Below are 47,192 nucleotides of genomic sequence, written 5' to 3'. Positions count from 1 at the left end.
TCCCTGCCCACCCATGGCGTAGTCGTTACTGTTTGTTGTACCCAGGTTGTTGAAAATCTGACCATCTACGTTAACCGGAGTGGCCAGGAAGTCGAATAGCACAGTGTGCGTGTCGTCGTTTGCGTTGTATCGGTACACGCGTTCATTGTCGCGATCAAAATAGAATGCGAATGCGTCGTTTGTCGGATGCCATTGCCAGTCTCCCAACACAGCGCCACTGTTCTGCACCACACGCAGGTTTTGATACGTTATGCCGCTGTAGAGCGCCCTGGACACGATGCCATGTGACACCAGATAGCTGCCGTCCGCGGAGAATGCATCGTGCTGAGAATATTCCGGGATGCGGTGAAGGTAGTGTGTGGCACCCATAGAGGCGGCAGAAGACGCATTGGCAACCTTGGTGACTTTGACGTCGTAGTTTCCGCCACCGGGATGGCTCCACACTTTGCTAGCGCCCACAGCGGTGGGCAAACCAAAGTCAGATTGCGGCCAGATGCTGTGCTCGTACGCAATGGTTTGGAAATTGGGGGTGCAGGCCACCAACGTAGGAGGTGCTATCAGTGCACCGGTGTTCGGTGCGCGCGTCGACGTGGTCGTAGCGCTTTGCCCTTGAGTGCCTGACCCACCGCTGTTCGAATTCCGCTGTTCGCTGACTCGGTTCGACACGCTCGATTGCGCGCCCGAGCCAGAAACCAAGCCACCGTCGAGGCAACCCACAAGCGTTGTCGCACAGAACAGCAGCACGGCTGTTGCTCGGGTTGGGGGGGAATACACCAGTGCCGTTTGCCTGCAGTTCCCCTGGAACACAGACGGGCTGGAGCCGGCCAGGATCGATCGCCTTGCCATTGGATCGCCTCAATTTACGCGCTTTCGTCGACGACTCCTGTCAATAACAGCGCTGTTTTTATTGTGGTGTTGGCAGCTGTGTGCCGCACCGGCAACTCTTGCCAGTTATGCGGTGTTAGCGGATCGATCCGATAGATCTTTAGATCTGTGGCGCCGTTCTAAGGTACGCCCCGAACTCGACAGGCACCACGTTCAGGCGGATGCACCGCAAACGCCTGAACGCGCGGGGACAAGTGGACAGACACCTGTTCGTATGCTGCACGCAGTTACGGTTTGACCGACAGGGTACCGTCCACGCGGTAGCCAGAAGGCCTGCACCAATGTGGGTGTGAATCGCTGTGCGACAGGCTTGAGATCGCCTGTATACGGCGGCGTGGTCACTCAACGCCCCTGCTTATCTGCCTGTTCTTGCGATGGAATCAGGCGATGGCACAGGAGAAAAGGCGCTTGCTGGACGGGTTGAGCCTTGGCGTGCTGGGCGGGTCCGAGGCGAACGTGAACGCGTGGCTATTCGCAAACGAAGGAGCCAGAACTGGCAAACAGCAAGGGCTCGCCTTTCCAGCGTGTAATGCTTTCCGCGGCGCGCTCAACCAATCGCGCGTCAACCCAGTCCGGCTCTTCGCGTGACATTTTGTTCGTCTACATTGCGCTTCCGCAACCCGAGGATGCAGCGACGTGTCGCTGCCAACGACGAGGCGTTTTCGCGCGTCTCAAAACCGTCCGTGATATCGGGGTAGAACCCGTACTCTGCGGCACATCACTTGCACCGCGCAGGTCTGTATGTGGGTGATTGCGGCTCAACGCGGCGCGTGAGCCAAGAAGCGCGTAGTGACACCGTGATTCGAGAGCTGAAAAACGCCACTGCACAATTCAGTGCGGTTGCGGTGTTCGGCCCTATGATCTCCCAGTGTGTTGGGTTGTGACATCCGAAAGACGCCGCAAGGTGTGCTCAGTGGCCTAGCCGGAATTGAACAGCATCGACACGGTTGTGGCACGCGGCTGTATCGCTAGTCAGGTGAGAAGAGCGGTTTTTCTCGTACTTCTTTTGTCCATGATGTGTCTGATTAACTAAGATATTCGAGTCTGCAGATTGGTCTCGATTCGTTCGGCAGTCAGATGCTGAAGACGTGTTTGACTCTGTGAACTGGTTAAGACCAAAAATAGCCAAAAATGAGAATCACTGGTGCTTTTTAATTCCATCGACTTTGCTGTTTTTCTGGTCGTCGTATTTTCTCTTTACAGTATTACGTCCAGTCAACGGTTAAAAATCGTCATCTTGCTTTTCTCCAGCTTGTTTTTTTACGCATACTGGAGTGCGCCACACCTTCTGTTGGTATTTATATCTACGTTTTCGGTCGCCTGGCTTGGGCTGCGTATATCTTCGAATTCGGACGAAAGACGAAGAAAGCTCTATGTCTCTGCTGGTGTCGCCCTAAATCTGGGCATACTCGCTGTATTCAAATATTTCAATTTTTTTGTCGAAGTGTTGTCGGACATGGGCTCCGGCTATTCATTCGAACTGTCGATAGCACTGCCGCTTGGAATATCGTTTTACACGTTTCAATCTGTGAGCTATCTGATAGACGTCTATCGTCGAAAGATCGAGGCAGAGCAGAATCCGATCTCTGTCCTGCTGTACGTTGCATTCTTCCCTCAACTGGTTGCTGGACCTATCGTCCGGGCATCAGAATTTCTTCCACAGCTCAAAGTCGCGAAGAGATTCAATCACGATGATTTAGTTTGGGGTTTCAACCGGATAGTGTGCGGTCTTCTAAAAAAAGTTGTGATAGCTGATAACATTGCTGTTCTGGTCGATCCGGTATACGCAAACCCGACTGCATACTCGTCTGGTGCGCTGCTACTGGCGACCTATGCATTTGCTGTCCAGATATTCTGTGATTTCAGTGGGTACAGCGATATCGCTATCGGCGTTGCTCGCATATTTGGGTACCGATTAAACGAAAATTTCAACGTACCTTACATCAGCAAAAGTATCACCGAGTTTTGGCGGCGCTGGCACATATCACTGTCTAGCTGGCTGAAAGATTATCTCTACATTCCGCTCGGCGGCAATCGCAATGGTGTAGTAAAAACGTATCGTAACCTGCTGATTACGATGCTGCTTGGCGGTCTCTGGCATGGAGCTTCATACAATTTTATTATATGGGGTGCACTTCATGGCAGTTGGCTCGCGATAGAACGCTGGTGTGGAAATCATCTGAGTCCGAGAAAATATAAATCCGAAGTCAGCCATCAGTTCGTCAAGGCGCTCAAGGTTGTCCTTGTCTTCCACGGGGTGTGCGTCACATGGGTGTTTTTCCGAGCGGCGACGCTAGAGGATGCTCTGGCGATTCTCTATGGGATAGTGTCTCTATCGCCAGGCAGTTCTCAGGCTCCATTTCAGATAGTCTGGCAACTAGGTTTACTTTTGCTCGTTTCGACGTTCTTTACGCTTTTCAGGTTTGTGGCATTGGCAAGCTGGTCCTGGGTGATACTCTTGTCGTCAGCTGTAACCTCTGTCGTTTTGTTCGGGGCAAGTAGCTCTCAGTTCATTTACTTTGTATTTTGAGTAGGCAGATGAATTTTACCTCACCTTTGTGGCGATTCATGGCTGCACTGTGCTGTAGCGTGATTATGGTTTTTTTGGCTGGGGTTGTTCTTGAGCGCGCATCTAACCACCTTGATCCAAGTTACCCGAATATTAAGTCGGCTTTTCAGATGCGAGACCGTTCATTTGATTTGGTCGTTCTCGGTGACTCAACGACGTCTCAGGGCGTGAATCCGGTTGCGGCACTGGAAGGTTCTGATTGGAGTGGATTCAATCTGGCGTCTCCTGGTGCCAACTTCCTGTCTATGAAGTCCGCTCTGAGGCACTATTTAAAATACAATGAACCGCCGTCACTAGTCGCAGTTGGTGTGTATGTTAATATAGACGGACTGGACAACGGCCTCTCACCTAACGTTTACTTTGGGCTTGATTCTGATGACAGAAAATTAGTAGTGAGCGAATTTAAGAAGCTCGGCGTTAATCCCATTGATTGGAAGTTCGAGCTGCTGAACAGAATAGGCGCCTATCGTCACCGTGGCGCAATTGAGTTGATATTGAAGTATGTCGTCACCGGTGCTGCGCGAGTGCCCGAATTCATAAATGGGCACTTGGCTTTGACAGATCGTTTATTTGGCCCCCCAAGATTGCCGGCCTCCAATGTTGCAGGTTTTAAACTGGCAATGTTGCGAGACCTGTTGCAGTTTGCTCGGGAGCGTGGTATCAAGGTTGTCCTGTTTGAACCTCCTAACACACCTGGCTTTTCCGATTTGACAATCGGTCGTGAGGCTGTGTTGAAAGAAATTGACTCTATAGTCTCAGATGGTCTAGCTGTAGGGTTCGCTTCGTTTAACGATGCGGGACGGTTCCCGTTCGACTACAGTGAATGGATCAATGTGAACCACTTGAATTCAGTTGGGGCGAGTCGGTTTTCCAAGGAGCTGCTCGGTCCTTGGATAATTCAGACTCTCAGTGAAAGGTGTGATCGGGTTGAAAGTGGCCAAACCACACTGGGTTGTAACTAGCGAAACAGTTGTCAGGTGTATCCCGGTAGCGCCCTCTGATTACGCCAGCTGCGTCTCACCTGAGCTTTGCCAACGCAGTCAACAAGGGCTTCGGCAACACAGATGCGATCGCAAGCAGCCACCACCGCTTGTTTCGCTTGTAAACGCCAGACAGAAATGTTCGGCACGCTGTTTTGTTGTTGTGTGTTCGCAATGCGCTGGATGCGTGTGAAATCGCAAAATGGTCACTGATGGACTGCATAGCATTGCGCTCCGCAGTGGACCATTTGGAATCCTTTAGCAGCCGGTTAACCAAGTCCATGGTGCCGTCTGCACGCACCAGACGTTGCGTCAAACTGGAGGCGTCACCGCGGTAGTAATATGCGGTTTTTGCATCGCTTGCGACGCCTCCATGCGCGGCAGTGATTGCCAGCCACACAGCGACGTCTTCACCGTGGCTAAAGGCTTCATCGAAACCGCCTGTTTCAACAAACGCGCTTTTCTTGACCGCCAACGCGGAGGTCCAAAATGGCGACCGTCCATTGCAGATTCCGTGTGACAGTAGCGGCAAACTGACAGGTTCAATGCGTGAGCTTTCTACGTCCACAGTGCTGGCAAGAGCGTCACTGATTTCGGAAAGGTCGTTGTATTCGAGGTAGCCAGAGCCGAAAATACCGCATTGAGTTCGTTGATCGGTGAGGTGTTTGAGAGTGACCAAGTGCTGTTTGTGCCAAGAATCGTCTGCGTCGAGAAACGCAATGTAGGGCGCACTTGCTTGCTTACTGCCATTATTTCTCGCAGACGATACGCCGCCATTTGGCTGCCGGATTACGCGAATTCTCGGATCCGCCATACTGTTGACAACGTCGGCACCGTCATCAGTAGAGCCGTCATCAACTACGATGATCTCAATAGAAACACCCACTTGATCCAAGGCTGACTGAACCGCTGTTGCGATATAGGGTGCTTTGTTGTAGAGCGGAATGACGACGGAAAAATCGAGATCCACACATGTCTCCAAAGAGATTTAGAGCGGCGCCCTCAACCAGGGTCGAAGGGTGCCCAGTGACGTGAGAACAGCACGCTGACTGAAGTGCGCTTTGGGTGAAGCGATCTTGAATCCCACTGAAACGTTCGAGCTTAGCACGCTGTATAGGAAGTGGCGGACACCCACTCAATCCTGTCGGAGATAGGGAACCACGTGGAGGCGGTTCGGAAGGAGACCGTGAAGGTTGCACCGCCTCCTTAACCGATGTGCCCTGTGGGAAGATACGCACGACTCCTAGCCGTCGATCTACATCGCCGCATATTTGCTGGCGTAAGTGAGCGTCAAACGCGATCCAGCAAAACGACGCAAGTGGAAACTGCCTCGGCACTTTGACGGCAAAAGGTGACTTTCCCTCACAGGTCGCGTTCACCCTTGGTGGGCGCAGGCCGCCGCCGCACAGCCGGTTTGGCGTCGAAGCTGATGTGCTCGGCGCCGTGGTACACGTTGAAATGGCGGCCCTTGGCGCGCGCGATCAGCGTCATGCCGACCTGGCGCGCGAGATCCAGTCCCATCTGTGTGAGGCCGGAGCGCGAGAGCAGCACGGGGATGCCCATGAACGCGGCCTTCATCACCATCTCGCTGGTCAGCCGACCGGTGGTGTAGAAGATCTTGTCTTCGCCGCTGAGCCCCTCGAGCCACATGTGGCCCGAGATCGCGTCTGCCGCGTTGTGCCGGCCCACGTCCTCGACGTGAATCAGCATCTCCTCGCCCCGGCACAGCGCGCACCCGTGCACCGCGCCCGCAACGCGGTAGACCGCGTTGTGGCTTGAGATGGTGCGGATCAGCCCGTACAGCGCGGACTGTTTCAGAGCCGGGGTCGGCAGCCGGGTGTTGTCAAGCTCCTCGAGCGTTGACGCGAAGATGGTGCCCTGGCCGCAGCCGCTCGTGACGATGCGTTTGAACAGCTTCTCGCGCCAGTCCTTGAGTGTGCGGTTGGCGCGTGTCTCGATGGTGACGCTGTTCTTGGACCAGTCGACCGTGACCTCGCGAATGTCCTCGATCGAGTCGATCAGCCGTTGGTTGCGCACGTAGCCGAGCGCGAGCTCCTCGGGGCGTGTGCCGAGGGTCATCAGGGTCACGATCTCCTGGTCCTCGAGGTGCACTGTCAGCGGCAACTCGCCGGGAATGGCAGCCTGCCGCGTCTCACCGAATTCGTTGACCACACTGACCGCGTGGGTGGGATCACGGCCTGCGTCGGAGAGCGTCGGTCGCAGGGGGTGTTGGGACATGGTAACGGCCGCAGTTGAGCACCCTGACTGTGGCAAAGACTGTGCGATGCCGCAAGTCATCGGTGTGGTGGCGTCCTGTCTGGTGCCGTCGCGGCCAACCGAGGGTTGCGGTGGTAGCGGCGCGCACCCAGGTGGCACCTGTCGTGTCCCGGTACGCTTGGGGTAGGGCCCAACATGGCTGGCTCGCCGATCACAGGCGACGCTACCCGGCGCCGCCACGACAATCGGCCGAGGCAGTGAGTACATGCGCCGGCGTGGCACGCGGCAAGGCGGTTTAAGGTGGCAGCGACGTGTCGATGTCGGTCGATAAGCGGTTTGGCTAGCTGACAACACAGTCGAATGTCGAGGCCGCTGTGCAACGTGGCCCTCGGTATGTTGACATCGAGTCCGACCTACGTGCAGCGTTGTCCGGGATGGCGTGGTCGGAACCGTTCAGGTTCAGTTTCCGGTATGCACTCTGGTGATATTCGCGGCGGCTGTGATCGTCAACCGGCTGCCGTCGAAAAACACGACTCGTAACGCGCCACCATGGCATCGAGATCGAACGCCGTCGAAGCAACCCGCTTCGCGACGGCAGCCATCTGCTCACGCTCGGCGGTGTCGCGTGCGAGTGATGCGATGCATTCCGCCAACGCGGCCGCCGACCTCTCCACCAACAAACCGCCGGTGTCTGTCCCGTCGGAGGCGATGGCGTCCTGAGAGCCGCCGGCGTCCGTCAGGACAACCGGTGTGCCTGCCGCTTGGGCCTCGAGTGCGGTGAGCGGGTGCCCTTCTCGGTCAGAAGAGAGCACGAAGATGTCGAGTGCCGACAGCACATCCGCGATATCTCGGCGTGCGCCCAGCAGGTGGACGCGATGGGCCACACCGTGCGCCTGAACGGCGTTCTCGATTTCTGATCGCAATGGGCCGTCGCCGACAATGAGGACCTTGAAGTCGTCGATCGTGACGTCGAGCAAAGCCGTGGCCTCGATCAGACGTGCGTGGTTCTTCGCTGGCACCAGTCGACCGACGGTGCCGATCAACAGCTCGCCGTTCGGCGCCCATTCGGCGCGAAATGCCGTTGCCGTGCCACCCGCGAACTGTGCGGTGTCGATGCCGTTGTTGATCACCGTGGTCAGTGCGGCCGGAATGCCGATCTCGTTGACGTAGAAGTCGCGGGTGTCGTGCGAGACCGCGACAAGCCGGTGGGTCCAGCGCGCGAGTACCCGGTCGATGACGCGGTAGTGTCGGGGCTTCCACGTGTCGCGACTGTGCTCGGTGACAACGATGCGGTGACGGCTGAACGGCAGGGCAACCCGCGTCCACAGGTTTGCCGTCCACAAGTGGCTGTTGATTGCGACGGGATCGATTGCAGTCAGTCTGCGCCTGAGGCGCAGCGCGAGTCGCCAATCGAATCCGGGGCGCTTGCCGATGACCTCGAAGTGCACACGATCGTCCAGCCGTGGCGCGAGTTCGCCGGCAGTCGTCAGGCAGATCAGATGCACTGTCCAGCCGCGTGAGGCGAAGCGGTTTGCCATCGCAACCAGCATCTGCTCTGCACCGCCCACTGTCAGTGCCTCGATGACAAAAGCCACAACCGGGCGGGCTGGCGACCGTGTCATGCCTGCCGAGCCGGCAATGCGCCGTACTGCTGGAACAGATCGAGAAGCTCGTCGATGTTGTGCTGCTGATCGAACAGCTTCGAGACCTTGGCGTGGGCGGCGTCGCTGACGGCCCTCGCCCGCTCGGGGTTCTCGATCAGGTCGATGATCGCCTCGGCGAAGGCGGTGTCGTCATCCACTTCAACGAGGCAGCCGCTGACACCGTCCTCAACGAGCTCAGGTATGGCGCTGACGCGTGTCGTGACCACGGGCAATCGCAAGATCATCGCCTCGGCAATGACGTTCGGAATGCCATCGGGTGGGCGTCCGGGAATCATGCGTGGTGCGAGGACAAAGGCGTGCGCGCGCACCAAATGCGCCAGCACCTCCTCGAACGCCAGGCCGCCTGTGAAGCGGACACTGTCTGCGATGCCCAGCGTCTCGGCCAGTGCCTTCAGCTCGGCCTCGTCCGGACCAGATCCAATGAGGTCCAGCTGGATGTCAACCGACGTCCCGCGTTGGACGTGTGCCAGGGCACGCAGGACGGTGTCATGTCCTTTGGTGGGCACCAGCCGACCAATCGAGATCAGACGAAAGGGCTCCGACGCAGCGCGAGACGCAAACGCGGTCTCGGTGCTCAGTGCCATGACCTGCGGGTCGAGACCGTGGTAGTTGAGGTGCACTTCATCCGGCCGTGTCAGCCCGATACGCTGCTGGAGGTGTTCGCAAAAATACCCGCTGCACACCACGCTGAATGTGGCGTGGTCCAATTTGTAGGGCAAGAACCGATTGGGCGAAAAAATATCTTCGCCGTGGATGGCAGCTGACCAGCTGAACCCGAGGATCTGCTGCAGGTACCAGCACGCTGTCGTTGGCACGTTGGCCCAATGACCGTGGAGGTGGCTGACCCCGGTCGCGCGTGCGTCGCGTCCGAATTGAAGGGTCAACGGCAGGATGGCCAGCGACTTCAGCACCTCCATCGGGCGATCCCGGCCGTGCCAGACAACCCTGGCGATCGCGCTGGTGACGCGAACCGGGTGGCGCAACAGCGTGGTGCAGAACGCGCCCAGGGACGTCAACGACATCAGGGGTCCGTACCGGGTTCGCTCGTTGCTCAACCGCTTCGCGTCTTCCAGGGTGATGGCGTCGCGTGGGAACTGCAACGAGTACACCGTGAAGTCGACGCCGCGCCGCTCCAATGCAACCAGCTCGCGCAGGATGAAGGTCTCGTGCAACTCGGGGAACATCGAAATGAAGATGCCCAGTTTTGCCGGGTGTGGCGAACGGCTGTTATCGCTCATTGTCCTGCAGTGGCCTCATCGAGGGCGGAGCATGTGGGTATGGTGCGTCACGGGCGGTCGCGCGATCGGCGTGGTCTGACAGTGCAGTCAAGCTCTGTGCCACGTGCCTTCACGCCACGGCCTGTCGCCCCGATTTGCCCCAGGGTGCCCGTTGGGTGCATCACGGTTCATCGGGTCGGTCGATTGCGCGGGTCTCACTGGACGAACGTGACCCAATCGTCCGGTTCGGCACGCTCGGTGACGAGTGCGTTCGCCGGATCAGCCAGGTCGGCAAAGCCCAGCGAGATACCGCACACCACGACCTGGTCCTGCGGTATCGGCAGGGTACGCCGCAGCGCCAAGTGGTAGCCGCAAAAGGCCGCTTGCGGACACGTGTGCAAACCCGCTTCTCTGGCGAGCAGCAGCACGTTCTGTATGAACATACCGTAGTCCAACCAGCTGCCGGTGTTGAGGGCGCGGTCAATGGTGCAGATCAGACCCACGGGCGCATCAAAAAACTGATAGTTCCGCCGGTGTTGCGCTCGCATGCCGGCGGTGTTGTCTTTGGTGAGGCCGAGCAATTTGTACAGTCCAAGCCCGACTGCCCTGCGGCGTGACGTGTACGGCTCGAAAAAGCGGTCCGGATAGTATTTCTCCTCGGCGTCGAACGGCACGTCGTTGTCAAAATCGGCCTGTACGGCGGCGATCGTGCGATCCAGTTGCGCGCCTTGCAAAACGTACACATGCCAGGGCTGCATGTTCGTGCCACTCGGTGCGCGCGATGCGGTCTGGAGAATTCGCTTGATCACGTCAGGAGAAACGGGTGTTGATGTGAATGCGCGCACCGATCTGCGGCTGTTGATCGCGTCGGTGACCGCGGCTGCAGGGTGGCGACCAGAGCTGAAGGACATGTCGGTGAACCTGCGTGGTCTCGGTCGCAGTATAGTCGCGCGCTCTGTCGGGTCGGCTGCTCACGCTCGCGCGTTGACGGCCGTGCGCGTGGCGTACAAGGCCGGTCTGGGGCTTCCGACGTCGTACGGTGTGTCGGGGTGACCGGATTCCGTCGGGATCAGGACTGGTACACTGACCCTTTTCAGGGTGCAGATCGTGGCGCGTACTGGACTGAATGAAGTTGCCGAACCGCTTCCGCCCAACGCAGCGGAGGCGCAGGAAGGCATCATCTACTACACCATCGGCTTGGGCGTTTTTGTCGGTCTGTTGTTGCTCTGGATTGCCTGGCGTGGCAAGCAGTGGTGGTTGATTGTCTGGAGTGCTGGCCTGATCGCCTCCGGGTGCATCGCGTTGGTGCTGTTCTGACCTGCCAGCGCGGGGGCTGTTGCTCAGCTGGCGAGGGCCTGAGCGATGTCGCCAAGCGAAACGCTGGCGTCTGTGTAGTCGATCCGAATGCGCCAGGCGCCCTGTGTGGTGCGCAACACCAGACTCGGAAAGCCCTGCACACCAAAGCGGGCGCAGGTGTTCAAGTCCTCTGAAAAGGCGCTCAGCGTCTCGTCGGCGTGCAAGGCTGCGGCGAAGGCGGACGTGTCGAGCGCAAGCTCACCTGCCAGGTCGACGAGGGTGTCATCGTCACTCGGATTTCGAGCTTCCAGGTAGTAGGCGTGCTGTATGCGCGTCACCATCGCCTCCTCGTACTCGGGAGACAGCATGCGGGTCGCGGCGACGGCCCGACACGCGGGGTAGGTTGCCCGCCTCGGTGTGTTGGTGTGCCAGAAGTCGTGATTGAAGCGGGTGCCTGGCACGGCTGACTCGATGTGCCTCCAGTAGCCTGCAATGGTTTCCTGCATCGCCGCTGGCATGACCGCGTCGGTGTCGGGCGCCAGACCGCCGAGCACGCGCCGCACACTGACTGACGCGGGCAGGGTTGCCGCGATGGTCTCCCACGTCGGCTTGAAAGCCCAACACCAGCTGCACATCGGATCGTGAAAATGGAAAAGTGTTGGCATGTTCACCCTCTGACAAGGCTGGGCCCGTTGTGATTCGGGTGACGTACTCAACGCGCCAACTGTGCCCGTTTCCCGGGTTGCCGCGATGGTGTCCTGCCCGCGCTGACGGGTGTGGCCCGGCTGTTACGGTATCGGTCGGGGTGTGAGTGTAACCGCTGTCGACAGGAGGGTCGCACTGCCACTGTGTTCGACACGAACCGCGCCGCCCGATAGACTGCGGCGCCCTGCCGCGGCACACCGATGCACCTCCTCTACCGCATACCGCTGCTGGGTGTGCACTTCCTTGGCGCCACCGTGCTCGGCCTCCTGCTCTGCCTGCTGCGCCCGTTCCGGGCCTCTAACAGCCGACTCTGCGCGCAACTGTACGCCTGGCCCGCGCTCTGGCTGATCGGCCTGCGCGTACGTCACGTCGGCACGGGGCATTTCCCGAGTGACCGACCGTGCGTCGTGGTGGCCAACCACCAGAGCAACTGGGACCTCGTGGTGGTGGGCAGTGTGGTTCCGCCCAACACCGTGAGCATCGGCAAGAAAAGCCTGCGCTGGGTGCCGTTGTTTGGCCAACTCTACTGGTTGGCGGGCAACGTCCTGATCGACCGTGCCGACCGGCAGCGTGCGCGGCAGACGCTCGGCCGTGCGGCCGACGCGTTGACCCGGGACCGGACCAGCATCTGGGTGTTCCCCGAGGGCACGCGCAACCGCGGACGCAACATGCTGCCGTTCAAGCACGGTGCGTTTGCTCTCGCGGTCGATACCGGTGTGCCGATCGTCCCGGTGTGTTGCAGTGCCTACCTCACGCATCTCTCGTTGCGGCGTTGGCGCAACGGCTGTGCTCGCATCGAGGTGCTGCCACCGATCGAGACCGCCGACAAGTCAGCCAACGACGTGCCGTCCCTGATGGCGGAATGCCGCCGGCGCATGCAAGCCGTCATCGACCGACCTGCGGTGGCGGACGCGGGGTAGGGCGCGGGGTTGCGCCCACCGGGGTGCAGTCAGTTGTGCTATGTTGGCTGGTTGATTTTCCGCCTCTGGACGCATCCCCATGGCCGTTTCCAACGATGACGTGGCCGCAATAGCGCACCTCGCGCGCATCGCCGTGGACCCGGACGACGTGCCCGCCTACGCCGACCGCCTGTCGCGTGTGTTGGACCTCGCCGAGGCGCTTTCGTCGGTCGACACGTCGGACCTGGCGCCGATGGCGCACCCGCTTGACGACGCAGTGCAGCGGCTGCGCGAGGACGCGGTCAGCGAGCCCGATAGCCGGGACGCGTTCCAGGCGCAGGCGCCTGCGGTCGAGCGCGGCCTCTACCTCGTCCCCAGGGTGGTCGAATGAGCGTGCAGCACGAACCGCACGCGATGACACTCACCGGCATGCGCGACGCACTCGCGGCCGGAGACTTCAGCAGCGTGGAATTGACCGACGCATTGCTCGAGCGCATCGCCGCGCGCGAATCCGAGCTCAACTGTTTCGTCCGCAGTTGCCCCGAGCGCGCCCGGGCACAGGCCGAGGCGGCAGACGCTGCGCGTGCAGCAGGGACTGGCGGCCCGCTCTGCGGGCTGCCGGTCGCCCACAAAGACCTCTTCTGTACCCGTGACCTGATCACCAGCTGTGGCTCGCGCATGCTGGCGGATTTTGCGCCGCCCTACGATGCGACGGTGGTTGCCAAGCTCGATACCGCCGGCACCGTGACCCTCGCCAAGGCCAACATGGACGAGTTCGCGATGGGCTCGTCGAACGAGAACAGTTTTTTCGGCCCGGTGCGCAACCCCTGGGACCCGGATCGGGTGCCAGGCGGATCGTCTGGGGGCTCTGCGGCTGCGGTTGCCGCACAGCTTGTGCCGGCAGCGACGGCAACCGACACCGGTGGGTCGATTCGCCAGCCCGCCGCGTTCTGCGGTGTGACCGGCATCAAACCGACCTACGGGCGCGTGTCGCGCTTCGGCATGGTGGCCTTCGCCTCGAGTCTGGACCAGGGCGGGGTGGTGGCCCGTGATGCCGCCGATTGCGCGCTCGTTCTGCAGCACATGGCCGGTTTTGACCCGCGCGATTCCACCTCGATCGACCGCCCGGTCGACGACTACCTGGCCGCGCTCGCCGCCACGGGCGACAAGCCGCTCGAGGGTGTGCGCATCGGTTTGCCCGAGGAATACTTCTCGGTCGAGTTGGACCCGGCGATCGGTGACCGCGTCGTCGCGGTCGCAACCGAACTCGAGGCCCTCGGCGCCACCCGTGTGTCGGTGTCGTTGCCACACCTGTCTTTGGCGCTGCCCGCGTACTACGTCGTGGCACCGGCCGAAGCCTCGAGCAACCTGTCACGCTTTGACGGCGTGCGGTATGGCCACCGGTGCGACGACCCGAAAGACCTGCTCGACCTCTACACGCGCTCGCGCGCCGAGGGCTTCGGCGAGGAGGTCAAGCGGCGAATCCTGGTGGGCACCTACGCGCTGTCCGCCGGGTATTTCGACGCCTACTACGTCAAGGCGCAGAAAGTTCGGCGACTGATCGCCAACGACTTCAGCGAGGCCTGGACGCACTGCGACCTGATTCTCGGACCGGTTGCACCGAGCACGGCTTTTCGGCTGGGTGAGAAGTCGGATGACCCGGTGGCGATGTACCTCAACGACATCTACACACTCTCGGCCAACCTGGCGGGTGTGCCGGGGCTCGCCATGCCCTGCGGTTTTGTCGACGGGTTGCCTGTGGGGGCACAACTGCTCGGCCCGCACTTCAGCGAGTCCCGCTTGCTGGCCACGGCACACCACTACCAACAACGCACAGCCTGGCACCTCGAGCGCCCGGCGGCATTTCGCTGAGGGTTCGCCATGCGTTGGGAAACCGTGATCGGACTGGAAATTCACGCGCAGCTCGACACTCGGAGCAAGATCTTCTCGGGCGCCAGCACCGATTTCGGTGCCGACGCCAACCGCCAGGCCAGCGCGGTGGACCTCGGCATGCCGGGTGTGCTGCCGGTGCTGAACCGTGAGGCCGTGCAGTGTGCGATCAAGTTCGGCCTCGCCACGTCGGCAGAGATCGGTCGCCGCTCGGTGTTCGCCCGCAAAAACTACTTCTACCCCGATCTGCCCAAAGGCTATCAGATCTCGCAGCTCGACCACCCGATCGTCGGTGCGGGCGAAGTGCTCGTGACGCTGGACGATGGCGCGCGAAAAGCCATCCGCCTGACCCGCGCCCACCTCGAGGAAGACGCGGGTAAATCCTTGCACGAGGATTTTCAGGGCCTCTCGGGTATCGACCTGAACCGGGCCGGCACGCCGTTGCTCGAGATCGTGTCCGAACCCGACATGCGCTCGGCGTCCGAAGCCGTGGCGTACGCGCGCACCGTGCACGCGCTGGTTCGGTACATCGGCATTTGCGACGGCAACATGCAGGAAGGCTCGTTCCGCGTCGATGCAAACGTGTCGGTGCGACTCGCAGGTGAGTCGGCACTGGGCACGCGCACCGAAATCAAGAACGTCAACTCCTTCCGCTTCCTCGAGCGCGCCATCAACCTCGAAGTCCAGCGTCAGATCGAGACGCTTGAAGACGGTGGCGCGGTGGTGCAGGAGACGCGCTTGTACGACGCCGACCTCGACGAGACACGCTCGATGCGGTCCAAGGAAGAAGCCAACGACTACCGCTACTTTCCCGACCCGGACCTGCTGCCGGTGGTGGTGACGCAGGCGGACATCGACGCCGTTGCCGAGCGCCTGCCGGAGCTGCCAGAGCCGCGGCGGCAGCGCTTTGTTGACACCCTCGGGGTCACCGACGGCGACGCGGCGTTGCTGGTCCTGGAACGCGACCTCGCCGACTATTTCGAGGCTGCCGTGGCTGCCGCCGGAACCGACGGTGCGCAATCGGTGGCCAACTGGTTGTTGAACGACCTGCGTGCGCGTCTGGACAAAAGCGACCTGGCGCTCGCGGCCTGTCCGGTCACCGCCGTGGAACTCGGCGCCCTGGTGCGTCGCATCGCGGACAACACCATCTCCGGCAAGATAGCCAAACAGGTGGTCGACGTGATCTGGGAGGACGGCGGCTCGGTCGATGCCGTCATCGAAGCCAAAGGCCTGGTGCAGATCACCGACACCGGGGCTATCGAGACGCTCGTGGACGACGCTATCGACCAGTTCCCGGATCAGGTCGAGGCGTACCGCGGGGGCAAGGACAAGGTGTTGGGTTTTCTGGTTGGCAAGGTCATGCAGGCGTCCAAAGGCAAAGCCAACCCCGGCACAGTCAACCAGATGCTGCGCGACAAGCTGTCTCGCGATTGAGCCGATCAGGAGCGCTTTGCAGTCGATGGGCACACGACGGACCTTTCTGATCGAGGCGGCGAACGTGCGCGGTGTGCACGTGGACCTCGACGACGTGTGGCAGTCAACGCTGGCGCGTGCCGACTACGCCGACTGGGTGTTGCCGTGGCTCGGTCAAGCCCAGGCAGCCGTGGCGCTGCTGACGGCCACGATCAAGTTCGACGGCCGGTTGTCGTTGCAGGTCAAGGGCGGTGGGCCGCTGCAGCTGCTGGTCGCGCAAGCCAACGCCGACGGCTCGCTCCGCGCCACCGCGCGGACGCTCGGTGGCGGCGAGGGCTTGAATTTCAAGCAGGCGGTCGGAGACAGCGCGCAGGTGGCTTTGACCTTGAGCCAGCGCCGGGGCGACGACTACCAGGGCGTGGTTGCGCTTGACACCGACGCGCTCGGCGACGCACTCGCAGGCTACTTTGCGCTGTCGGAGCAGCTCGCCACGCAATTCTGGCTTGGCGCGGATGCCACGCGGTGTCGGGGTCTGTTGTTGCAGCGTCTGCCAGGCGCCTCCGAGGACACTGATGGTTGGCAACGCGTGCAACAACTTGCTTCCACGCTGTTCGAGGAGGAGTTGCTGTCCATCGACGCCGATGTGTTGGTCAACCGGCTGTTCCACGAGGAGGACGTGCGCCTGTTCGACCCCAGCGACATGCTCTTTCGCTGTGGGTGCTCGCGCGAGCGCACAGCGGCGATGGTGCGCAGCCTCGGCCACGAGGACGTGACCGCGTTGTTGCAGGAGCAGGGTGGCGAGGTGCTGGTCGATTGCGAATTCTGCCACCAGCAGTACCGCTTTGACGGCGATGACGTCGCGGCCTTGTTTGCCGATCAGGACACGTCGGAATAGGCGCCACACACCGGGCAGTCCGGGCGCTGGGCGATGGACAGACACTGCCAGTGGTTGGCCTCGGCGTCGAACAGCCACAGGCTGCCGACGTCGCCAGCGCCGATGCCCACGACCTGTTTCACCGCCGCGAGAGCCATGTAGCTGCCAAGGACGCCCACGAGCGGCCCGACCACGCCCGCGGATTGGCAGTTTTCGGCGTCGCCCAGCGTCTCGGGGTAGACGCAACGGTAGCAACCGCCTGAACCGCGCCGCGGTGCCAGCACGGCGATCTGGCCCTCGAAGCGGATGGCCGAGGCGCTGACCAACACCGTGTCCTGTTCGACGCAGATGCGGTTGATTGCGTGACGCGTCTCGAGGTTGTCCGTGGCGTCCAGCACCACGGTGGCGGCGGCCACCCGTGCCGTCAGCTCCCCGGTGTCTGCCCGTTCGACGACCGGGATGACCGTGAGTGCGGGGTTGATGGCGCGACACGCCTCGGCGAGCGAATGGGCCTTGTACTCGGACACGCGCTCGGTCGGATGGGCGATCTGCCGCTGCAGGTTCGAGAGTTCAACCCGGTCGTCGTCGATCAGTGTCAGGCGGCCGACACCGGCGCTGGCGAGGTAGAGCGCCGCAGGGCAGCCGAGCCCACCGGCTCCGACCAGAATCACGTGGGATTCGGACAGGGCGAGCTGGCCGTCGAATCCGACCTGGGCCAGGTTGATGTGTCGGCTGTAGCGCTCGAAATCGGCTTCGTCCACGGAGTATCGCCTCGCACGGGGTGCCGCAGTCTACTATGTTGCCTCAGCCCGGCTGACGCGGATCGGGCGGTATGGCGGAGACCGACACACGTGCATTTGCTCGCACACGCCTTCGCTGGGCTCGGTGACGAGGCCGAAACCGTTGGCCAGATTGCCGGCGATTTCGTGCGCGGTCGCGATTTGTCGGCGTACGCACCGGCGCTGTCGCGCGGCATTCGACACCACCGCTTGCTGGACAGCTTCACTGACCGTCACCCGGTGGTGGCCAAGAGCCGCGCGCGCCTGGGTGGCCCCTGGCGGCGGTTTGCCAGCGTGCTCGTGGATCTGGCGTACGGGCACGCGCTGGCCCGCGATTGGTCTCAACACTGTGCCCAGCCCATCGACGCGTTTGAGTCAGACGTCCATGCGGCACTGGCCCGTTGGCACGCGCAGTTGCCGGTGCGCTTGCAGCGCGCCAGACACCGGATGGTGGAGCACCGTGTCCTCGCCGGTATCGGCGACGCGGACGGGGTGCAACAGGCGTGTGACCGACTGGCACACCGTCTGCCGGCGCTGCGCGGTGCTCACGCGGCGGTTGACCGCGCTGGCGACGGGCTGCACTCGGATTTCCAGGCCTTCTGGCCCGAACTCCGCGGCTACCACGCGTCGCTGGGCGGGGCCGCCGAGCCGCGTTGAAAACGCCGTGGCCTACGCCATCACAGCGGTTCGAGCACCAGTTCGATGCCCGCCGCTGCGCACGCGATGACCTCGCGCTGCAACTCGGCGCGCGTGAGTGGGTGGTCGTCAAACCAGGCCTGTTCGGGCTGCAGTGTCACGCTGTGCCCCTGGGCGATCACGGTCAGGCGGCCGAGGTCGGGCGTGCGGCGGTCACGGCACAGGATCAGGCTGATGCGCAGCAACACCGCCACGCGCAGCAACGTGGCCGACTCCCGATGGATCAGTGGCGGCACCAGTTTCGGGCTGCAGCGTTTACGCTGTAGACGTACCAAGGTTGCAATACAGGCTTGCTGGCGGTTGCTGAAGCCGGGCATGTCGGCGTGACGCAGTAGCATCTCGCCGTGCTTGTGAAACTGGCTGTGGGAGACGGCCAACCCGATTTCGTGTAGCAGCGCAGCCTGCTGTGCCACGCGCTGGAAGCGGTCCGGTAGGTGCCAGGCTTGCTCTACGCGAGCGATGAGTGCGGCCACGGTCTCGCCGACGCGCTCAGCCTGTGCGGTGTCGATGCCGAACCGCCGTTGCAGACCCAGCACCGTTTGCCGCTGCACATCGGCGTCACTCCGGCCGAAGAGCTCGAAGAGCACGCCCTCGCGCAGCGCCGCCTGCGACACGCGCAGCGTCGAGATCTTCAGCGCCGAGAACAGGGCGCTGAGCACCACGGCGCCGCCAGCGAATACACGTCGACGCGAGTCTGACAAGCCGTCGAACACCGCCGAGTCGACTGTGCCGGCGGTGAGCAGGCTGTTGCACACGCCTGCGAGCGCCGTTGCCGTGAGGGTTTCGCCGTTGCCGAGGCCCTGCCGTTTCGCGTGTGCGGCAAGGGCCTTGATCGACCCCGAACTGCCGATCGCCGTCTGCCAGGCCGTGTCTCGAACGGCGCTGAGCAGCGGCAACAGTTCGATCAGCACGTCGTTGTGAGCACGTTGCCAGCTCTCCGCCGTGACCCGGCCGCCAGGAAAGTGCCGATCGGTGGCCACCACGCAGCCGGCACTGATACTCTCAGTGATATCTGCCTGTGCGCTCGAGCCAATCGCGACCTCCGTGCTCGCGCCGCCGATGTCGATCACGAGATGAGGTGACTGGCCTGGCATATCACCACTGGCACGCACGCCGTGATACACCAGTCGGGCCTCTTCCTGACCCGTGATGATGTCGATCCGGTGGCCGAGCACCGCCTCGGCTTCCTCGATGAAGCGGCTCGCGTCGCGTGCCCGGCGCAGGGTTTTTGTGCCAACTGCACGCACGTTGCGGTCCGGCAGCGCGCGCAAGCGCTGCGCAAAGCGCGCCAGGCACGTCAGTGCGCGCTGGCGCGCCGCGTCCGACAGTCGGTTGTCGTTGTCGAGGCCGCTGCCGAGCGAGACAGGTTCTCGCAGACGGTCGAGTACGCGCAGCTGGCCGCCGTCAGCGCGCGCGATCACCATATGAAAACTGTTCGATCCGAGGTCGACGGCGGCGAAATCGCGGGTGTCGGGTGCCGTCATGGTGCCGCTGGTCTCGGTGTTCCGGCGGGGACGTCGTGTCGGCCGAAGGTCACGCGTGGGTTGCCGCCGAGGTCGTGATCAGTCGCCACCTCGACGTAGCCGGCTCGCGTGAACAGCGCGGCGACAGCTTCCGCCTGATCGTAGCCGTGCTCGACGAGCAACCAGCCCCCCGGCGCGAGCCACGCGGGCGCGTCGGCGACGATACACGCCAACGCAGCGAGGCCGTCGTGCCCGGCCACGAGCGCGTGCTGTGGCTCGAATCGCAGGTCGCCCCGGTGCAGGTGGGGGTCGTCGGCTGCGATATAGGGCGGGTTGCTCGTGATCACATCAAAGCGGGTGTCCGTTACGGTGTCGAGTGCGGCAAACCAGTCACCGGACACCACGCGCAACGGCACGCCGGCGCGGTCGGCGTTGCGGCGCGCGACCTGCAGTGCGCCGGCGTCGATGTCGGTTGCCCAAACCTCGCAGTCCGGGCGTTCCGTCGCGAGCGCCAGGGCCACCGCGCCGCTGCCGGTGCCGAGGTCCAGACACCGCGGCCTGCCGTCTGCCGGCAGGCGCGCCAGCGCTGCGTGTACCAGCGTTTCGGTGTCCGGCCGCGGGATAAGCGTGTTCGCGTCCACTTCGAGGCAGAGCGTCCAGAACGCGCGCTCACCGGTGAGGTAGGCCACCGGCTCGCCTTGAGCGCGGCGCGCGCACAGTTGTGAGAAGCGGGCGCGCTGCACCGCATCGAGCGGCCGCTCGTCGTGCGCAATCAGGGTGGCGTGGTCGACGCCGGCGCAGTGCATCAGCAGCAGCCCAGCGTCGGCGCGGGGTGAATCCGAAACGGCCTGCAGGCGCGCAACCCCCTCACGCAGGGCCTCGCCGATCGTCAGGGGCCGTGGTGCCGAGTCTTCCCCGGGCTCATGCATTGGCAAGTTCGGCCATGAGATCGGCCTGGTGCTCCACCAACAGCGGGTCGATGACCTCGTCGAGGGCGCCTGTAATGATGTCCTCGAGCTTGTACAACGTGAGATTGACGCGGTGGTCGGTGACGCGGCCCTGCGGGAAGTTGTAGGTCCGAATACGCTCTGAACGGTCCCCGGACCCGACCTGCAAGCGGCGGGATTCGGTGCGCTCGGCCTCCTGTCGGGCCACTTCGTCGTCGAGCAAACGCGCCTGCAGCAACGCCATGGCGCGCGCACGGTTCTTGTGTTGTGAGCGCTCGTCCTGGCATTCCACAACGATGCCGGTGGGCAGGTGGGTGATGCGGATGGCCGAATCGGTCTTGTTCACGTGTTGCCCACCCGCGCCGCTGGCGCGGTAGGTGTCAATGCGCAGGTCACTGGCGTTGATCTCGACTTCGTCGACCGCTTCGATTTCGGGCAGGATGGCCACCGTGGCTGCGGAGGTGTGGATACGCCCCTGGGATTCGGTTTGCGGTACGCGTTGCACGCGGTGTGCACCCGACTCGAATTTCAGCCGGGAGAAGGCACCCTGGCCAATCACGCGCATAACCGCTTGCTTGAACCCACCGTGCTCACCCTCGGAGGCGCTGATCATTTCCGTGCGCCAACCGCGTTGCTCGGCGTAGCGCGCGTACATTTTCAAGAGGTCTCCTGCGAACAGGGCCGCTTCGTCGCCACCGGTCCCCGCGCGCACCTCGACGTACACATTGTTGTCGTCACGCTCATCGCGCGGCAGCAGCAACACCTGGATGTCGGATTCCATGGCGGTAATCCGCGTCTCGCAGGCCTGGAGTTCGCTGCGGCCGAGCTCGCGCATCTCGCTGTCCGTGTCCGCAGCCATTTCCTGTGCGGCACCGAGGTCGTCCCGCGCTGTCTCGAGCGCGCCGTAGGCTGCGGCCAGCGGTTCCAGCCGTGCGTACTCGCGCGAGAGGTTCCTGAACTGGTCCTGATCCGCCAGCACATCGGGGTCGCCGAGCAGGGCAGCAACCTCGCCGTGCCGCTCGATCAGGGTCTGCAGTTTGGCTTCAATCGCGGGTGTCATGGTTGTCATCAAGTCTGAACAGGCGCGCAGCAGCGTCGAGCAAGGTGGCGTCGCCCTCTCTGGCAGCGTTGCGCAACTCGGAGACGGGCACGTGCAGCAGGCGTTGGGTCAACGCGTGGGCGAGGTGGGCCAACACCGCCTCCGGGTCGTCGCCGGCCCGCAAGCGTCTCGTGGCGCGGGCAAGCGTCTGCTGTTCGATGGTCTGTGCGTGATCGCGGAGTGTCAGCACCGAGTCGAGCGCACCGCGCTCGGCCAGCCAGCGCATGAAGGCATCGGTTTCATGTTCAACGATGTGCTCACCGAGTTCGGCAGCGTCGCGCCGCGTCTGCTGGCCTGCGTCCACGATGTGCGCCAGGTCGTCGACGGTGTAGAGGAAGACGTCGTCGAGTTGCCCCACTTCGGCTTCGATGTCGCGCGGCACGGCGATGTCGATCATCAGCATGGGTCGACGCTTGCGTTGCCGGAGTGCGGTTTCCACCGTGCCCTTGCCGAATACCGGGCGCGGCGACGCCGTCGAGGCGATCACGATGTCTGCACGGTGGAGGTGTGTGTCGAGGTCTGCCAGTGCGATGGCCTCGGCCCCGAAACGCTGCGCGAGCGTGTCGGCCCGGGCGAGGGAGCGGTTGGCGATCAGCACCTGGCCCACACCCTGTCCCTGCAGGTGCTGGAGCACCAGCTCGCTGGTTTCACCGGCGCCGAGCAGCAACGCGGTCTTGTCCTCCAGCCGGTCGAACAGCCGACCGGTGAGCTGGACTGCGGCATAGGCCACTGACACTGCGCCGGCGCCGATGTCCGTGTCGCTGCGCACACGTTTTGCCACGGCGAAGGCGTGCTGGAACAGGCGGCCCAGTGACTGGCCAAGCGTTCCTTGATCGCGCGCTTGAACCCAGGCGGACTTGACCTGTCCGAGGATCTGGGGTTCTCCGAGGATCATGGAGTCCAGGCCGCTGCTGACGCGCAACAGGTGGCGCACGGCGGCGCGCTCGCTGAGGGTCACGAGGTAGGGGCTGACGGCCTCGAATTCCGATGGGGTGGTGGCAAAGCACTGCTCGGCGACCCGCTCGACCGACCCGATCTCTAGGTTGGCGAAGACTTCGGTGCGGTTGCAGGTCGAGACCAACGCAACCTCCCGCACGGTGTCGAGCGCGGCAAGGCGCTGGAGGCGTTCGGGTACCGCATCGGGTTCCACGGCCACGCGCTCGCGCACCGAGACCGGGGCGGTGTGGTGGTTGAGTCCGAGCGCGACAAGTGGCATGCCGGTATTTTACGCGTTTCCGGCGGCAATCGCTGGCTGAATCAGGCGTTTGCGGGCCGGGTTGCCACGGGAATTGCTGTGCTCTGGTGGGGGCGCGCTAGACTCTTACGAGGTCGGGTGGCGCTGGTATGAAAGACGCTTTGGATGCCTGTATGAAATCGCTGGGACTGTCGATCGTGTTGGCCACGCTGGCAGCGTGCGGTGCGTCACCGGGTGTGGCGCAGAGCGAGCCAACGGCGGCCAGCATCGAACGCGTTCGCGCAGTCGACCAGAGCGGTGAGGTGATCTACCACGTGTTGCTCGGCGAGATCGCATCGAACCGGGGCGACGCCGACACCGCCGTGCAAAGCTACCTGACCGCGGCGCTGATGGGCGACGACGTCGAGGTGGCCGAGCGGGCCATGCGCATCGCGATCGAGTACGAGCGTTGGGCGGTCGCCGCCGAGGCCGGTCGTCACTGGGCTGCGCTCGACCCGGCTGAACTCGATGTGCAACGGCTGCTCGCAGGCGTGTACCTGCGCGCAGGTGATGCGCCCGGCGCCGCGGCTGCGCTCGAGCAGGTGCTCAGCCTGTCAGGCCAGTCCTTCGACGCCGGTGCCACGAGCGTGCTCGCAGCCTTGCAGCAGGAAGTCGACAGTGTGCTGGCGGTCGAGGTTGCCAAGGTGCTGGTCACCCGGCACCCGGACAGTGGCATGGCGCACTTCGTCCTCGGCCAACTGCACGCCGACCAGGCGAACTGGGACCCGGCGCTCGTGGCTTTCGACCGAAGCCTCGCGCTGAAGGCGGATTTTGGCCGCGCTCAGCTCGCGCGCGCGCGGGTCCAGCTGCAGCGTGGCGAGACCGACGACGGACTCGACACGCTCCGTGCCTACATCGACGGCCACCCCGACGATGCGATCGCCCATCAGGGCCTTGCCCAGATGCTCGTCGAGCGTGGGCGCAACGACGAAGCCGTGATCGCCCTCGACGCCCTGCACGCGCGCCACGGTGACCGACCCCTGCTGGTGTACAACCTCGGTTTGCTCGCGTTGGAACTCGAGTCCCTCGAGCAGGCCAGGCGCTACTTCACTGACGCCGTGTCGCTCGATCCGAGTCGGGTGGAGGCGCACTATTTTCTCGGCCGCATCGCGGACTACGAGCGTGACTACACCCGTGCCGTGACGCACTACGACCGTGTGTCCAGTGGTGCAAACGCCTTCGATGCCGGTCTGCGGGCGGCAGAATTGTCCGGCCGCGTCGACGGGCTTGAGGCCGGGCTCGTTCGGTTCTCGGACCTGCGTGCCCGATCGACCTCCGAAGCGGGCGTCCGCATCGTTCTGGCGGAGAGCGGGCTCTACCAGTACCACGACGATTTCGACGGCGCGCGGGCGACGCTGGACGCCGGACTCGAACAGTACCCTGCTGACAATGACCTGCGCTATGCGCGCGGCCTGCTGTTGGCCCGCCTCGGCGATGAGACCGGCTTCGAGCGCGAGATGCGCAGTGTGCTGGCCACCGAACCGGGCAACGCCCAGGCGCTCAATGCCTTGGGCTACTCGCTCGCCGACCGCAACGTGCAACTCGACGAAGCCGCCGACCTCATTGCCAAGGCGATTGCCTTGGAGCCCGACGACGCGGCGATCATCGACAGCCTGGGCTGGCTGTACTTCCGCCAGGGCGATCTCGAGGGCGCACGCACGCAACTCGAACGCGCCTACAGCCTGCTGGCCGACGCGGAGATCGCCGCGCACCTGATCGAAGTCTACTGGCGTCTCGGCGAGGCGGACTCGGCGCGGTCGCTGCTGCGTGAGGCGCTCGACGCCGACCCTGACGCCGGCGTATTGCAGTCTCTGCTCGAGCGTGTGCCAGAACTGGGAGACAGCTTGTGATCACCAGGCTCGGCATCGCGGCTGTGGTGGCGCTCGCCACCCTGACCGCCTGTGCGACACCGGAGAAGCCGCTGGTCCTGTCGCTCGATGCCTCGGAGGTGACCGCGCGACAGGCGGTGCGCGACCGGCAGTTGCAGACCCTGCCGGGCTGGCGATTCACCGGTCGGGTCAAGGTTGAAGGGAACGAGCGACCGACCACCGCCGAAATTCAGTGGACCAAGCGCGGCGACCAGAGCCGCATCACCTTGTCCGGACCCGGTGGGTACCGGGCGTCGACGCTCGAGGTGTCGCCCGGCAAGGTGGTGTTGCGCCGCGCCGAGGGTGACGTGATTCGCGCCGACGACCCGGATCAACTTATCGAGAGACTGGTCGGCTGGCCCATGCCCCTGTCGCTCATGAACGACTGGGTGCTGGGGCTGCCCGGCCCGGCCAATGTCCTCGCGCGCGACAGCCAGGCTCACCTGGAGCGTACGCAGTACCGGGAATGGGATGGTCAGTTGAGCGGGTACCGTTCGGTGGATGACCTGTCGATGCCGCACCGGATTCGTGTGACCGACGGTCATCTGCGTGTAGCCATCTCGGTGCGGCAGTGGGAAATCGGCTTGCAACCGGTCGAGAACAACCGACGCGTGCCGATCCCCGGCGTCGGCAGCTGACCGGTGCCAGCGTGGTCGTGCGACTGGCCGGCACCGGCCAAGCTCGACCTGCTTCTGCACACCACAGGCCGTCGACCGGACGGCTACCACGCCCTCCAAACGGTGTTTCAACTGCTCGACGGCGGCGATGTGCTCGATCAGGCCGCCCGTGACGACAGGTGTGTCGAACTGCACTGCGACGTGCTGGGCCTGGGCGGTCCGGAACACCCGGTTGCGTGGTGAGGAACCGGGCGGGATCGGCCGGTCGCTCGGCGCCGATGTGCCGGTCTTCGTTCACGGGGATCAGGCCTTCGCCGAGGGCACCGGTGAGCAGCCCTTGGCCTGCACGCTTCCGCCCCGGCACGGCCTGGTACTCCACGCCGCCGTCCCAGTGTCGACCTCGACGCGCTTCGGGGCGGAGGAATTGACAAGGGATTGTGCGCCTATCACAATGGTGGACTTAACTGAAGCCGGTGGCGTCAACGTGTTCGAGCCGCTGGTGCGTGAGCGGTATCCGCCAATCGACGGGGGCACGCGCTGGCTCGATCAGCAGGGCGGACTCGACGTGGCTCGGCTGAGTGCCACGGGCGGGGGCGTTTTCGCGCCGTTCAGTGAAGTGGAATCCCCGCGGGCCGTTCTCAGCCGCGCAGCTGAACCGCTCACCGGTTTTGTCGCAGCAGGTCGGGATCGCTCACCGGAGATCGATAGACTACAGTTACACGGCGTTCGTTGACGCCACACCCCAGTTGGGCCGTCGCCAAGCGGTAAGGCACCGGGTTTTGATCCCGGCATTCGTAGGTTCGAATCCTACCGGCCCAGCCATTTTTCAAACGCGCGACGGCTTCGTGGGTTGAGTGACGTGAGCAACGGCAAGATGATGGTTTTCGCGGGGCGGTCGAACCCCGAGCTCGCGACGCGCATCGCCGGCAAATTGCAGCAACGCCTCGGCAATGCGCACGTCACGACCTTCAGCGACGGCGAGACCAGCGTCGAAATCCTGGAAAACGTGCGCGGCCGCGACGTGTTCGTGTTGCAGTCCACGTGTGCGCCCACCAACGACAACCTCATGGAGTTGTTGATCATGGTGGACGCGCTCCGCCGCGCGTCCGCCGACCGCATCACGGCCGTGATTCCCTACTTTGGCTATGCCCGCCAGGATCGGCGTGTGCGCAGTGCGCGTGTTGCCATTTCGGCCAAGTTGGTGGCTGACATGGTGGTAGCGGCCGGGGTGGATCGGGTGCTCACGATCGACCTGCACGCCGACCAGCTGCAGGGCTTCTTCGGCGTGCCGGTCGACAACGTCTACGCCTCGCCGGTGTTGCTGGCCGACATCTGGCGGCAGAAGTACCCCGAACTCATCGTTGTCTCGCCCGATGTTGGTGGCGTGGTGCGCGCGCGCGCCGTGGCCAAACAGCTGGGCGATGCGGATCTCGCCATCATCGACAAGCGTCGACCGCAAGCCAACCAGGCGCAGGTGATGCATATCATCGGCGACGTCGAGGGGAAATCCTGCGTGATTGTCGACGACATGGTCGACACCGCCGGCACGCTGTGCAAGGCCGCTGGCGCCCTCAAGGAGCATGGCGCCGCCCGTGTTGTCGCCTATGCATCCCACCCGGTGCTGTCCGGCCGCGCGATCGACAACCTCAACGAGTCCGTGATTGACGAGCTGGTCGTCACCGACACCATCGCGCTGTCAGAGGCCGCCACCGCGTGTGAACGCATTCGCCAGGTATCGATCTCGGACATGCTCGCCGAGACCATGCGCCGCGTGCACCTCGAAGAGTCGATCAGCTCGCTGTATATGGATTGAATTCACTGACGCGCAGGTCGCATGCGCGTCGATCCGCGGCAGCCGCCGCAACCACAACCGTTGGAGAAACCCATGAGCATCGATTTTACGCTCAGCGCTGAAGTGCGCAGTGACACAGGGAAGGGTGCGAGCCGCCGCCTGCGTCGCGACAACAAGGTCCCCGCCATCCTCTACGGGGGCGCCGGCGAGCCGGTCATGCTGTCGCTCAAGGCCAATGAGGTCACCCGCAACCTGCAGGAAGAGGCCTTCTACTCCCATGTGCTGACGCTCGACGTCGGTGGCAAGAGCGAGCAGGCGATCCTGCGTGACATTCAGCGCCACCCGTCCAAGAGCCTCATTCTGCACATGGACTTCCTGCGCGTCGTCGCTGACCAGGCGATCACCGTGCAAGTGCCGCTGCACTTCATCAACGAAGAAACCTGCGTCGGCGTGAAAATGGGTGGCGGGCTGATCAGCCACACCCTGACCGAGCTTGAAGTGACGTGCTTGCCAAAAGACCTGCCCGAGTACATCGAGGTGGATCTGGCGGACGTCGATGTGGGCCAGTCAGTGCACATTTCGGACATTGCGCTGCCCAGCGGTGTGACCTCCGTGGCGCTCGCGCACGGTGAAGAGCACGACCTGGCCGTTGCAGCTGTCAACGCGCGCAAGGGCGGTGGCGGCGGTGATTCGTCTGACGACAGCAGCGACGACACGGAGGCCGGAGAGGCCGACGCCTGAGTCGGCACTCGCTGATCTCGATGGCCACTGCGCGCCCGGACTTCAAGCTCGTTGTCGGGCTTGGCAACCCGGGTGCCGAGTACGAGGAAACCCGGCACAACGTCGGGTTCTGGTTGGCCGACCGCTTGGCCGGTCGGTACGCCGCGCGTTTCGCCAAGGACGTCAAGGCGCACGGCGATGTGGCTCGCATCCAGACGGGCGCCTTTGACGCTCGGATACTCAAGCCTGGCACCTTCATGAACCGCAGCGGCCAGGCGGTCGCTGCGCTCAGCAGTTACTTCAAGATTGCGCCCGAGCAGATTCTGGTGGCGCACGATGAGCTGGACCTGCCGCCCGGTACGGTCAAGATCAAACACGCCGGTGGCCACGGTGGGCACAACGGCCTGCGTGACATCTCCAAGGCGATTGGCACGCAGTACTGGCGCGTGCGTATCGGCATCGGCCACCCGGGCCACCGGGACCGTGTCAGCCCGTGGGTTCTGTCGCGGGCCGGTGCCGCGGACGAACGCGCTGTCAACGAAGCCATCGAGCGCGTCATCGAGGCCGCTGACGGCGTGCTCTTCGGTGATTTTGCGCGTGCCACCCAACGCATCAACACGCTGCCGGCACCCCCGCCGCGCGGCAACGAGACCTGAATCGGAGAGCCACCATGGGCTTCAAGTGCGGAATCGTGGGTTTGCCCAACGTCGGCAAGTCCACCTTGTTCAATGCGCTCACGCGCGCTGAGATTGCCGCGGAGAACTACCCGTTCTGCACAATCGATCCGAACGTGGGCGTCGTGCCTGTACCGGATCCACGCTTGCAACAACTTGCTGACATTGTCGCACCCGAAAAAGTGCTGCCGACCACGATGGAGTTTGTCGACATCGCGGGGCTGGTTTCGGGGGCGGCCTCGGGCGAGGGGCTGGGTAACCAGTTCCTCTCACACATCCGCGAGACGGATGCGATCGCCCACGTGGTGCGGTGTTTCGAGGACGGCGACGTGGTTCACGTCTCTGGCCGGGTCGATCCGATCGACGACATCGAAACCATCGATACCGAGTTGGTTCTGGCCGATCTCGAGACGACGCAACGTGCCGTGCAGCGGGCGCAGAAACAGAGCAAGTCCGGAGACAAGGAGGCGTTGGCGGACAAGGCGGCGTTCGAAAAGTTGCTTGTGCACCTGGAGCAGGGGCATCCCGCACGTTCGCTCGGGTTGAGTGACAGCGAAAACGATCGCGTCAGAACGCTTTGCCTGATCACCTCCAAACCGGTCATGTACATTGCCAACGTCGCCGACAGCGCGGACGTCGACAATGCCAGGGTCGATCAGGTCGTTGAACGGGCCCGCGCGGAGAACGCCACCGTTGTCGCGGTGTGCGCCGCCATCGAGGCGGAAATCGCCTTGCTCGATGACGAGGACAAGGCCGAGTTTCTCTCCGACCTCGGACAAACCGAAGCCGGCCTGGATCGCGTGATCCGCGCGGGGTACACCTTGCTTGGTCTGCAGACCTTTTTCACGGCCGGTCCGAAAGAGGTCCGGGCCTGGACCGTGCGACAGGGGGCGACCGCGCCGCAGGGTGCAGGTCGTATCCACACCGACTTCGAACGCGGCTTCATTCGGGCAGAAGTGATCGGTTTTGACAACTACGTTGCGTGTCAGGGAGAGCAGGGCGCCAAGGATGCGGGCAAGTGGCGACTCGAAGGCAAGGACTACGTGTTGAGCGAAGGCGACGTGGTCCACTTTCGCTTCAATGTCTGAGGCAATGTTGCACTTACACAGTCAGCAAAACGGGCGTCTGCGATCTTGACAAAAACAGCGCTGGAGCGGACCATTACGGGATAGTGGCCATATAGCTCAGTTGGTTAGAGCACATCACTCATAATGATGGGGTCCCTAGTTCGAGTCTAGGTATGGCCACCACTGTTTCCCGCGATACACGCCCGTTCATTCATCGAGAATTTGATCAGACCCACCGGCTATGGTGCCGCGTATACTGCATGCGCAGCGTGGGAGTCCATGACAAGGTTGTCGACGGTCCGTGCAACGCAACACGGTGTCCGATTGCATAGAATGCGCAGAAAGCGATTCGCCGCTGTAGAGCGGTAAATCGGCGTAACACCCATTCATTCTCCAGAGGTTTGTGTGCCTGACCAGAATCGCGTTTTTGTGACCGGCTTCATCACCGAACAGCCCGAGCTCCGCACCACCGCGCTCAAGGGCAAATCCGTTTGCAACCCGACCAGTCGCATCAACGACCGCAAAAAGACCCCGGAGGGCTGGCAGCCCTACGTGGAGTTTGTGCCGGTGGTCGCCTTCGGCAACCTCGCCGAGTTCATTTCTACCTTGAGCAAGGGCACGCGCGTGCGCATCGAGGGCAAGCTGCAGGCGAACCAGTTCGAGCGGGACGGCGTGATGGTCAGCGAGTTGCAAGTCATGGCGTACGAACTGGATATCCTGTCTCGGCCACACCACCGCAGCGACCGCGCGCGCGACAATGACAACGCTGAGTCAGGTGGGCAAGCCGTCAGCGGTCCGTCGGGCGGCCGCCGGCGGGACGACACGCGCTACGACGACGATGGCGATCGGCAGCCCGAAAGCAACGACAACCGGCCAGTGACGATGCTCAGTGGCGGTGGCGGGTGGACACCCGAGCAGGAGCGACGCGGTGGCAAGGGCAACGGGGATCAACGCCGGCGCGGACGCCAGGTGACCGTGCGCCGGTCGCGCAGTTCGGTTGCCCCTGACTACTGAGCCAACGCCGCGTCGTATGCCCTCGAAATGCCCGGCTCGGTCCGGGCTTTTTTCGTTATTGCCGGGCGTTGCTGTACGCCGTGCGCTGACGACCTGACCTGCGCGCAAACGCGGGACACTCTGGTAAAATCCAGGCGTTGCATCACACTCAGAACACGGTCGTTCTCGACGCCGCGCAGAGAAGTCTCGAAGGCATGCATACAGTGACGTCACCGCCCACGCAGGCAGCGGGCTTTGCCGGGTTGGGCAGTTTGAGTATCGCAGTTGACGATCTCCTGAGCGACGTGGCCGCGCCCTCCGACCTGCCGATCCACGCTGACCTCGGCGCTCCGGGCCCCGACCCACGACAGACACGCCGCCGTGGTTCCGCGTGGCGCCGCTACGCACGGGTCGCAGCCGTGTGCGCTGTGGTCGTTGCCGCGGCGAGCGGCGCCTGGTTCTGGCGTGCCGACATCGGTCGCGCCGTGCCGATCGCGTCGGACATCACCACATCCCCATATAATACAACCCTGGTTAAGCCGCCCGTCGGTGAAGGGCTGCTGCTCAGCCGGGCGGAAATTCGCTATTGCCTTGCCGAGGCCCTGCGGCTGCGTGCGGCGCGGACCCAGGTCGACGCAACGGCACTCGACGTCGGTCGTCTGAACGCGAGCGTGACCGATCTGAATGCGCGGTGTGGCAGCTACCAGTACCAGGGTGACGATCTGGCTCTGGCGACGGCAGACGTGCAGTTGCGGTCTGATGAGATCAGCGCGGCCGGGCGACGGGCCTATCTGCTTGCCGCGGACGCATCGGTCACGGCGGCGCCCACGTCGTCCAAGCCCGCCGGCGCCACGGCGACGGAAGCTGCACCCGCCGAGCCGCGCCCGGTGTCGTCACCTCCCGACGAGAAGCTGGTCCGTGACACCCAGTGGTTGCTGTTCAAACTGGGCTATTACAACGGCTCGATGTCCGGTGAAGCGAGTCGGAGCACACGGGCGGCGCGCCAACAGTTCATGCGTGATCGTGGCCTCGACGCGGACAGCGATTGGGCAAGTGTGCTGTCCGTTTTACTCGAAGTGAGTCAGCAGGAGGCGCCTGGCACTGCGGGCACGGCAGCGGTGGAGGGCACCGCGCCACTGCCCGAATCCCGGCTCGAGTCGGCGTCCAACAGCGAGACCCCGACTGCGGCAGCGCTGGCAGTCGTGCAGTTGCCTGACGTGGGTGGCTTGCCCGATGTGGACCGCTTGGCAATCGATGCGCTCTGCGGGGCCGATGCGGGCAAGGCTGACTACGCGGCGTGTGTCGGTACTGAACTGGCCCGGTTGGACGCCGTGCCGCGTGTCGACATCTCCCGGTTGCCCGACGCCGAGCGTCTGGCGCTGCTTGCCACCTGCGGCCCGCTTCGTGATCGTGCTGGGCCTTCGGCCTACTACCGCTGCCTGTCCAGTGAGGTGAACGCAGCTGAGCCGACTCCGCCTGCCGTCCCCGATGCCACGTTGCCCAACAACGTGGTGTCGGCGATCGAGAGCCGGTGTGCGGGCGCCGCCGGTGGCGATGCGGGCGAATACGCGCGGTGTGTGGGCGGGCAGTTTGCCAATCTCGCGGAACCGATGACACCGGTGTTTCTCACTGCGCTCGAGTTTTCCGAGCGCGAGTCCATCGAGCGTGTGTGCGCAGGTCGCGTGGGTGGCATCACCGAGTACTACGTTTGTGTGCGCACCGAGGTCGACGCCTTGCGCGCCTTCGGCGCCAAGCCCGACATGCGGGTCGCGAGTTTCGAGCACCGCAAAGACATCGAAGCCGTCTGTCGGCAGAATCGCTTGACGCGCGGGCCGGCGACCTACTACCAGTGCCTGTCCGTGCAGTTGCAAGAGCGGGGGTATCGCGTTGACTGATTTGGCCGACCTCATCGCGCTGCCCGAAACTGTGTGTTTCGCCTGCGGTGCCGCCAGAGCCGGGGTTGTGAAACCGTGTGCCGCCTGCGGGCGGAGCCCGCGACAAAAGGACGACTGGGAATCGGCGTTGAGTCAGGGTGGCTACACGCCGGTCGACCCGACATCGACTCTGGCACACTCTGACGCCCGACGTGCAAGCCCGGTTTATCAGGCGATCGCCCGCAAATCGCTCGACAGTGCCCTGGCCGACACGCAGCTGCGCGAGTTGCTGCAACTCGACTTTCGCGCCGCTTCGCCGGCGGCGGCGGAAGCCGTGCCGGACAGCGCGGCCTCGATACCGGAATCCGCCCCGGTCGCACGGCCAACCGGTGTGCTGTTGTCCAACCCCTTTCTGCGGCTCGGCGCAGGCCCGCGAGACCGCGCGTCGTCTGTGCGAGAGCGGGCGTCTCAGTGCAGCGAGGAAAGCGGCAACGCACTGGCGGATGTGGTGCTCGATCCGCACCGGCGGCTGCACGCTGAATTGCGTTGGCTTGGTGATAGCACCGCTGATGAAGTGCGTGCGCTGATCGAACGCACCGACGGCGTGGCTGCCGGGCTCGATCCGATCGCCCGCGTGAACCTGGAGTCCGAGTGGCTGGCGCGTGAAGACCCGTGCTCGGCCGCGACCCTGGCCGCTGCGGTCTTGCACGCCGATGTGGCGTTCGCGCAACCGGACCTCGATGCGCTGTGCGAGCGCCTGAACCGCGCTCGGGTCGCCGCGGGTGTGGCTGTACACGAGGATGCAGACCTGCTGGCGGAGGCCATGGAGGCCCGTGTGCGCGAGGCGGTGTCCACGTTCATCGCTTTGCACGACCGCCTGACGCCGTCGGCATTGCTCGAGAGTTTCGCGTTGTTCTGTGTCGCCGGACGCACACCAAACGCCGTCGTACGCTCGTTGGTCAACCACTACCGGCAGTTTGCCGAGCCGGTCCTGGTGAGCGAGGGGGACAAGGTGGTTGCGCTCTGCCGCCGCGGCGCGGACCACGTGCGGCGAGGTACACCGCTGGCACCGGGCTTGGTCGACAGACTCGCTGCGTTGCTCTCGCTCTACCATCGCGTGCTCTCCCCCATTCGCCACTCGGGGCAGGGACTCGGGGTGGCCAGGACGCTGTCGCGCTTGATGCGTGAGGCCTTCGAGGATCTCTGTGAGGCTGCGCAGTCTCACGCGGACGCGGACACCGCGGCGCAGCTCTCCGGACTGCAGAACCGGTATTTCAGGAGTCGCTGAACATGGAGATCTTTCGCCACCGCTCGCAACGCGAGGCCGAAGCGAAGCTGGACCAGGACATCGAAGAAGTCAATCGCCTGCTTGAAGACCCGGCGCACCAGCTCTCGATGATGCCCGAGCGGGTCGTGGAACAGGCCCGACGCAACGGCCGGGTGGACACGGTGCCCGGTGCATCGGGCTCCTTCGGCACCGTGCCGACCAACCCGATCCCGGTCAACGGCACCGTCGGCGCCATGGCCTGGCTCTCGCGACTGCAAACCCGCCAGGGCGAGTCGCTGGTGTTTCACCGCGTCGGCTTGCTGCACGGGCTGGAGGTGTACGAAGCCCTGAGCCTGACACGTGCGAACTGGTTTCTGTTCTTCCTCGATCCCGTTCACCTCGGCGCCAGCAGGCAGGCGCCCGAAGGCTTTCGCTTGATGGCGGAGGGCCGTCTGTTCCACGGCGTCGGACGGCTGATGCCGCGGTTCCCGGGCGATCTCGAACGCATTGTGGCGTCCTATGACGAGGTGTTTCGACTGGCCACGGTGGCGCCAAACAAAGTGCTCAATCAGTTGGCGTCACGCGAGCCGGAACGGCCCGTGGCGCAGCGGCTGAAACTCGAGTGGCTAGCGCACCAGATCGAGCTCAGCGGCACCGTACAGCCACGGTCAGACGCCCTCGGCACGGCGGCTGTTACAGGCGGTGAACCAGCGTGATCTGACTCGCCTGGCGCGCTTCGCCGTCGCTGCGCGGCGCGGCCAAGTCGAACTCGAAAACGTGCTCACGGCTTGGCAGCAAACCGGCATCGACGGAGTCGGGCAGATCACTGTCGTTGAAGAACACGGTCTCGTAGGGTGACGCCGGATCGCGCGAGTCGGTGTGCCACAGGTTGGCTGAGATCGACGTCAGCACACGGAAAAAACCGTAGCCGGCCTTGTGAAAGTGGCACACGCCTCGGACCCGTGATCCCGTGTCGCCCCAGCGCACGTTTTCGGCGATGGCCCCGTCGGCGAGCGGGATCAGGTCGGGCACCAAAAACGCCGACACGAAACCGTCAGCTTCACGCCGGAGCTCGCGAGAGACGTTCTCGCACGCGACCACTTCCACCCGCACCCCGCGTGCCTGCAGCGCGTTGATGACGCGCACGAAATCGCCGTCGCCGGTGGCGAGCAGCACGCGGTCCAGGTTTTCCGATTGCAACAGCATGTCCACTGCCAGATCGAGATCGGCATTGGCCTTGGACCGCCAGTCGCCGTGTTCGTCCTGGTACCAGCGGACGATTTTCTGGGTGACCTTATAACCGTGATCCCGCACGGACATCTGGAAATTGAGTTCGCGTCGCATGTACTGCACGTCGTCCTCGGCGCGACGCGGGTCGTAGGCGAGGTAGGTGTTCAGCCGTTGCGGCAGGGCGCCGTCGCGACAGGCGAATTCCCGGAGCACATCGTATTGCATGCGGTGGCCTCCGTTGCGGCGGATGTTCTCGCCATCAATGAACACGCCGACCTTGACGTGACTTGAAGTGGGGTGCATGGGCGAATGTTCACATGGAGGGCTCGACACAGGATACGCCAGGCGGTTCTGCGAACCCACCTGGCATTGCAACCCCCCAGACGTCGCTCTACTCTGTGCGCAGTCCACCCGCCACTCACAGAGATGGGATAGCCCGTATGATCGCCGTAGGAGAGACACTCCCCCGCGTGTCGCTGACCACGATGACCGCTGACGGTCCAGCGACCTTCGACATCGCCGAGCGCGCCGCCGGCAAGAAACTCGTGGTGTTTGCGGTGCCGGGGGCCTTCACGCCGACGTGCCACGCCGCGCACTTGCCGGGGTTCGTGGTTGAAGCTGACACCATCAAGGCCAAGGGCGTTGACGAGATCCTCTGCGTCTCGGTGAACGATGTCTTCGTCATGGATGCCTGGGGGAAAACGCAGAACGCCGAGGAGATTGTCATGGTCGCCGATGGCAGTGGCGACTTCGCCCGGGCTCTGGGGCTCGAACTCGACCTGACTGCCCGTGGCCTCGGTGTGCGGTCCCGTCGGTACGCGATGATTGTCGACAACGGTGCGCTGAGCTACCTCGCGGTCGAAGAGGGCCCCGAGATCACCGGCAGCGGCGCGGCCGCCGTGCTGGCCGCACTCTAGACGCCGGTGTCGATTGCCGTCGCACTGCACCTGCTGGCTGCCGTGGTGTGGGTCGGCGGGATGTTCTTCGCGTCCATGGTGCTCCGTCCGGCGACCGTGCGCGTGTTGCAGGCACCCGAGCGCCTGCTGCTGTGGCTCGACGTGTTGCGGACCTTTTTCCTCTGGGTGGGATTTGCCATCGCCGTGCTCTTGGTGACGGGCTACGGCATGGTCTTCGGGGGGCTTGGCGGCTTCTCCGGTGCGCCCGCCTACGTGCACATCATGCACGGCACCGGTCTGTTGATGGTCGCGGTGTTCGGGCACCTGGTGTCGGCGCCGTTTCGGCGCTTTCGCGCCGCCGTCGAGGCCGAGCACTGGGAGGCGGGCGCGGTCGCGTTGAACGGCGTTCGCCGCACGGTACTGATCAACCTGGGCCTCGGTATCGTCACGGTGGTGGTGGCCGCCGCCGGCCGGTACGGCTGGTTCGCGTGAGTCAGCCGGCGTTTCGCTGACGCGCCGCGACGCACTCGAGCACCGCGAGCTTTTCCTCGCGCGACAGGATCATCCAGTCGCGTATCTCGTCCTGCGTGCGGCGACAACCGACGCAGATCGATTGCGCATCGAGTTGACAGACCGCGATGCAAGGTGAGGGTACGCTGGTGTCAAATTGAGGGCGGGCGCGTCGGCGGCGGCGTGTCATCGGGGGGTGTCGTTGCGTGCAAAAAGCGCGCGGACTATAGCACGATGTCCGGCTGCACCTGGTGCGGTGATGCCAGCGATGTGAGCATGTGAGCAGGGCGGTTGAACACGAGCTGTGCCTGTGGCGGCGACGCCTGCAGCAACGACCCTTGCCAGCCCCAGGCGCAAGCGGCCGCGTTCACACCGGCGAGCCGGGCGACGTGCAGGTCGTGGACGCAGTCGCCGCAATAGACCGCCCGTGCAGGCGCGATCTGCAGCTCGCTCAGCACTTGCCGAATGCAGTCGACCGGGTTGCCACAGTCGATACCGAGCGTGCGATTGACGGCGTGCGGGACACCGTTGGCGCGCAGGGCGGTGGCGATGAACTCTGGTGTGCTGCGGGATACCACGGCCGTGTAGGCGGTGCTGGACAGGGTCCGCAGGGCCAGCGCGATGCCCGGGAACAGGTCACACGCCAACGCGGCACGGGCCAGCGCCCCGTCGACGTGTTTGATGAAGAAGCGGCGATTGGCGTCGCTCAACGCAAAGGTGTCGGCAAGCCCCGCGCCGTCAAAGCGCTCACAGCGCACCAGGTCCTCGACGCTCGGCACCTGACGATCGTGGCCGCACGCGACCAGGGCGTGGTGACAGACATCGAGGTAGAGCCTGGCGGTGTTGGCCAGTACGCCATCGAAGTTGAAGATATAGAGGTAGAAGGCGCTCCGCCGCGGCGAGGTGTTCGGCGCAGCGGTGAGCCCGTCGAGCACAGGAGGCGGTGCGGACCTGGGCGATTGCGCGCCAACGCTGAGGGTTGAGTGGGTGTCCGGTGTAGGCATGTGGGAGCGATTCAGATCCGTTTCTGCCCTGCGGGGCGGACATCACAGTTGCAAATATACTTTCATAGTATCGCCGAAGTCTATGATTATCAGCAAATTTGATCTGAAATCCGTTGGCCTGAATACGTGCCGTGAACCCCGCTGACCTCAACCGTGCCCCCCGGCTAGCGCCGCCACCCGCATGCCAGGGGAGACCCGAGTGAGCGTGGTCTGGGAGCACCAGGCCCCCGGCGCCCACTACCAGGTGCGTCGTGCTGGCGGGTCAATACGCCTGTACACAAATGGCGTATTCCACTCGCAGTGGAACCCGAACCCGGCGAAATCCCGTTCCGTCTGGGACCTGCTCAGCCTGCCGGTTTTTTACCGCCAGCGAGCAGCACCGCGGGTGCTGGTTCTGGGGGTGGGTGGCGGCGCCGTGATCAAGCGACTCGCTGAATTCAAGCCGGATGCCGACATCGTTGGCGTCGACCGCGATCCGGTGCACCTGCGCGTGGCGCGCTCATGGTTCCAGGTTCGGTGCCGCTTGTCGCGCGCCGATGCCGTCGAGTGGGTGTCGCACTACCGCGGAGAGCCCTTCGATGTCATCGTCGATGACCTGTTCGGGCACGTCGACGGGGTGGCGTGCCGCGCGGTTGTTGCCAACCAGGTCTGGTTACGTCGGCTCCGGGGCCTGCTGGTGGCCGACGGGGTGCTCACGGTGAACCACGCCAGTGTTCGGGAATGGCGGGACAACGTGGCCCTCACGGCGGGGATGCCACACCGCCGACGGTTCAGCCTGCCGCTCTACGACAACGTGATCGGTGTGTACAGCCGTGTGCCGTTGCGCGTGTCACAGTGGCGTCGGGCGGTCGCGGACTGCAGCCACCTCCCGGCACAACAACGGCGCTTCGTCGCCCGATGCGGGCACGGCTGAGGCACAGCTGGGCCGGCTTTCAGCGGAACATACCGTCGCCTTGTTCCTTGATGATTTGCTCGGCCTTCTGCAGGGCATGCGCGCACGCTTGCTCGAAACTCGGGTGCATGTCAGCGCGGATGAAGCGGTGCTCCCGGCGTGCCTCGCCCTCGCCCTTGGCGATGATGCCGGCCGTGAGGAACTGTCCGTCGCGGGGCAGCGGCTCGGGTGTGACGCTGTAGCCCGACAGGGTCTCCGTCTGGCCTTGTTTCGGTTCGGTCGAACGGGAACCGAACAGTGATGAAAACCACCCCATCGCGCCTACTCCTTGTCAACGGTGCACGGGTCCGGCTGTGTGACGCGCCACCTGCCTGAAGGTCAAGTTGATCCGGTGATCCGACACACGCCGGCGTCGCGGCAGGCTGTGCCGCCAGTGCTGTTGCACCGCGCCGCGCATGACCAGGAGATCACCGGAACAGAGTGTAACCTTCAAACTCCCCCGGTGTCTGTCGCGCGGTTGCAGCAGGAAATCGCGCGTTGCCCCCAGGCTCAGAGACGCGATGCAGGGTTCCGGTCCGAGCTCGGGCTCGTCGTCTGCGTGCCAGTGCATACAGTCGTTGCCATCGCGGTAGAGGTTGGCGAGCACGCTGTTGAACGGGGTGCCTATCGTGCTGCTCAGCTGATCGCGCAGACGCGCGAGTGCGCTGTGCCACGGCGCGGGCGTGAAGGTCCTGCCGCTGTAGCGATAGTCTGCGTCAGGCTCACCGATCCAGGCTTGCAGTCTCGGAATCGGGTGCGATCGGCCGAACAGGGCAATCTCGGGTTGCTGCCATTCAAGCGCCTGTGTGAGTTGGCAGAGGATGGCTTCGGATTGGTCCGCTGCGAGCCAACCTGACACGTGATCGAGTGCCCCGCCCGGCGGCAGCAGGATCTGCCGGGCGGCGTCGAGTGGTGGGTAACGCGGTTCGGTTCGGGACAAGGGCGCGGGCCTGGGTTGGCATGAGTCCGGCGGTGCGGCCCGGTCTACCGCAGCAGCGCGGGAATTGATGTGCACATCCGTGGGCGCGATGGTACCGTGTCGAGCGGGTTGAATGAACCAGGGTGGGCAGGCGTGATGGGTGGGTTGCAACACAAAACACTCTGCGTGTATTGCGGTGCGCGGCCAGGGACCAACCCAGTCCACGCCGAGCAGGCGCGGTCTTTGGGTGTCGCGCTTGCGAATTCCGGTGCGGCATTGGTGTATGGTGGCGGCGGTGTCGGCCTCATGGGCGTGGTGTCGGCTGCCGTCGTCGAGGCAGGCGGGCACGTGACGGGGGTGATTCCCGAACACCTCCACAGCACCGAGATGGCAAGCAGCGCCGTGCAGTCGCTCGAGGTCGTGCCGTCGATGCACGTGCGCAAGAACCGCATGATCGAACTCGCTGATGCCATCGTGGCCTTGCCCGGTGGTGTGGGCACCTTGGAGGAGCTCACCGAGGCGCTGACCTGGCGTCAGCTTGGTCTGCACTCGAAGCCGTTGGCTGTTGTCGACTCTGACGGCTACTACAGCGACCTGTTTGCGGCACTCGAATCGATGGTGGACCACGGTTTTGCCGACCTCGATGTGCTCAGCGCGCTGCGCCGTTTCGACACCCCTGACGACCTTGTTCAAGCCTGGACGGCGGGGACCTGGGTGTGACGGCAGAGCCGCGATTGCGCTTGCGTTTTGCCGAAGCCTGGAGCGCGTACCTTGCCGACCCACTCGACGTCGCGGACCCGGGCTCAGCATCCGACGTCAGCCACGTGACGAGTCTGCTCGAACTTGCCGAGCACTACGACGCGATGCTGCTGGACGGCTTCGGTGTGCTCAACTGCGGCGATATGGCGGTGCCTGGCATGGTCGAGGTGTTCGCTGAACTGCAACGCCGTGGGGTGCGCCTGTTGATCCTGTCGAACGGGTCGACCGGTCAGACCCGCGACGCCGTGGCCAAATACAGCGCGTTCGGGTATCCGGTCGACGCAGACGATGTGATAACGAGTCGGGATGCGGCACGGGGGGGCTTGGCGCGCCACCACGACGCGTACCCGGACTGGCACTGGGCGGTCTCACCGATGGGTGGGCGGGCTCTGGACGACCTGCCCGGGCGTTTCAGTGAAATCCGGTCTGATGGGTGTGACCCCACCACCGACGGTTTTCTGTTGGTGACGGCGGTGGCCTGGACAGACGCACACACGGACGCGATGCGGGCGGCCCTGACTGAACGTGTGCGCCCGATCTGGGTGGCGAACCCGGATGTCACGGCGCCGTTCCCGTCACATTTCAGCCTGGAACCGGGTTACGTTGCGCGCTCCCTCGGTCGCGCGTTCGGTGCGCCGGTGCGTTGGTTCGGCAAGCCGCACCGGGCTGTGTACGAGCTGGCGATCGCACGACTGAAACGCGACCAGCCGAGCCTTGCGCGCGAGCGCATCCTGATGGTGGGCGACTCGCCACACACCGACGTGTTGGGCGCGAGGCGAGCGGGCATCGACAGCTGCATGACGGTCGATTTCGGCCTGCTGCGGGGTGAAAACCTGCGTGAGCGTTTGACCGAGGCCGGCGTCTGGCCAACCTATGTGCTGTCGTCTCAGCCTTGGGAACGGTCCGACGGCACCGGGTAGTCGGGTGTAAACCCGTTCGGGTCAAAACGAAACACAAACAAGAGTTGTTCTCATTTGCCGTACTCGGTACCCTAGTGCTGATGAGGGCTGTCGACCCGGCGGCCACGCATTCCAACCACCTCGGGACACACCATGAGACGCAAAATGAAACTCGCAGCGGGCGCCGCGATCGTCGCTGTCGCGCTGTCGGGCATGCACGCGACCGCCGGCGGCCACCTGGCAGTATACGCCGATTTCCCCGTCACGCTGAAAGGGTACACGGGCGACAAGACCAACTCTGTGGCCTACACAGGCCAGATTGCACGCTACGTGCTGCACGATTCGCTCAAGAAACTCGCGTCAAAGAGCGACGGCAGCAACAACGCCGAGGTGCTTGCGGAGATGCAGGCCTACTACAGCGGCAAGGACGCAGGTCGCGCGATCATTGCGCCTGCCGGCAAGGACGGCTTCGCCGTGAAGCAGGCTGGCGTTGACGACATTTCCAAGGGCAAGGACCTGCAGGGCAAGACCTACAAAGGCTTGGTCCCGGGTTGGCCCGGCCAGTTGACCGGCCCCGAAGTCATCAACTTCATGATCGAGAAAGCGGCCTCCGTCCCGGGTGGCTACGATGAGATCAATGGCTTCGACTACGGCCAGTTGATCTCCAAGACCCTGATCGGTGCCGTGTTCTACAACCAGGCCGTCGACAACTACCTCGACGAGCTCATGGGACCGGACAAGAAGCCGAACGATGCGCCCTACAAGGAAGGCGCGCACTACACCGGCAAGGAACACGCCTGGGACGAGGCATTCGGCTACTTCGGTGCGCCGGCACACACCACGGGCCTCGATGCCGAAACCGTTTACAACATCGCGAAGATGAAGTCCGCTGCGTTCACGCCGGCCGACGCGAACGCTGACGGTGTCATCGACCTCAAGTCCGAGATGACCTTCGCGAACGCCTACTACGCGGCCGACGCGGACAAGAGCGGCAAGACCAACTACCTCCAGGACATCATGGCGAACTTTCTCGCCGGGCGTAAGCTGATTTCCGAGGCGGGTGGTGAAGCGCTCGACGGTGGCCAGCGAGCCGTGTTGATGGCCTACGCGGCCGACATCAAGAGCGACTGGGAAAAGGTGCTCGCCGAGGCCGTCTACAAGTATGCGGGTTCCGTGTACCTGGACGCGCAAGAGCTGAAGACTGCCGTTGACGAGACCGGCGATATCCCCAAGATCATGCGCAAGTACGCCAAGCACTGGGGTGAGCTGAAGGGCTTCTCACTGGCCCTGCAGATGGGCGGCAAGGACATGGGTGCAACCGCGGTCAAGATGAACCGCCTGATCGGGTTCAGCCCGGTTGTGTTGCTCGACGAACAGGTTGTTCGGGTGGACCAGAACGGCGACTACGTGCGCGAGCAGGGCAATGGCCTGACCGAGTACATGCTGCACATGGCCAAACTGCAGCACCTGTTGGACGACACCTTCGGCCTGACCGCCAAGAAGAACGCCATCGAAGGCGATTTGCAGGCGTTGAGCGACAAACTCGGCAACAAGGACAACGCCGAGAACGACTGATCGCTGACGCGATCGCAGGGCGACTCGGGCGTGCACGCTCGCGTCGCCCTTTTTTTTGGGGGATTCGACATGTTTGAACAGATTACCGACACCGTGACCGACCTGTTCTTCAACCCCGAGAAACGTGTCTTTATCGGCTACCTGGCCAGCGCGTGGGTCATCGGTATCGTCTGGCTCTGTTGGGCCGGTGGGAGCAGCCTTCGAGGCGCCATGTCGCGCACCTTCGACCGTCGAACATGGCTCGGCAGGTCTGCGCGCGCCGACTACCTGTTGCTCGCCATCAACCGGGGCGTGATGGGCCTGATCACACCGGCGCTGATTGGCCAGCTCGCGATCGCCACATTCTGGTTTCACTTTCTGCATGGCCACTTCGCGCCCGGCGGCGGAGCGGATGTGCCCAGAGCCGTGGTTCTCACGGCGTTCACACTCACGCTGTTCCTGTTCGATGACGCCAGTCGCTACTGGGTGCACAGGCTGATGCACCGCTCCCCCTGGTTGTGGCCGTTCCACCGGGTGCACCATTCGGCGGAAACGCTGACACCGCTGACCATATTCCGAACCCACCCCGTCGAGGGTGTGATCTACGTCTTGCGCAGTGCCGTGGTGCAGGGTTGTTCTATCGGCATATTCGTCTTCGTGTTCGGAAACAAGGTCGATTTGATCTCGGTGCTTGGTATCAACGTCGTCATATTCGCCTTCAATGCACTGGGCGCCAACCTGCGCCATTCCAACGTGCCGGTGCACTACCCGAGCTGGTTGGAGAAGTGGTTGATCTCACCCGCGCAACACCACATTCACCACTCGATCGAGCGGCGGCACCACGACCGGAATTTCGGGGTTGTGCTTGCCATTTGGGATCGCATGGGGAACACGCTTCACCCGTCCGAGCCCGATGCCGATTTGCAATTCGGTGTCAAAAAGGAGCAGACACCAGCGGAGCACTCGCTGATCACGCTCTACCTTCACCCGTTTCGGTCTGTCTTCCGTCGCGCGTTCAGAATCGCACAGTCATTGCTCATCAAATTGCGTGAGCAGGTGAGCTGACGTGCAGGCATCGAGATTGCGCGGTGAAAAGCAAGGCGGTGCTCGAGGTGCAGCCGCTGCACGGCTAGGGGGAGAGGGTGCCGTCCTGGCTGAATGGAATGCGCACCGGGATGCCAGCGATCTTGACTGACCCTTCGAGCCGGTAGTTGAGTCCCTGACCGCCCGTCAACTTCCCGAGGTTCTCGAGCACTTTCAGCAGACCACTGTTCACCCTCACGGACACATCCGCTTCACCGTAGGGTGGCAGGTCGATCGGCGTCTTGCTGATGCCGCTCGCGAACTCCTCGCCGTTGATGATGGCCGAGAACTGGGTGTCCTGGATCGCGAGCGTGCGGTCGTTCGGGTTTTGCAGGTTGAGCGTGAGGTTGAAGGTCTGCTGCAACAGCGAGGCCTCGACCAGGTCGACACCCACCAGCGTGACGTCCGGCGGGTCCGGTACGATCCGGTCGACCAGCGACGCGCAGGCTGACAGTCCGAGCGCGCACAGCAACACCAGGGCGGTGAGGCCCGGGTGCATACGCCGCGGAGTCGGAACGGTTTCCATGGCCTCAGTATACGGCCTGGGTGCGCGTTGTGTCAGCCTGGCGGGGCCCCCTGCGGGCCGGCCCGGAGCGGCGTGCTGGCAGGGCGCGCTGTGGCAAACAGCGAGAAGAAGTTCCGCCGGGTGTGGGCGGCCAGCTCGTCGAGGGGTATGCCACGGAGGTCGGCGAGGAACTGCGCCGTGTGCCGCACGAACGCCGGCTCGTTGGGTTTACCGCGGTGCGGCACCGGGGCGAGGTAGGGCGCATCGGTTTCCACCAGCAGGCGATCCAGGGGCACCAGGCGCGCGGCCTCCTGCACGGCTTTGGCCGACTTGAAGGTCACGATGCCCGAAAACGAAATGTAGAAACCGAGATCGAGGGCCTGCCGGGCGATGTCCCAGTTTTCGGCGAAACAGTGCATCACGCCACCCGAACGGTCCGCACGGTTGGCCACCAACATGTCGACGGTGTCCTGGGCCGCCGCGCGCGTGTGAATGATCAACGGTTTGTCGGCACGCGCGGCGGCCTCGATGTGTGTGACAAAACGCTCGCGTTGCCACTGCATGTCGCCTTCCACACGCATGAAGTCGAGGCCCGTTTCTCCGATGGCCACCACTTTCGGGTGATCGGCGAGCTCGACCAGCTGGTCGATACCGGGCTGCTCGGCCTCCGGGTAGCACGGGTGCACACCGACCGAGGCGAAGAGGTTGTCGGATCGGCCGGCGGTATCGAGCACACGGGGGAAATCCTCGAGCGTGACACTGATGCACAGGATGTGGTCGACACCGGCGTCGTGGGCGCGTGCCAGGGTGCCTTCGAGGTCTTCACGGAGTCCGTCGAAGTCGAGGTGGCAGTGCGAGTCGATCAACATGCGTCAGGGGTACCGTGGTTCAGTTCGACTTGAGCATGGCACGCAAATCGGCCAGTGCCTCGCGACCGCGTTGTTCCGTGACCGTTTCGGCGTCGGTACCCGACCCGAACACCTCGATATCCTCACTCGGCAGCTCGGCGAAAAACCGACTGGTCTGGGTGCGCATCGTGTCGCCGAAGCGCGCACGCTTGGTTGCGCGGGTCAGGGTGAGCCGCTCCTGTGCCCGGGTGATACCGACGTAACACAGGCGGCGTTCCTCCTCCACCGTGTCCTCTTCGATGCTGCTGCGGTGTGGCAGCAGCTCCTCCTCGAAACCGACCAGGTAAACAAACGGAAACTCCAGACCTTTCGACGCGTGCAGCGTCATCAGGCGCACGGCGTCGCCGGTGTCCTCGTCGTCCTCGAGCCGGTCCATCAACGCGAGGTGCGCCACGGCCGCGTCGAGGTCCGGTGGCGACCCGTCGGCGTCGGCGGGGATACGTTCGATCCACTCGACGAGCTCGCGCACGTGCTGGCAGCGTCGCAGGCCAATGTCGCGCCGGTCGCTGGTTTCCATCAGCCACGCGTCGTACTGCACCGCGTCCAGCAGGTGGTTGACCGTGTGCTGCGCTGACGCGCGACGCGCGACCTCGCGACACCCGGTGTACCAGGTCGCGAAACGGTTGACGCGCGCGTGCGCCGCACGCCCCAGCGCGGCCTCGAGACCGAGTTCGAAGCACGCGTCCATCAGGCTGCATCGCCTCGACCGCGCGTAGGCGGCGAGCTTCTGCAGCGTGACCGGCCCAATGTCGCGTCGCGGCGTGTTGACCACGCGCATGAATGCGGCATCGTCCCGCGGGTTGACCAGCAAGCGCAGGTACGCCACGACGTCCTTGATCTCGCTGCGGTCAAAGAAACTCGCGCCGCCGGAGACGATGTAGGGTATCCGCTTGGCCCGCAGCGCGCGCTCCACGCTGCGTGACTGCGCGTTGCCGCGGTAGAGCACGGCGTACCGGCTCCAGCTGCCGCGGTGTTTGAACTGGTGGGCGTGGATGTCTGATGCGACCCAATCGGACTCATCGTCCTGCGTGCCGCATTGCATGAAGCGCACGGTGTCGCCACCGACGCGTTCCGACCAGAGTGCTTTCTTGAACACGTGCGGGTTGTGGGCGATCAAGGTGTTGGCCACCTTGAGGATACGGGAGGTGGAGCGGTAGTTCTGCTCGAGCTTGATGACCCGAAGAGTGGGGTAGTCTTCCTGCAGTCGGGCGAGATTTTCAGGTCTGGCCCCACGCCACGCGTACACCGACTGATCGTCGTCGCCCACGGCGGTCAGTCGCCCCTGGACGCCAGTCAGGCGCCGGACGAGCGCGTACTGGATGGCGTTGGTGTCCTGGTACTCGTCCACCAACAGGTGGCGCACGCGGGCCTGCCACCGTTCCCGGCACGCGGCGTCGTCGAGCAAGCTGACCGGCAGGGTCAGCAGGTCGTCGAAATCCACGGCATTGCACTGGCGCAAGTGCGATTGATACAGCCTGAACAGCTCGACCAGTTCCCCGTCGGCCTGGCTGCGGATCGACTCGGCTACCTCATCCGGACCCTGACCGTCGTTTTTCCAACGTGAGAGGTGCTGCCGGGCAACGCTGGCGTCGAGCACGGTGGACAACCGCGCTTCGCCGGCGAGCGCCTTGAGCGTGCTCACGGTGTCGGTCGGGTCGATGATGGTCAGGTTCGCACTGAAGCCCAGTGCATGACCCTCCTCGCGCAGAAACCGGAGGCCGAGTGTGTGGAACGTCGACACCTGCACCAGATCCGCGGTACCCGACCCCAACATCGTCGCCAGGCGGTGTTTCATCTCTCGGGCCGCCTTGTTGGTGAAGGTCACGGCGTAGAGGCGCTTTGGTGGGACCTCGAGGTCGCGAACCAGGTGCGCGACCTTGTGCGTGATGACCCCGGTCTTGCCACTGCCTGCGCCCGCGAGCACCAGCAGGGGCGATGACACGTGGCGTACAGCTTGGCGTTGTTGTGGGTTGAGTTGCATGGAGGGACCACCGCGAGGGCCGCGTAGCGTACCGTGCAGCGACGGCCCTGTCATCGGCCCTGTCGCCACGTGATAGGGTGAAGCATGGCCAAATTCGACTGTGACATCGACAACGAGACCGGATGGTTGTCGGGGGCACGTCGCTGCCCGTCACCAAACGCGGACACGCGGCCGCCGGGTGTGGCGCCCGAGCTGATCGTTGTCCACGGTATCAGCCTGCCGCCCGGGCAGTTCGGCGGCCCCTGGATCGACCGGTTGTTTCGCAACGAGCTGCCTGAGGGCGTGCACCCGGCGCTCACGGCGCTGCGGTCGCT

General features: G+C 63.8%; 49 protein-coding genes and 2 tRNA genes (1 of these 51 only partly in view). 31 read left to right on the top strand and 20 right to left on the bottom strand.

The genetic code is table 11. From position 1 onward, the window contains the following. Nucleotides 1–744 (bottom strand): hypothetical protein (locus AAGA11_03975; GenBank protein ID MEM9601993.1); only part of this gene is annotated, 744 nt, incomplete at its 3' end. Nucleotides 745–2,029: 1,285 nt separating this feature from the next. Here AAGA11_03975 and AAGA11_03970 point away from each other — a divergent pair. After that, entirely contained in the window at nt 2,030–3,415 is a 1,386-nt protein-coding gene (locus AAGA11_03970; GenBank protein MEM9601992.1) for an MBOAT family protein, read from the top strand. 8 nt (nt 3,416–3,423) lie between these two features. After that, nucleotides 3,424–4,416 carry a hypothetical protein gene (locus AAGA11_03965; GenBank protein MEM9601991.1) on the top strand — a complete coding sequence of 331 codons (993 nt, stop codon included), beginning with the start codon at nt 3,424–3,426 and terminating at the stop codon, nt 4,414–4,416. A gap of 55 nt (nt 4,417–4,471) precedes the next feature. Here AAGA11_03965 and AAGA11_03960 read toward each other — a convergent pair whose 3' ends face one another. From AAGA11_03960 to AAGA11_03940, 5 genes are all read right to left on the bottom strand, one after another. Next, nucleotides 4,472–5,404, bottom strand: coding sequence for a glycosyltransferase family 2 protein (locus tag AAGA11_03960; protein MEM9601990.1), 933 nt, complete (start codon nt 5,402–5,404; stop codon nt 4,472–4,474). A 392-nt stretch (nt 5,405–5,796) separates the two neighbouring features. Beyond that, nucleotides 5,797–6,672, bottom strand: coding sequence for a formate dehydrogenase accessory sulfurtransferase FdhD (locus tag AAGA11_03955; protein ID MEM9601989.1), 876 nt, complete (start codon nt 6,670–6,672; stop codon nt 5,797–5,799). Nucleotides 6,673–7,157: 485 nt separating this feature from the next. Continuing rightward, entirely contained in the window at nt 7,158–8,273 is a 1,116-nt protein-coding gene (locus tag AAGA11_03950; protein ID MEM9601988.1) for a glycosyltransferase, read from the bottom strand. Beyond that, the gene (locus AAGA11_03945; protein ID MEM9601987.1) at nt 8,270–9,553 is read right to left on the bottom strand and encodes a glycosyltransferase family 4 protein; all 1,284 of its coding nucleotides are present in this window, start codon (nt 9,551–9,553) and stop codon (nt 8,270–8,272) included. Before AAGA11_03945 ends, AAGA11_03950 begins: the two co-directional genes overlap by 4 nt. A 194-nt stretch (nt 9,554–9,747) precedes the next feature. Continuing rightward, nucleotides 9,748–10,443, bottom strand: a complete 696-nt coding sequence (locus tag AAGA11_03940) for a nitroreductase (GenBank protein MEM9601986.1) — start codon at nt 10,441–10,443, stop codon at nt 9,748–9,750. A 196-nt stretch (nt 10,444–10,639) separates the two neighbouring features. Here AAGA11_03940 and AAGA11_03935 point away from each other — a divergent pair, with 196 nt between their 5' ends. Next, the gene (locus AAGA11_03935; protein MEM9601985.1) at nt 10,640–10,849 is read left to right on the top strand and encodes a hypothetical protein; all 210 of its coding nucleotides are present in this window, start codon (nt 10,640–10,642) and stop codon (nt 10,847–10,849) included. 23 nt (nt 10,850–10,872) lie between these two features. On the opposite strand, the gene AAGA11_03930 is transcribed toward AAGA11_03935, so the two are convergent. Then, entirely contained in the window at nt 10,873–11,493 is a 621-nt protein-coding gene (locus AAGA11_03930) for a DsbA family protein (protein ID MEM9601984.1), read from the bottom strand. A gap of 240 nt (nt 11,494–11,733) precedes the next feature. On the opposite strand from AAGA11_03930, the gene AAGA11_03925 reads away from it, so the two are divergent. From AAGA11_03925 to AAGA11_03905, 5 genes are all read left to right on the top strand, one after another. Continuing rightward, the gene (locus AAGA11_03925; protein ID MEM9601983.1) at nt 11,734–12,453 is read left to right on the top strand and encodes a 1-acylglycerol-3-phosphate O-acyltransferase; all 720 of its coding nucleotides are present in this window, start codon (nt 11,734–11,736) and stop codon (nt 12,451–12,453) included. A gap of 79 nt (nt 12,454–12,532) precedes the next feature. Then, the gene (gene gatC, locus AAGA11_03920; GenBank protein MEM9601982.1) at nt 12,533–12,823 is read left to right on the top strand and encodes an Asp-tRNA(Asn)/Glu-tRNA(Gln) amidotransferase subunit GatC; all 291 of its coding nucleotides are present in this window, start codon (nt 12,533–12,535) and stop codon (nt 12,821–12,823) included. A 23-nt stretch (nt 12,824–12,846) separates the two neighbouring features. Next, nucleotides 12,847–14,304, top strand: coding sequence for an Asp-tRNA(Asn)/Glu-tRNA(Gln) amidotransferase subunit GatA (gene gatA / locus AAGA11_03915; GenBank protein ID MEM9601981.1), 1,458 nt, complete (start codon nt 12,847–12,849; stop codon nt 14,302–14,304). A 9-nt stretch (nt 14,305–14,313) separates the two neighbouring features. Continuing rightward, on the top strand, nt 14,314–15,756 hold the full coding sequence (gene gatB / locus AAGA11_03910; protein MEM9601980.1) for an Asp-tRNA(Asn)/Glu-tRNA(Gln) amidotransferase subunit GatB: 1,443 nt from the start codon (nt 14,314–14,316) through the stop codon (nt 15,754–15,756). Between the two features lie 25 nt (nt 15,757–15,781). Next, the gene (locus AAGA11_03905; protein MEM9601979.1) at nt 15,782–16,630 is read left to right on the top strand and encodes an Hsp33 family molecular chaperone HslO; all 849 of its coding nucleotides are present in this window, start codon (nt 15,782–15,784) and stop codon (nt 16,628–16,630) included. Here AAGA11_03905 and AAGA11_03900 read toward each other — a convergent pair. Continuing rightward, nucleotides 16,612–17,370, bottom strand: a complete 759-nt coding sequence (locus tag AAGA11_03900; GenBank protein MEM9601978.1) for a HesA/MoeB/ThiF family protein — start codon at nt 17,368–17,370, stop codon at nt 16,612–16,614. The two genes, AAGA11_03905 and AAGA11_03900, sit on opposite strands and share 19 nt — an antisense overlap. Nucleotides 17,371–17,460: 90 nt before the next feature. On the opposite strand from AAGA11_03900, the gene AAGA11_03895 reads away from it, so the two are divergent. Then, on the top strand, nt 17,461–18,045 hold the full coding sequence (locus AAGA11_03895) for an ACP phosphodiesterase (GenBank protein MEM9601977.1): 585 nt from the start codon (nt 17,461–17,463) through the stop codon (nt 18,043–18,045). 20 nt (nt 18,046–18,065) lie between these two features. Here AAGA11_03895 and AAGA11_03890 read toward each other — a convergent pair whose 3' ends face one another. Genes AAGA11_03890 through hemA form a run of 4 tightly spaced genes read right to left on the bottom strand, consistent with a single transcriptional unit; the run spans nt 18,066 to nt 22,809 of the window. Then, nucleotides 18,066–19,568 carry a Ppx/GppA phosphatase family protein gene (locus AAGA11_03890; protein MEM9601976.1) on the bottom strand — a complete coding sequence of 501 codons (1,503 nt, stop codon included), beginning with the start codon at nt 19,566–19,568 and terminating at the stop codon, nt 18,066–18,068. Continuing rightward, nucleotides 19,565–20,476: a peptide chain release factor N(5)-glutamine methyltransferase gene (prmC, locus tag AAGA11_03885; GenBank protein MEM9601975.1), complete on the bottom strand. Its 912-nt coding sequence runs from the start codon at nt 20,474–20,476 to the stop codon at nt 19,565–19,567. The genes AAGA11_03890 and prmC overlap by 4 nt, the downstream gene beginning before the upstream one ends. Next, nucleotides 20,469–21,554, bottom strand: a complete 1,086-nt coding sequence (gene prfA, locus AAGA11_03880) for a peptide chain release factor 1 (GenBank protein ID MEM9601974.1) — start codon at nt 21,552–21,554, stop codon at nt 20,469–20,471. Before prfA ends, prmC begins: the two co-directional genes overlap by 8 nt. Further along, nucleotides 21,538–22,809: a glutamyl-tRNA reductase gene (hemA, locus tag AAGA11_03875; protein ID MEM9601973.1), complete on the bottom strand. Its 1,272-nt coding sequence runs from the start codon at nt 22,807–22,809 to the stop codon at nt 21,538–21,540. Before hemA ends, prfA begins: the two co-directional genes overlap by 17 nt. Before the next feature lie 152 nt (nt 22,810–22,961). On the opposite strand from hemA, the gene AAGA11_03870 reads away from it, so the two are divergent. From AAGA11_03870 to AAGA11_03805, 14 genes are all read left to right on the top strand, one after another. After that, the gene (locus tag AAGA11_03870) at nt 22,962–24,677 is read left to right on the top strand and encodes a tetratricopeptide repeat protein (protein MEM9601972.1); all 1,716 of its coding nucleotides are present in this window, start codon (nt 22,962–22,964) and stop codon (nt 24,675–24,677) included. Then, on the top strand, nt 24,674–25,333 hold the full coding sequence (gene lolB / locus AAGA11_03865) for a lipoprotein insertase outer membrane protein LolB (protein MEM9601971.1): 660 nt from the start codon (nt 24,674–24,676) through the stop codon (nt 25,331–25,333). Before AAGA11_03870 ends, lolB begins: the two co-directional genes overlap by 4 nt. A gap of 3 nt (nt 25,334–25,336) precedes the next feature. Continuing rightward, the gene (locus AAGA11_03860) at nt 25,337–25,555 is read left to right on the top strand and encodes a hypothetical protein (protein MEM9601970.1); all 219 of its coding nucleotides are present in this window, start codon (nt 25,337–25,339) and stop codon (nt 25,553–25,555) included. Continuing rightward, nucleotides 25,545–26,045, top strand: a complete 501-nt coding sequence (locus AAGA11_03855) for a hypothetical protein (protein ID MEM9601969.1) — start codon at nt 25,545–25,547, stop codon at nt 26,043–26,045. Before AAGA11_03860 ends, AAGA11_03855 begins: the two co-directional genes overlap by 11 nt. Before the next feature lie 14 nt (nt 26,046–26,059). After that, nucleotides 26,060–26,134, top strand: a tRNA-Gln gene (locus AAGA11_03850). Between the two features lie 37 nt (nt 26,135–26,171). Beyond that, nucleotides 26,172–27,125 (top strand): ribose-phosphate pyrophosphokinase, encoded by a 954-nt coding sequence (locus AAGA11_03845; GenBank protein MEM9601968.1) that lies wholly within the window; start codon nt 26,172–26,174, stop codon nt 27,123–27,125. A gap of 72 nt (nt 27,126–27,197) precedes the next feature. Next, on the top strand, nt 27,198–27,845 hold the full coding sequence (locus AAGA11_03840) for a 50S ribosomal protein L25/general stress protein Ctc (GenBank protein ID MEM9601967.1): 648 nt from the start codon (nt 27,198–27,200) through the stop codon (nt 27,843–27,845). A gap of 20 nt (nt 27,846–27,865) precedes the next feature. Beyond that, nucleotides 27,866–28,480, top strand: a complete 615-nt coding sequence (gene pth, locus AAGA11_03835) for an aminoacyl-tRNA hydrolase (protein MEM9601966.1) — start codon at nt 27,866–27,868, stop codon at nt 28,478–28,480. Between the two features lie 14 nt (nt 28,481–28,494). Then, a complete protein-coding gene (gene ychF, locus AAGA11_03830) occupies nt 28,495–29,586 on the top strand; it encodes a redox-regulated ATPase YchF (GenBank protein ID MEM9601965.1) in 1,092 nt (363 codons plus the stop codon). 85 nt (nt 29,587–29,671) lie between these two features. Next, nucleotides 29,672–29,748, top strand: a tRNA-Met gene (locus tag AAGA11_03825). Between the two features lie 246 nt (nt 29,749–29,994). Further along, nucleotides 29,995–30,579: a single-stranded DNA-binding protein gene (locus AAGA11_03820; protein ID MEM9601964.1), complete on the top strand. Its 585-nt coding sequence runs from the start codon at nt 29,995–29,997 to the stop codon at nt 30,577–30,579. Nucleotides 30,580–30,830: 251 nt separating this feature from the next. Continuing rightward, a complete protein-coding gene (locus tag AAGA11_03815; protein MEM9601963.1) occupies nt 30,831–32,453 on the top strand; it encodes a hypothetical protein in 1,623 nt (540 codons plus the stop codon). A gap of 67 nt (nt 32,454–32,520) precedes the next feature. Continuing rightward, entirely contained in the window at nt 32,521–33,720 is a 1,200-nt protein-coding gene (locus AAGA11_03810) for a hypothetical protein (protein MEM9601962.1), read from the top strand. Nucleotides 33,721–33,722: 2 nt separating this feature from the next. Then, the gene (locus AAGA11_03805; protein MEM9601961.1) at nt 33,723–34,415 is read left to right on the top strand and encodes a hypothetical protein; all 693 of its coding nucleotides are present in this window, start codon (nt 33,723–33,725) and stop codon (nt 34,413–34,415) included. Here AAGA11_03805 and AAGA11_03800 read toward each other — a convergent pair. Continuing rightward, entirely contained in the window at nt 34,393–35,232 is an 840-nt protein-coding gene (locus AAGA11_03800) for an NYN domain-containing protein (GenBank protein MEM9601960.1), read from the bottom strand. The genes AAGA11_03805 and AAGA11_03800 overlap by 23 nt on opposite strands. 137 nt (nt 35,233–35,369) lie before the next feature. On the opposite strand from AAGA11_03800, the gene AAGA11_03795 reads away from it, so the two are divergent. Together AAGA11_03795 and AAGA11_03790 are read left to right on the top strand one after the other, a co-directional pair. Then, nucleotides 35,370–35,846 (top strand): peroxiredoxin, encoded by a 477-nt coding sequence (locus tag AAGA11_03795; GenBank protein MEM9601959.1) that lies wholly within the window; start codon nt 35,370–35,372, stop codon nt 35,844–35,846. Between the two features lie 6 nt (nt 35,847–35,852). Next, the gene (locus AAGA11_03790) at nt 35,853–36,317 is read left to right on the top strand and encodes a CopD family protein (GenBank protein ID MEM9601958.1); all 465 of its coding nucleotides are present in this window, start codon (nt 35,853–35,855) and stop codon (nt 36,315–36,317) included. Between the two features lies 1 nt (nt 36,318). On the opposite strand, the gene AAGA11_03785 is transcribed toward AAGA11_03790, so the two are convergent. Both AAGA11_03785 and AAGA11_03780 read right to left on the bottom strand, forming a co-directional pair. Beyond that, nucleotides 36,319–36,525 carry a DUF1289 domain-containing protein gene (locus AAGA11_03785; protein ID MEM9601957.1) on the bottom strand — a complete coding sequence of 69 codons (207 nt, stop codon included), beginning with the start codon at nt 36,523–36,525 and terminating at the stop codon, nt 36,319–36,321. A gap of 34 nt (nt 36,526–36,559) precedes the next feature. Further along, the gene (locus AAGA11_03780; protein ID MEM9601956.1) at nt 36,560–37,270 is read right to left on the bottom strand and encodes an HAD hydrolase-like protein; all 711 of its coding nucleotides are present in this window, start codon (nt 37,268–37,270) and stop codon (nt 36,560–36,562) included. Nucleotides 37,271–37,538: 268 nt separating this feature from the next. Here AAGA11_03780 and AAGA11_03775 point away from each other — a divergent pair, with 268 nt between their 5' ends. After that, nucleotides 37,539–38,252: a methyltransferase domain-containing protein gene (locus AAGA11_03775; GenBank protein MEM9601955.1), complete on the top strand. Its 714-nt coding sequence runs from the start codon at nt 37,539–37,541 to the stop codon at nt 38,250–38,252. Nucleotides 38,253–38,271: 19 nt separating this feature from the next. Here AAGA11_03775 and AAGA11_03770 read toward each other — a convergent pair whose 3' ends face one another. Both AAGA11_03770 and AAGA11_03765 read right to left on the bottom strand, forming a co-directional pair. Beyond that, a complete protein-coding gene (locus tag AAGA11_03770; protein MEM9601954.1) occupies nt 38,272–38,547 on the bottom strand; it encodes an HlyU family transcriptional regulator in 276 nt (91 codons plus the stop codon). Between the two features lie 15 nt (nt 38,548–38,562). Then, nucleotides 38,563–39,210 carry an alpha-ketoglutarate-dependent dioxygenase AlkB gene (locus AAGA11_03765; protein ID MEM9601953.1) on the bottom strand — a complete coding sequence of 216 codons (648 nt, stop codon included), beginning with the start codon at nt 39,208–39,210 and terminating at the stop codon, nt 38,563–38,565. Nucleotides 39,211–39,345: 135 nt separating this feature from the next. On the opposite strand from AAGA11_03765, the gene AAGA11_03760 reads away from it, so the two are divergent. The 4 genes from AAGA11_03760 (at nt 39,346) to AAGA11_03745 (ending at nt 43,466) form a co-directional block, all read left to right on the top strand. Beyond that, nucleotides 39,346–39,909: a TIGR00730 family Rossman fold protein gene (locus AAGA11_03760; GenBank protein MEM9601952.1), complete on the top strand. Its 564-nt coding sequence runs from the start codon at nt 39,346–39,348 to the stop codon at nt 39,907–39,909. After that, entirely contained in the window at nt 39,906–40,868 is a 963-nt protein-coding gene (locus AAGA11_03755; GenBank protein ID MEM9601951.1) for an HAD family hydrolase, read from the top strand. Before AAGA11_03760 ends, AAGA11_03755 begins: the two co-directional genes overlap by 4 nt. Nucleotides 40,869–41,000: 132 nt before the next feature. Further along, nucleotides 41,001–42,422 (top strand): DUF4856 domain-containing protein, encoded by a 1,422-nt coding sequence (locus AAGA11_03750; GenBank protein MEM9601950.1) that lies wholly within the window; start codon nt 41,001–41,003, stop codon nt 42,420–42,422. A 69-nt stretch (nt 42,423–42,491) separates the two neighbouring features. Continuing rightward, entirely contained in the window at nt 42,492–43,466 is a 975-nt protein-coding gene (locus tag AAGA11_03745; GenBank protein ID MEM9601949.1) for a sterol desaturase family protein, read from the top strand. Nucleotides 43,467–43,530: 64 nt separating this feature from the next. Here the strand turns inward: AAGA11_03745 and AAGA11_03740 are convergent, their stop codons facing one another. The 3 genes from AAGA11_03740 to AAGA11_03730 are packed head-to-tail and all read right to left on the bottom strand — an operon-like array spanning nt 43,531 to nt 46,878. Further along, nucleotides 43,531–44,010 carry an LEA type 2 family protein gene (locus AAGA11_03740; GenBank protein MEM9601948.1) on the bottom strand — a complete coding sequence of 160 codons (480 nt, stop codon included), beginning with the start codon at nt 44,008–44,010 and terminating at the stop codon, nt 43,531–43,533. Nucleotides 44,011–44,042: 32 nt separating this feature from the next. Next, a complete protein-coding gene (locus AAGA11_03735) occupies nt 44,043–44,858 on the bottom strand; it encodes a TatD family hydrolase (protein MEM9601947.1) in 816 nt (271 codons plus the stop codon). A 19-nt stretch (nt 44,859–44,877) separates the two neighbouring features. Beyond that, nucleotides 44,878–46,878 (bottom strand): UvrD-helicase domain-containing protein, encoded by a 2,001-nt coding sequence (locus AAGA11_03730; GenBank protein ID MEM9601946.1) that lies wholly within the window; start codon nt 46,876–46,878, stop codon nt 44,878–44,880. Nucleotides 46,879–46,962: 84 nt separating this feature from the next. Here AAGA11_03730 and ampD point away from each other — a divergent pair, with 84 nt between their 5' ends. Next, nucleotides 46,963–47,192, top strand: partial view of a 1,6-anhydro-N-acetylmuramyl-L-alanine amidase AmpD gene (gene ampD / locus AAGA11_03725; protein ID MEM9601945.1) — the start only. 370 nt of this gene lie beyond the right edge of the window; the window shows 230 of its 600 coding nt (coding positions 1–230); its start codon is at nt 46,963–46,965; its stop codon lies off the right edge, out of view.

It is taken from the genome of Pseudomonadota bacterium (assembly GCA_039196715.1).
Lineage (GTDB): Bacteria > Pseudomonadota > Gammaproteobacteria > CALCKW01 > CALCKW01 > CALCKW01.
Note: the sequence above shows the minus strand (reverse complement) of the source record. Positions and strands in the feature narration are given on the sequence as shown.

Excerpts from the sequence above, each read along its gene's own strand:
- AAGA11_03965 (MEM9601991.1), top strand. The coding sequence starts at position 3,424 with ATGAATTTTACCTCACCTTTGTGGCGATTCATGGCTGCACTGTGCTGT.
- AAGA11_03955 (MEM9601989.1), bottom strand. The coding sequence starts at position 6,672 with ATGTCCCAACACCCCCTGCGACCGACGCTCTCCGACGCAGGCCGTGAT.
- AAGA11_03950 (MEM9601988.1), bottom strand. The coding sequence starts at position 8,273 with ATGACACGGTCGCCAGCCCGCCCGGTTGTGGCTTTTGTCATCGAGGCA.
- AAGA11_03945 (MEM9601987.1), bottom strand. The coding sequence starts at position 9,553 with ATGAGCGATAACAGCCGTTCGCCACACCCGGCAAAACTGGGCATCTTC.
- AAGA11_03940 (MEM9601986.1), bottom strand. The coding sequence starts at position 10,443 with ATGTCCTTCAGCTCTGGTCGCCACCCTGCAGCCGCGGTCACCGACGCG.
- AAGA11_03930 (MEM9601984.1), bottom strand. The coding sequence starts at position 11,493 with ATGCCAACACTTTTCCATTTTCACGATCCGATGTGCAGCTGGTGTTGG.
- AAGA11_03925 (MEM9601983.1), top strand. The coding sequence starts at position 11,734 with ATGCACCTCCTCTACCGCATACCGCTGCTGGGTGTGCACTTCCTTGGC.
- gatC (MEM9601982.1), top strand. The coding sequence starts at position 12,533 with ATGGCCGTTTCCAACGATGACGTGGCCGCAATAGCGCACCTCGCGCGC.
- gatA (MEM9601981.1), top strand. The coding sequence starts at position 12,847 with ATGACACTCACCGGCATGCGCGACGCACTCGCGGCCGGAGACTTCAGC.
- gatB (MEM9601980.1), top strand. The coding sequence starts at position 14,314 with ATGCGTTGGGAAACCGTGATCGGACTGGAAATTCACGCGCAGCTCGAC.
- AAGA11_03905 (MEM9601979.1), top strand. The coding sequence starts at position 15,782 with ATGGGCACACGACGGACCTTTCTGATCGAGGCGGCGAACGTGCGCGGT.
- AAGA11_03890 (MEM9601976.1), bottom strand. The coding sequence starts at position 19,568 with ATGACGGCACCCGACACCCGCGATTTCGCCGCCGTCGACCTCGGATCG.
- prmC (MEM9601975.1), bottom strand. The coding sequence starts at position 20,476 with ATGCATGAGCCCGGGGAAGACTCGGCACCACGGCCCCTGACGATCGGC.
- prfA (MEM9601974.1), bottom strand. The coding sequence starts at position 21,554 with ATGACACCCGCGATTGAAGCCAAACTGCAGACCCTGATCGAGCGGCAC.
- hemA (MEM9601973.1), bottom strand. The coding sequence starts at position 22,809 with ATGCCACTTGTCGCGCTCGGACTCAACCACCACACCGCCCCGGTCTCG.
- AAGA11_03870 (MEM9601972.1), top strand. The coding sequence starts at position 22,962 with ATGAAATCGCTGGGACTGTCGATCGTGTTGGCCACGCTGGCAGCGTGC.
- AAGA11_03840 (MEM9601967.1), top strand. The coding sequence starts at position 27,198 with ATGAGCATCGATTTTACGCTCAGCGCTGAAGTGCGCAGTGACACAGGG.
- pth (MEM9601966.1), top strand. The coding sequence starts at position 27,866 with ATGGCCACTGCGCGCCCGGACTTCAAGCTCGTTGTCGGGCTTGGCAAC.
- ychF (MEM9601965.1), top strand. The coding sequence starts at position 28,495 with ATGGGCTTCAAGTGCGGAATCGTGGGTTTGCCCAACGTCGGCAAGTCC.
- AAGA11_03805 (MEM9601961.1), top strand. The coding sequence starts at position 33,723 with ATGGAGATCTTTCGCCACCGCTCGCAACGCGAGGCCGAAGCGAAGCTG.
- AAGA11_03800 (MEM9601960.1), bottom strand. The coding sequence starts at position 35,232 with ATGCACCCCACTTCAAGTCACGTCAAGGTCGGCGTGTTCATTGATGGC.
- AAGA11_03795 (MEM9601959.1), top strand. The coding sequence starts at position 35,370 with ATGATCGCCGTAGGAGAGACACTCCCCCGCGTGTCGCTGACCACGATG.
- AAGA11_03785 (MEM9601957.1), bottom strand. The coding sequence starts at position 36,525 with ATGACACGCCGCCGCCGACGCGCCCGCCCTCAATTTGACACCAGCGTA.
- AAGA11_03770 (MEM9601954.1), bottom strand. The coding sequence starts at position 38,547 with ATGGGGTGGTTTTCATCACTGTTCGGTTCCCGTTCGACCGAACCGAAA.
- AAGA11_03760 (MEM9601952.1), top strand. The coding sequence starts at position 39,346 with ATGGGTGGGTTGCAACACAAAACACTCTGCGTGTATTGCGGTGCGCGG.
- AAGA11_03750 (MEM9601950.1), top strand. The coding sequence starts at position 41,001 with ATGAGACGCAAAATGAAACTCGCAGCGGGCGCCGCGATCGTCGCTGTC.
- AAGA11_03745 (MEM9601949.1), top strand. The coding sequence starts at position 42,492 with ATGTTTGAACAGATTACCGACACCGTGACCGACCTGTTCTTCAACCCC.
- AAGA11_03740 (MEM9601948.1), bottom strand. The coding sequence starts at position 44,010 with ATGGAAACCGTTCCGACTCCGCGGCGTATGCACCCGGGCCTCACCGCC.
- AAGA11_03735 (MEM9601947.1), bottom strand. The coding sequence starts at position 44,858 with ATGTTGATCGACTCGCACTGCCACCTCGACTTCGACGGACTCCGTGAA.
- AAGA11_03730 (MEM9601946.1), bottom strand. The coding sequence starts at position 46,878 with ATGCAACTCAACCCACAACAACGCCAAGCTGTACGCCACGTGTCATCG.